Origin of the sequence: Gryllotalpicola koreensis, assembly GCF_039538185.1 — a bacterium.
Taxonomy (GTDB): domain Bacteria; phylum Actinomycetota; class Actinomycetes; order Actinomycetales; family Microbacteriaceae; genus Gryllotalpicola; species Gryllotalpicola koreensis.
In genome coordinates this window covers 278,087-335,022 of the sequence record NZ_BAABBW010000005.1, presented here as the reverse complement: position 1 = coordinate 335,022, position 56,936 = coordinate 278,087, and the positions used below count along the sequence as shown (strand labels likewise).

Below are 56,936 nucleotides of genomic sequence, written 5' to 3'. Positions count from 1 at the left end.
GGCACCTCGGCGTCGTCGGGCAGCGCGCCCAGCTGAGGCTCGGGGTACCAGGTGTCGAGCACGGTGTCGTCGGCGGCGATGGTCGCCAGGCCGAAGCCCCAGGCGAGGCGGGAGGTCTCAGTCACCCTTCTAGGCTAGAGCCATGCCCCTCGACCTCGCCGCGACCTCGATCGAGCTGACCAGGCAGATCTGCGACATCGAGTCGGTGAGCGGCAACGAGAAGGCCGTGGCCGACGAGATCGAGCAGGCGCTCGAACGGATGCCGCATCTCGAGGTCCTGCGCGACGGCGACCTCGTCGTCGCCCGCACGCACCTCGGCCGCGCGCGCCGCGTCGTGATCGCGGGCCACATCGACACGGTCCCCGTGAACGGCAATCTGCCGACCCGTTTCGAGGCCGAGGGCGGCGTCGAATACCTCTGGGGCCGCGGCACGGTCGACATGAAGCCGGGCGTCGCGGTCGCGCTCAAGCTCGCGGCAGAGCTCAGCAGCCCGAGCGTCGACGTGACCTGGCTGTTCTACGACCACGAAGAGGTCACGAGCGACCTCAATGGCCTCGCGCGCCTCGCTCGCACCCGCCCCGAACTGCTCGCCGGCGACTTCGCGATCCTCGGCGAGCCGAGCAATGGCGCGGTCGAGGGCGGCTGCAACGGCACCATGCGCTTCGACGTCGTGACCCGCGGCAAGCGGGCCCACAGCGCGCGCGGGTGGATGGGCGAGAACGCCATCCACAAGGCGGCGCCCATCCTGGCGCTGCTCGCCGACTTCGAGCCGGAGACGATCGAGGTCGACGGCCTCGCCTACCGCGAGCAGCTCAATGCGGTGCTCGTGAGCGGGGGAGTGGCGGGCAACGTCATCCCCGACGAGTGCCGCATCCACATCAACTACCGCTTCGCGCCATCGCGCTCAGGGGCGGAGGCCGAGGCGAAGATGCGCGCCCTGTTCGAGCCCCTGGGGGAATTCGTCCTGCAAGACCTCGCGCCTGGCGCCCGCCCCGGCCTCGACGACCCGCTCGCGCAGGAGTTCCTCGCCGCCGTCGGCCTCGAGGCGAAGCCCAAGTACGGCTGGACCGACGTCGCCAGGTTCAGCGCACTCGGCATCCCCGCCGTCAACTTCGGCCCGGGCGACCCGAGCCTCGCCCACGCCGACGGCGAGCGCGTGCCGCTCGCGCAGATCACGGCCTGCGAGGACGCCCTGCGGGCGTGGCTGAGCTGACGCCCGTGAAGACAGCGACCGCCCGCTGGCGGGCCCTGCCGTGGTGGGCCCGCGTGACGGTCGTGTTCATGCTGGGCCGGGCGCTCGACACGATCCTGCTGCTCTGGCAAGCCTCCATCGAGGGCGCCAACGCGTGGACCAGCGCCCACCCGAGTTACCTCGTCTTCGCCAACATCTGGGACGGCCGGTGGTACCAGATCATCGCTGCGGTCGGCTACCCGCACACCCTGCAATTCGACACGACGGGCCACGTCACCCAGAACCAGTGGGCGTTCCTGCCCGTCTACCCCTACGTGGTGAAGGGCATGATGGCGCTCACGGGGATGTCGTGGGAGGCATCCGCCGTGCTCGTCACCGTGCTGTGCGCGTGGGGCGCGACGCTCGTGTTCTACAAGCTGATGCGCGCCCGGCTGCGTCCGTCGACCGCGATGTACGCGACCGTGCTCTTCTCGGTCGCCCCCGTCGCGGCGCTCTTCCAGGTCGCCTACGCCGAGGCGATGTTCACGCTGCTGCTCGCGAGCATCCTGTACCTCTGGGTCAAGCGCAGGTTCTGGTGGATGCTGCCGCTCATCGTCGTCGCCGCCTTCACCCGGCCGGGCGAGGTGGCGCTCGCCCTCGCGTTGGGCTTGTGGGTCGTGTGGCGGCTCTGGCGCGCGTGGCGGGGGACGGAGCCGATACGGATGCCTGAGCTCGCGGCATCCGTCATCGCCACGGTCGTCGCATTGGTCTCGGGTCTGGCCTGGCCGGTCATCGCCGACCGGGTGACGGGCTACTCCGGCGCCTACACCGAGACCGAGCTGTCGTGGCGGGTGTCGTACACAGGGTGGGAGCCGCTCGTGCCGTTCACCCCGTGGATCCAGGGCGCGAAGTGGTGGTTCACGCTCTGGCTGCACACCCCGGCCTGGGTGGGCTACGTCGCCCTCGCAGCGCTCGTGGGCCTCGCCGTGGTGTTCCTGCTCGTGCCGCCCGCCCGCCGGCTCGGGGTCGAACTGCGGCTCTGGATCGTCTCGTACGGGCTCTATGTGCTGGCGGTCTTCTTCCCCCAGTCGAGCACCTTCCGCATTCTGCTGCCGCTGTTCCCGGCGCTCGGAATCGTGGCCGCGCCGCGCGCCAGGTGGTACCGCATCGGCATGGTCGTCGTCTTCGTCGCGGGCCAAGTGGGCTGGCTGCTGCTCGCCTGGACGATCGGCGACTACGACTGGTCGCCGCCGTAAGTCCCCTCCCGGGTGGTGCCGGGGGCCCGGCCCGGTGCGGGATAATAGGTTCAAACCACGAAAGGGGAGCTACATGGCGGCCATGAAGCCGAGAACCGGAGACGGACCCATGGAGGCTGTGAAGGAGGGGCGCCTGATCATCGTGCGCGTGCCTCTGGAGGGCGGCGGCCGGCTGGTCGTTTCCGTCAACGACGACGAGGCCAAAGAGCTTCACGACGCACTGGCATCCGCCATCGGAGCCTGAGCCCGAGCGTCCCAGAAAGTGCCGCCCTTCGGGGCGGCTCTTTTGGTTAAGACCTGGTTAAGGCCGCAGCTTCGTGATCTGCAGCAGCCCGTCGCCGACGGTCGACAGCGCGCTCACGACGGCGCCGGACTGCGAGATCTCGCCGATCAGGGTGCGGAACGCGGTGGCGACGTCGTCGCGGTTCGCGGGGTTGCCGACCTTGCCCTGCCAGAGAGCATGGGGAACGAGCACCGTGCCGCCCGGGCGGGCGAGGCGCAGCCCGTGCTCGACGTACTCGATGACGTTGCCCGCGTCGGCGTCGACGAGCACGATGTCGTAGGCGTTCTCGTTCATGCGGGGCAGCACGTCGAGGGCGCGGCCCGCGATGAGGCGCAGCTTGGCGGGCGCGTGGCCGGCCTCGAGGAAGAGCTGCCTGGCCTGCTGCTGGTGGTCGACCTCGCTGTCGATGCTGGTCAGCTCGGCATCCGCCGCGCCGCGCAGCAGCCAGAGACCCGAGACCCCGAGACCGGTACCGATCTCGATGATCTTGGCCGCGCTCGTGGCGGCGACGATGACGGATGCCTGCGCGCCGACCGCCGGCGCGATGGGGCTCACCCCCAGTTCGAGCGAATGCTGGCGGGCGCGGGCGATCACCTCGCTCTCGACGACCACGTCGTTCGCGAATTTCCAGTTGATGTCGTTGTCCGACATGGGCCTCCGTACTTCCTGTCTCAGAGTATCCGTCGGCACAGCTGAGAGCTGGTCAGACGCACGGCCGCGAGAGATTACGATGTGGGAGTGCTGGGTATCGGGTTCGACAAGCTGCTGGTCATGGCCGGCATCGCCGTCATCCTGATCGGCCCCACCCGCTTGCCCGGCTATGCCGAGAAGCTCGGCCAGTTCGTGCGCAACCTGCGCCGCTTCGCCGATGATGCGCGCGACAAGGTGCGCGAGGAGGTCGGCTCCGACGTCTTCGACGAGATCGACTGGAAGAAGCTTGACCCCCGGCAGTACGACCCGCGCCGCATCATCGCCGATGCCCTGCTGTCGGACGACGACGATGCGGCCGAGCCCGAGAAAGTCGTCGGCATCCCCGCCGTCGCCACGAAGCCAGCCCCTGCTGCCCTCGCCGCGGGCGCCCTGCCCCCCTTCGACGCAGAGGCCACGTAGGCGCGCGAGTTCGCGTCGCCGGTTTCGGGCCTAAACGCGCGATCTTGGGCCTGAAAGCGGCGACGCAACGAGCGCTGTGGACAGCTTCAGCGCGGATGCCGCGAGCCGGGCAATCTGGGCGCGTGCCGCGACGTACTGAGCTCAACAGGATTCTCGACTACGAAGCCGTGCGTACGGGTGACCGCGATGCCCACGGCATGAGCCGCGAACGGCTCATGCGCGGCAACGACGTCGAGCATCCTTTCTGGGGTGTCAGCAGCGCCGGTCTCGATCTCGCCACCATCGAAGGGCTGAGCCTCGCATTCCGGCCGCTGATGCGTCCGAACGACGCCATCAGCCATACCTCTGCGGCGTTACTTTTCGGGGCGCCGCTTCCGCAGGCGGAACCGCCGCTCCTCCCCCTGCACGTCACGAGCATTGGTACGCGGGCGCATCGCGGGCCGAACCTTGTGGGTCATGAGTGGAATGAATCTCTGCAGCTGGACGTGATTCGCGGCATCCGCGTCGTCGCTCCCGCAGACATGTGGTGTCAGCTCTCCACCATGCTGAGCCGCGAGGATTTCGTCGCGGTCGGCGACTTCCTCGTCTCCGGTGTCCCGGCTGAAGGAAGGAATGTGCGCACCGTCCCGTGCTGCAACATCGCCGAGCTGCGCGACGCCGTCCGCCGCCATGGCCGTCGCGCCGGAGCGCGGAAGCTGGCGTGGGCGATCGAGCGGGTGCGCGTCGGCGTGGATTCGCGACCCGAGACCATCCTCCGCCTGCTGCTCGTCGCCGCGGGGCTGCCGGAGCCGCTGGTGAATGACCCGGTTCGAGTGGCAGACGGGAAGAGCTATAAGCCCGATCTCAAGCACAAACTGTGGCGCACGCTCTATGAGTACGAGGGCCTGCTTCATCTGCGCTCGCCGAAGCAGTGGAGGTTCGACACGTGGCGATACCAGCAGTTCGAAGCTGTCGGATGGAAGGTGATCCGCGTCAATGCGGACCATCTCTTCGTGGATCCCGTGGGCTTCCTCCGCTTCGTGTACGCGACGTTGCATCGCCGTGCCCACGAACTGGGCGTTGCGCCGCCGAGTTCGGGTCCAAGGTGGCTCGTTTCGGCCTGAAAGCGGCGACGGTAGCGCTGCCCCTGCCGGGGTGAGCTCAGGAGGGGGAGACCCCGAGCCGAAGCCCGGAGAGGTTCCTCGGGCGAGATGCCATCGCCCCGGCGATGTCCCTGATGACAGTGGCGGCGGGGTCCTCCGGCCGGGAGACGACCACCGGGGAGCCCTCATCGCCACCCACCCGCAGCGGCACCGACACCGGCACAGCACCCAGCAGCGGCGCCGCGAGCGCCTCGGCCACGCGAGCGCCGCCGCCCGTGCCGAACAGCTCGCCCGACATGTTCTCGATCACCCCGTAGACCTTCTGCCCCGTCTGCGCCGCGAGCGCGCCCGAGCGCACCGCGACCTCGGCAGCGGCCGCCTGCGGCGTCGTCACGACGATCACCTCGGCGTTCGGCAGGAGCTGTCCCACCGAGATCGCGATATCGCCCGTACCGGGCGGCAGGTCGAGCAGCAGCACGTCGAGGTCGCCGAAGTACACGTCGGTGAGGAACTGCTGGATGGTGCGGTGCAGCATCGGGCCGCGCCACGCGACGGCGGAGGACGGCCCCTGCCCACGATCCGGGTCCAGGAACATGCCGATCGAGACGGTCTTCACCCCGAAGGCGACGGGCGGCAGGATCATCTCTCCGACCCGTGTCGGCCGCGCGCCCGCGAGCCCGAGCAGCCCCGGGATCGAGAATCCGTGCACATCGGCATCCACCAGTCCGACCCGCAGGCCGCGCGCCGCGAGCGCGACGGCGAGATTCGCGGTGATCGTAGACTTCCCGACACCGCCCTTGCCCGAAGTGACCGCGTACACCCGCGTCAGCGAGTCGGGCCCGAACGGCATTGCGCGTGCCCGGCCGCCGCGCAGACGATCGGTGAGCGCCTGCCGCTGCTCAGGGCTCATGACCCCGACGGCGAGGTCGACGCCCATGACGCCGGGTACCCCGGTGACGGCCGCGCGCACGTCGCGCTCGATGCGGTCGGCGGCGGGGCAGCCGACGATGGTCAGCCGGATGGCGACGGATGCCAGACCCGAGGCATCCACCGACACCGACTCGACCATGTCGAGCTCGCTGATCGGCCGCCGGATCTCCGGATCGATGACGGATGCCAGCGCCGCGGTCACCCGCTCGGCGAGGTCACTCAACGCGATCCGCCGTCGGCTCCGGCCCGAGCTCGTCGAGCAGCGCGCGCAGCTCCTGCCGCAGGAAGTCCTTCGTCGGCACGTCGCGCAGCGCGAGCCGCAGCGCGACGACCTCGCGGGCGAGGTACTCGGTGTCGGCGAGGTTCCGCGCCGCCTGCTGGCGGTCCTGCTCGATCTGGACCCGGTCGCGGTCGTCCTGGCGGTTCTGCGCGAGCAGGATCAGGGGCGCGGCATACGAGGCCTGCAGCGACAGCACCAGGGTGAGCGCGGTGAAGCCGTTGGAGACGGAGTCGAAGTGCAGCCACTCGGGCGTGAGCGAGTTCCAGGCGATCCACAGCACGCAGAACGCCGTCAGAGCGAACAGGAAGACGGGCGTGCCCATGGCGCGCGCGATCCACTCGGTGAAGCGCCCGAAGCGGTCGGAGTCCCGTCGTGAGCGACCCCGGCCGGAGAGGCCCTTGGGGGCGTCGAGCCCGAGGGCCTTGTTGTCGACCCGTGCCATGGGTCACCTCCTTCCGATGATGCCGATGCTTCCTGTCCGCGCCGCGGCCGAGCGTTTCAGTGCGGCGTCCTCGCCGTCGCGACGGCGCCAGTCGTCGGGCAGCAGATGGTCGAGGATGTCGTCGATCGTGACGACGCCGACGAGCCGCCCGGCGTCATCGACGACGGGCACGGAGACCAGGTTGTAGCTCGCGAGGGTACGTGAGACCTCGGCGATCGAGGCGTTCACCATGACGGGCTCGAGGCCCTGGTCGACGAGGCCGCCGAGGCGCTCGTGCGGCGGGTGGCGCAGCATGCGCTGGTAGTGCACCGTGCCGAGGAAGCGCCCGGTGGGCGGCTCGTAGGGCGGCAGGGTGAGGAAGACGGCGGCGCCGAGAGCGGGCGCGAGCTCTTCCTGGCGGATGAGCGCGAGTGCTTCGGCGACCGTCGCGTCGGCCGACATGATGACCGGCTCCGTGGTCATCAGGCCGCCCGCCGAGTTCGGCGCGTAGTTGAGCAGGCGGCGGACGTCTTCCGCCTCCTCCGGCTCCATCAGTTCGAGCAGGTGCTCGCGCTCGGCCCTGGGCAGCTGGGCGAACAGGTCCGCCGCGTCGTCGGGCTGCATCTGATCGAGCACGTCGGCGACGCGCTCGTCGTCGAGGGTGCGCAGCAGCTCGACCTGGTCCTGCTCCTGCATCTCCTCGAGGGCGTCGGCGAGCCGCTCGTTCGGCAGCTCGGCTGCGACCTCGACGCGGCGCTCCTTGGGCAGCTCGAGCAGGCTGCTCGCGAGGTCAGCCGGCTTCAGATCGGTGTAGGTCGCGATGAGCTGCTCCGCCGACTGGGGGGCGCCGGCTGCGGCATCCGTCTCGCGCATCTCGCTCCATGCGACGAACTGGGTCGCGCCCTTCGCGAAGGGGGAGGAGGAGGTCTTGGGGCGGCGCACGAACAGCTGGGTCACGTCCCACAGCCCGCTCGGCGCCTGTGTGATCGCGACGTCCTCGATGGTCGCGGTGCCGCTGCCGTCGCGGAAGGCGAGTTCGCGACCGAGGATCTCGGCGATGACCCGCACCTCGCCGGCGCGCGGCTCGAAACGGCGCACGTTGATGAGCCCGGTGGTGATCACCTGGCCCGCGCCGATCGACGTGACGCGGGTGATGGAGACGAAGACGCGGCGCTTCCCGGGGATCTCGACGACGAGTCCCACGACGCGGGGCGGCGCGTCCGCGCGGAAGACGACGACGACGTCGCGCACCTTGCCGACCCGGTCGCCGACGGGGTCGAAGACGAGGCAACCGGCCAGGCGTGCCACGAAGACCCGCTGTCCACTCACGCGTTTAAGACTAGTGCTGGGCTCCTTTTGGCACCGTGCGTGCCACTATGGGGCCATGACGAACGCAGGCCCGCTCGGCGGGCGTCGTGGTATCCAGCTTCCCACCGTGCCGAAGGGCGATGTCATCGCCTCGTACGAGAGCTACCTCGAGGCGCAGCAGACCGTCGACGTGCTGGCGCGCGCCGATTTCCCGGTGAGCGGCGTGTCGATCGTGGGCAACGACCTCAAGTCGGTCGAGCACATCACCGGGCGGCTCAGCTGGGGCCGGGTCGCGCTGTCCGGCGCGGCGAGCGGCGCGTGGTTCGGTATCTTCCTCGCGATCGTGCTGGCCATCTTCAACCCGGGACGCGCCGACCTCAGCCTCGAGTTCGCGGCCGTGCTGCTCGGTGCCGGATTCGGCATGCTGTTCAGCCTCGTGTCGTACGCCCTCACGCGCCGCCGCCGCGACTACACCTCGCAGACCGCCGTGCTGGCGACGAGCTACGCGGTGGTCGTCGACCCCGAGAACGCCAACCGAGCCCGCAACCTGCTCGCCAACGCAGGGCGCGGAACCGGCACCGTTCTCTAAGGGAACGCTGCGATGCTCACGTGGTGACGTCATCGCCGAGCGCGCACCCGGGCCGGGCACGGGCCATCGCCCACTTCCGGCTGCGCCTGCGCCGGCATCCGATCCTCCACGTCAGCTACCGCGTGCTGATCGCGATCGTCGGCACGGCGATCATCATCGGCGGCCTCATCCTCGTGCCGCTGCCCGGGCCGGGGTGGCTCATCGTCTTCGTCGGCGTCGCCGTGCTGGGGACCGAGTTCCGCTGGGCGCGGACCGCCGCCAACTGGGTGCGCCGCCAGGTGCAGCGCGTGTGGGAGTGGTGGAAGGCCCGTCGCGCGACGCGTCCCTGACTAGCCCCGCAGTCCCGCGATCCAGGCCTCGACGTCGTCGGCGGTACGGGGGATGCCGGCCGAGAGGCTCTCCACGCCGGAATCCGTCACCACCACGTCGTCCTCGATGCGCACCCCGATGCCGCGCAGGTGCTCAGGAACCGTGAGGTCGTCGGGCTGGAAGTACAGCCCGGGCTCGATGGTGAAGACCATGCCGGGCTCGAGCACGCCGTCCTGGTACATCTCGCGCCGTGCCGCCGCGCAGTCGTGCACGTCGAGGCCGAGGTGGTGGCTCGTGCCGTGCACCATGTAGCGGCGGTGCTGCTGGCCGTCGGCCTCGAGCGCCTCCTCCGCGGTGACGGGCAGCAGCCCCCACTCGGCGGTGCGCCGCGCGATGACCTCCATCGCGGCGGCGTGCACCTCGCGGAAGCGGATACCGGGGCGCGCGACCGCGAACGCGGCGTCGGCCGCCTCGCGCACGGTCTCGTAGACGAGGCGCTGAGCGTCGGTGAAGGTGCCGTTCACGGGAAGCGTGCGGGTGATGTCGGCGGTGTACAGGCTGTCGCCCTCGACGCCCGCGTCGATGAGGATCAGGTCGCCGGGCACGACCGGGCCGTCGTTGCGGGTCCAGTGCAGGATGCAGGCGTGCGGGCCGGCGGCGGCGATCGTGTCGTAGCCGACCGCGTTGCCCTCGCCGCGGGCGCGCGTGTAGAAGACGCCTTCGACGAAACGCTCGCCGCGCTCGTGGGCCGTGATCTGCGGCAGCGCGCGGATGATGTCCTCGAAGCCGCGCTGTGTCGACGCCACGGCGGCGCGCAGCTCGGAGAGCTCGTAGGCGTCCTTCACGAGGCGCAGCTCGGAGAGATCGCGGGCGAGCTGGGCGTCGGCGTCGAGGAGATCAGGTGACTCACCTCGCGCCGCGTCGACCGCGGCCGTGATCTCGGAGTCGGCCTCGCGCAGCACGAGGGTGTCGGCGTCTGAGGCGGCGACGACGGCCGAGGCATCCGCGATGCCCGCGGTCGCCAGTGCGAGGTCGCCGGCGACCTGGGCGAGCGACGGCCGTGCACCGATCCAGAACTCGCCGATCTGCGGGTTCGAATAGAACTCGTCGGAGTCGCGGCCGGCGCGCTCCCGAAAGTAGAGCGTCGCGGCGCCGTCCTCGAGGACGAGCACGGAATCGGGCTCGGCATCCGCCGCCCATCCGGTCAGCCAGGAGAACGCCGAGTGTGCGCGGAATGGGAAGTCGGTGTCGTTGCTGCGCACCTTCGTGCCGCCGGCCGGAATGATGAGGCGCTTGCCCGGGTACATCGCCGCGAGCTTCGCGCGCCGAGCCGCCGCGAACGACGCCTGCTCGCGCGCGGGAGGTACCACGTCGGCGCGCTCGGCCCACTGCGAGCCTATGTACTCCTTGAACGAGGCGCCGGGCGGGAGCGTCGAGCGGTTCGAGGTGGCCCGAGGGGCCTTGGTGGTGGTCAGCGCGTCGCTCGTGTCCATACCCCAATTGTCTAGCATTGGTGGCGTGCCGTACCGAGCCCCCATCGACTTGCACACGCATTCGAGCGTGTCCGATGGCACCGAGGCTCCGGCTGAGCTGGTGCGGGCCGCCGCCGCGGCCGGGCTGGGCACGGTCGCGCTGACCGACCACGATTCGACGGCGGGGTGGGCGGATGCCGCGGCCGAGGCATCCGCCGTCGATATCGACTTCGTGCCGGGCATGGAGCTCTCGACCCGCTTCGGGTGGAAGAGCGTGCACATGCTCGCCTATTTCTTCGATCCGGCGGACGAGGCGCTCGTCGCCGAGACCGAGCGCATCCGCAGCGCGCGCCGCACCCGGGCCGAGGCGATGGTCGCCCGCATCGCGGTGGACTACGAGCTGACCTGGGACGACGTGCTGGCGCACACCGCGCCGGGGGCATCCGTCGGCCGCCCGCACATCGCCGATGCGCTCGTGACGCGCGGGCACGTCGCCGACCGCAGTGCGGCGTTCGAGACGCTGCTGCACCCGAGCGGCGGGTACTTCGAGCCGCTCTATGCGCCGACGCCGCTCGAGGGCGTCGAGCTGATCCGCGGCGCCGGGGGAGCGCCCGTGCTCGCGCACCCCGCGACCCGCGGACGCGACAACGTGCTCGACCCGCATTACCTGCGCTCGCTCGTCGACGCGGGGCTCGCGGGCGTGGAGGTGTACCACCGTGAGAACACCGCCGACGGCCGCGCTTATCTGCTCGAGTTCGCGGCGGCGAATGGTCTCGTCGTCACCGGCTCGAGCGACTACCACGGGGCAGGGAAGCCCAACGTGCTCGGCGAGAACACGACGGAGCCGGAGGCCGTTGAGCGCCTCTTCCGCGCGGCATCCGCGCCCCTCCGGTAGCGCTTCGAAATCGTTATCGCAATCGTGGCCCCCGAACTGGTACCGTTCAGCCAATAGCGCGCCGGTGCCAACAAATCCCGCGCGTTCGCACCCATTCACGTGACGCAAAGGAGCGTTCCATGAAGTCAGCCCTGCGACGGCGCACGCCGTTCGCGAAGTTGGGCTGGGGGGTGGTCCTCGCCGCGGTGATCGCGGCACCGCTGGCCGCCGCCCAGACCGCCGCCGCAGACAGCGGCACGACCGTGCTCTCGAGCACCTTCGACGACAGCACCATCGCGCCGTGGGCCGCCAACGGCAACGCGAAGCTCGCCGTGGTCGATGACCCGTCCGGCACGGGGAAGTCGCTCGAGGTCTCGAACATCGACGCCGACTATGCAGGGGCCGCGGTCGACCTGACCAAGCTGCTGACGCCGGGCGTCCAGTACCAGATCTCGTTCGACGCGCGGCTGGAAGATGCCACCTTCAACGGGCAGACGGCGCACTTCACGGTCGATGACGGCAATTACAGCTGGGTGTCGGGGCCGAGCGCGCTGACGGCGGATGCCTGGACGCCGATCGCCGGCTCGTACACCCTGGCCGCCGGCGCCACCAAGGCGAACATGTACCTGAACTCTGGCCTCGCCTCAGGCCAGACCGCGTTCGGCAATGTGCTCATCGACAACGTCACCATCACCGGCCCCGCGGGCGGCTCCGGCTCGAACTGCAGCTACCCGACGGGCGACACGATCATCAGCTCCGACTTCGAGTCGGGCGACCCCGATGGCTGGGTGGCGCGCGCCGACGCCGCTGGCTCGGCGACGGTCTCCGTCATCGACACCGACGCCCACGGCGGCACGCACTCGATCGCGGCCACCGACCGCAAGGACCAGGGCGAGGCGGTCGGACACGACGTGACCTGCCTGTTGCAGCCCGGTCAGAGCTACGAGGTGAGCGCCTGGGTGCGCTTCGCCGCCGACCAGCCGACCGACAACGTGTGGGTGAGCCTCGCGAACACCGTGAGCGGCTCGACCACTTACACGACGCTCGGCCAGTTCTCGACCGTGACCAACACGGGGTGGACCCAGATCGACCAGAAGTTCACGATGCCGGCATCCAGCGATTCGGCTCTGCTGTACTTCGAGACGGACTACCACAGCGGCGCGCTGCCGGGGAACACCTCCGACCTGTACTTCGACGACATCACGGTGAGCAAGCCGGCGATCAGCATCCAGACGGACCTCACGGACATCAAGGACACCCTGCCGTTCCCGGTGGGCGCCGCGGTCTCCGACCCTGAGATCACCGGCGCGCCCGGCCAGCTGCTCGCGAAGCACTTCAACCAGGTGACCCCCGAGAACTCCATGAAGCCCGAGTCCTGGTACGACGCGAACGGGGACTTCGTCACGACGAACGCCGACGCCGACGCGCTGATGACCTTCGCCCAGCAGAACGACATGCGGGTCTACGGCCACAACCTCGTCTGGTACCAGCAGACGCCCGACTGGTTCTTCAACGTGTCGCCGAGCGACAGCACCCCGCTGACGAACAGCGACGCCGACAAGGCGATTCTGCGCGCCCGCCTCGACACCCACATCAAGGACGTCGCCCAGTACCTGTCGAGCAAGTTCGGCGCCTTCGGCTCGTCGACGAACCCGCTGGTGTCGTTCGACGTGGTCAACGAGGCGGTCTCCGACAACGCCGGCGACCCGGACGACCTGCGGCAGAGCCGCTGGTACCAGATCCTCGGCCCGGAGTACATCACCGACGCGTTCAACGACGCGAACAAGTACTTCAACACGTCGGCCGCGAACGGCGGTTTCGCGGCCGACGGAACGGACCGGCCGATCGCCCTGTTCTACAACGACTACAACACCGAGCAGTCCGGCAAGCGCGACCGCGTGCTCGAGCTCGTGAACAAGCTGATCGCGGCCGGCGTGCCGATCGACGGTATCGGCCACCAGTTCCACGTCACGATGTCGACGCCGCTGTCCACGCTGAAGGACGCGATCGACGGCTTCAACGGCATCACGACCGCGACCGGCCACCCGCTCTACCAGGCGGTGACCGAGCTCGACGTGCCGACCGGGACCCCGGTGACGACGGCCAACGAGATCGACCAGGGCTACTACTACAAGGGCATCTTCGACATGCTGCGCAGCGAGGCGGCCGCGGGGGCGTCGATCTTCTCGGCGACCGTGTGGGGCCTCACCGACGGCCAGAGCTGGCGCTCTGCCGACGGCGCACCGTTGCTGTTCGACGACGAGCTGCAGGCGAAGCCCGCATACTACGGCGTCACCGACCAGCAGCTGCCCGCCAAGCAGCTGTCGGCGATCGTGTTCCAGCAGTCGGCGACGGATGCCTGGGACCAGCTGCCCCTGCACCCCATCGCGCAGGACGGCTCCTCGGCGTTCCAGCTGCGCTGGGCATCCGATCACCTCACGGCCTATGTGACGGCGACGGACGCGACGACGGATGCCGCGGATCAGGCGACCTTCGCCTGGGGCGACGGCACCCAGGACGCGACCGTGAAGCGCGACGGCACGGTGACCGGTGACGGCGTGACGGCGACCGTCACATCGACGGCCTCGGGCTGGAGCGCCGTGGTGAATCTGCCCGATGCGGGGCTCACCACCGCGAGCACGCCGAAGTTCGATGTGACCGTGACCGATGGCACGACGACGTCCGATTGGAACACGCCGGGCACCCTCGGCACGCTCCAGCTGGTCGAGCCGCTCTCGTTCACGACGATTCCAGAAGGCTCCGTCGCCCCTGTCATCGACGGGACGAAGGACGCCGTGTGGAGCCAGGCGAGCACGGTGACGACGAACAAGCTGATCTCGGGCTCCGCCGACGGCGCGAAGGCGACCATCTCCCAGCTCTGGAAGGACGACTACCTCTACGTGCTGGCCGACGTCACCGACCCGACCATCGACACCACCTCGCCCAACGCCTACGAGCAGGACTCCGTCGAGATCTTCACCGACCTCGGCAACGCGAAGAACGGCTCGTACCGCTCCGCTGACGCGCAGATGCGCATCAGCGCCGACAACGCCGTGTCGTTCGGCGCGGGCGATTCGGAGGACGTGCAGAAGGCGCGCCTGACGAGCGCGACCTCGCGCACGGCGACGGGCTATCTCGTCGAGGCGCGTATCGACCTGAAGGACTCGACGGGGGTCGGGAAGTTCGAGGGCCTCGACTACGAGGTCAACGACGGCACGGCGGGCGCCCGCACGGCGAACTTCGGTTGGGCCGAGCAGACGGGCACGGCGTATCAGACGACCTCCCGCTGGGGTGTCGCCGAGCTGGCGGGGCCGGCGCAGTACGCGCCGGTGATCACCTCGCAGCCCGTCGCGGTCTCCGGCCACCCGGGCGACACGGTGAAGTTCGTGGCGGCGGCCGACGCGAAGCCTGCCGCGACCGTGGTCTGGCAGAGCAAGGCGGCCGGGGCGTCGAAGTGGACGACGATCTCGGGGGCGACCACGACGTCGCTCTCGGTCAAGGTCAACGCGTCGATCAACGGCACGCTCTACCGCGCGGTGTTCTCGAACGCGGTGGGTTCGACCGCCACGGATGCCGCGGCGCTGACCGTCGTCACCGGGAAGCCGGTCAAGTAGTCGGAACCGAGAAGGGCCTCCTCGCGGCGGGAGGAGGCCCTTCTCCGCGTTGGGTCTTTGGGACTCAATACCCAGATAGATACAAGTTGTAGCTGTAACAATGTCACCATGACCATGATCAGCGTGGAGACGAAGGGCTTCGTGGCGGGCCCGTGGCAGGACACGATCGATGTGCGGGACTTCATCCAGCGCAACTACACGCCCTACGAGGGTGACGGGTCATTCCTCGCCGGGCCGACCGATCGCACCATGCGGGTGTGGAACCGCATCGCCGGCATGATGCCGGAGGAGCGCGAGCGCGGCGTCTACGACGTCGACCCGCACACCCCGGCCGCCATCACGGCTTTCGGTCCCGGCTACATCGACAGGGACGATGAGCTGATCGTCGGACTGCAGACGGATGCCCCGCTGAAGCGCGCCATCATGCCGCTCGGCGGCTGGCGGATGGTCGAGAACAGCCTCACCGTCTACGGCTACGAGGTCGACGAGGACCTCAAGAAGACCTTCACCGCGTATCGCAAGACGCACAACGCCGGGGTCTTCGACGCGTACCCGCCGGCCGTGCGCGCGGCGCGCAGTTCGCACGTGCTCACGGGCCTGCCCGACGCCTACGGCCGCGGTCGCATCATCGGCGACTACCGCCGCGTGGCGCTCTACGGCGTCGACGCGCTCATCGCCGCGAAGAAGCTCGACAAGCTCGACTGGGACACGCAGCCGTTCAGCGAGTCCGTCGTGCGCGAGCGCGAGGAGCACGCCGAGCAGCTGCGGGCGCTCGCCGAGCTCAAGCAGATGGCCGCGAGCTACGGCTACGACATCTCGGGGCCGGCGCGCACGGCGCGCGAGGCGATCCAGTGGCTGTACTTCGGTTATCTCGCCGCCGTGAAGGAGCAGAACGGAGCGGCGATGTCACTCGGCCGCACCTCGACCTTCCTGGACATCTATCTGCAGCGCGATCTCGAGAGCGGCACGCTCGATGAGGCATCCGCTCAAGAACTCATCGACGATTTCGTGATCAAGTTGCGCATCGTGCGATTCCTGCGCACGCCGGAGTACGACCAGCTGTTCTCTGGGGACCCGGTGTGGGTCACCGAGTCGATCGGCGGCATGGGGGAGGACGGGCGCACGCTCGTCACGAAGAACTCGTTCCGCTTCCTTCAGACGCTGTACAACCTCGGGCCGGCGCCCGAGCCGAACATGACCGTGCTGTGGTCCGCGCGGCTGCCGCAGGGGTTCAAGGAGTTCTGCGCGCAGGTGTCGATCGACACTTCGGCCGTGCAGTACGAGTCTGACCGGTACATCAGGGAGGCCTGGGGCGACGACGCCGCGATCGCCTGCTGCGTCTCGCCCATGGCCGTCGGCAAGCAGATGCAGTTCTTCGGCGCCCGCGCGAACCTCGCGAAGACGCTGCTCTACGCGATCAACGGCGGCCGCGACGAGATCACGGGCGCGCAGGTGGCGCCGGCGCGCCCCGCAGTCGAGGCGGGAAGACCCCTCGACTATGCGGATGTGCGCGCCCGCCTCGACGAGACGATGGAGTGGCTCGCGGCCACCTATGTCGAGGCGCTGAACGTCATCCACTACATGCACGACAAGTACGACTACGAGCGGCTCGAGATGGCGCTGCACGACAAGACGGTGCTGCGCACCATGGCGTGCGGCATCGCGGGGCTCTCGGTCGCAGCCGACTCGCTCTCGGCCATCAAGTACGCGCGGGTGACGCCGGTGTTCGACGACCGGGGCCTGGTCGTCGACTACGAGACGGCCGGCGAGTTCCCGACATACGGCAACGACGACGAGCGCGCCGACGCGATCGCGGTCGAGCTGGTGGACTCCTTCATGGAGAAGCTGCGGCACTACCCGTGCTACCGCGGCGCCGTGCCGACCCAGTCGGTGCTCACCATCACCTCGAATGTCGTCTACGGCAAGAACACGGGCAACACGCCGGACGGCCGCCGCGCCGGCCAGCCGTTCGCGCCCGGGGCGAACCCGATGAACGGGCGCGACACGCACGGGATGCTCGCGAGTGCGCTGTCGGTCGCGAAGATCCCGTACGCCGAGGCGCAGGACGGCATCTCGCTCACGAACACCGTGCTGCCGACCGGGCTCGGGCGCATGACTGCGGAGCGCGTCGCCAACCTGGCCGGCCTGCTCGACGCATCCGTCGGCACCGATGGCTACCACATGAACGTCAACGTGCTGAACCGCGAGACGCTGCTCGACGCGATGGACCACCCCGAGAACTACCCGCAGCTCACGATCCGCGTCTCGGGCTACGCCGTGAACTTCGTCAGGCTCACCCGCGAGCAGCAGCTCGACGTGCTGTCGCGCACCTTCCACGAGAGCATGTGATGGCCATGACGGTGGCGGTGACGAACGGCCGGCTCGGCGATGTCGAGACCGCGAGCTTCGCTGATCGCACCGAGCGGCTCGAACGGCTGCACTCGGGCGAGCTCGGGTCGATCAACTCGTGGGAGCTCGTGACCGCGGTCGACGGGCCGGGCACGCGACTGACGGTGTTCATGAACGGATGCCCGCTGCGATGCCTCTACTGCCAGAACCCCGAGACGTGGTTCATGCGGGACGGCATCGAGGTCGAGGCATCCGAGATCATCGCGCGCATCGCGCGGTACGTTCCGGTCTTCGAGGCGACCGGCGGCGGGCTGACGCTGTCGGGCGGAGAGATCCTGATGCAGCCGGCCTTCGCCGCGCGTGTGCTGCGCGGCGCGAAGGAGCTCGGGGTGCACACCTGCTTGGACACGAGCGGATTCCTCGGCCGGGCTCTGACGGATGAGGCGCTCGCCGACACCGATCTCGTGCTGCTCGACGTGAAGTCGGGAGATCCCGACGTCTACCGGCGGGCCACCGGCCAGGCGCTCGAGCCGACGCTGCAGTTCGGGCGGCGGCTCGCGCGCGAGGGGCGCGTCGAGGTGTGGGTGCGTTTCGTGCTGGTGCCGGGGCTCACGGATGCGTGGTCGAACGTCGAGCGGGTCGCGGACTATACGGCCTCACTGAACGCGCTGCGGCCGGGAGCCGTCTCGCGCGTGGAGGTGCTGCCCTTCCACCAGCTGGGCCGCGAGAAGTGGCACCAGCTGCGCCGCCCCTACGTCCTCGAGGACACGCAGCCGCCCTCGCCCGAGCTCGTCCAGCGCGTGCGCGCGCAGTTCCGCGCCCGGGGGCTGCTCACTTATTGACAGCGCGGCCGATCGCCGGGGTTCTCCACATTTCGGGGCTCCGGCGCTCGGTAGTGTCCGTGCTCTGCCGTACGGTTGCTGGCATCCGCGCTCGCCGCGGCGCACACTTGAGGGGTGATCACCCTGACGCTCGACACGTGGGTTTCAATCGGTGGCTTCGTCACCGTGGGCACGGGCCTGTACACAGTCATGCGCACGGAGTTCCGCGGCTTGCGGACAGAGCTGAAGTCGGACATCGGCGGGCTCCGGGCGGAGCTGAAGGAAGACATCGAGCGCGTCGAAGACCGGTTGACTGCGCTCGGTTCGGACTTCAAGGCGGATATTCAGCGTGTCGACGACCGCGTGTATGCGCTTGCCGCAGGCCTTAAGCCCGATATTGAGCGTGCGGGGGAGCAGCGCCGCGGCGCGTAGCCGGACCGCGGGATTTCTCCCGTCGGTCTCTGGCGCGGCGCAGACTTGGGCAATGGAGGCGATCTCACCAAGTACCTGGGCCTATGCGGCAGTGGGTGTCGGCTGCCTGCTGTACTCCGTGATCACCATGGTTCTGGAGGCACGCAAACGTCGGGAGCGGGAGCTGAAGCGGCTCACTGATGACATCGAGTTCCTCAGAGACAGAGTGCATCGACTGGAGCTCGACCTCCATCGGGTCGAGATGAGAAATCTGTACTCGGCAGGGGCACGTCAACGCTGACCCGACCGCGTGTACGCGCTTGCCGCCGGGCTCAAGCCCGACATCCAGCGCGCGGGAGAGCAGCGCCCGGGTGCGTAAGCCACTCGCCGAGGAGTGCGGGGATGTCGTCTCAGCGCGAGGGACACGACATCGCGGCACGTCTCGGCGGCGCGGCGCGCTGAGCGCGGCAGCCTGAGCTAAGCCGCGGGGGTCGTGCCTGCGGGGCGCGAGCCGCCGCGGCGGCGACGGCGCCGACGCGGGGCCGCGTTGCCGTCGTGGTGCTCGGCGCCCTGGCCGTCGTGGGTGCCGACGGCGACGGGCTTCTCCTCCGATGACGGGGCGGCCGCGGCATCCGTTGTGCCTGTGCGCGTGCGCGTCCGGCTCCGGCTGCGCGACGAACGCGACCCGCCCTCGCTCGCGCCCTGCTTCGCGACCTCGGACTCGACCTTCGGCTTCGGGGTCGTCTTGAGGCGCCCCTTGGTGCCCTCGGGGATATCGAGGTCGGTGTAGAGGTGCGGCGACGATGAGTAGGTCTCGGTCGGCTCGGGCTGGCCGAACTCGAGGGCGCGGTTGATGAGGGACCACTTGTGCAGGTCCTCCCAGTCGACGAAGGTCACCGCGATGCCGGTCTTGCCCGCGCGGCCCGTGCGGCCGGCGCGGTGCAGGTAGGTCTTCTCGTCGTCGGGGATCGTGTGGTTGATCACGTGAGTGACGTCGTCGACGTCGATGCCGCGGGCTGCGACATCCGTCGCGATCAGGATGTCCTTCTTGCCGGACTTGAACGCCGCCATGTTGCGCTCGCGCTGCTCCTGGTTGAGGTCGCCGTGCACGCTGACGGCGGGGAAGCCGCGGTCGGCGAGCTCGTCCTGCAGCTTGGCCGCGGCGCGCTTGGTGCGCGTGAAGATGACGGTCTTGCCGCGGCCGTTCGCCTGCAGGATGCGGGCGATGACCTCGTCCTTGTCGAGCGCGTGCGCGCGGTAGATGACGTGCTTGATATTCGCCTGGGTGAGGCCCTCGTCTGGGTCGTTCGCGCGGATGTGGATCGGCTTGTTCATGAAGCGCCGCGCGAGCGCCACGATCGGGCCGGGCATCGTGGCCGAGAACAGCATGGTGTGCCGCACGGCGGGCAGCTGCTGGAAGATCTTCTCGATGTCGGGCAGGAAGCCGAGGTCGAGCATCTTGTCGGCCTCGTCGAGCACGACCTCGGTGACGTTGCTGAGGTTGAGCAGGCGCTGGCCAGCGAGGTCGAGCAGGCGGCCGGGGGTGCCGACCGCGATCTGCGCACCGTCCTTGATGGCGGCGATCTGGCCCTCGTAGGCCTTGCCGCCGTAGATGGCGACGACCTTGGTCGGGCGGCCCGACGCTCCGAGCTCCATGTCCTCCGACACCTGCACCGCGAGCTCGCGCGTCGGCGCGACGATGAGCGCCTTCACGCCCGGCTCTGGGTCGGCGCCGAGGCGCTGGATGACGGGCAGGCCGAAGCCGAAGGTCTTGCCCGTCCCGGTCTTGGCCTGGCCGATGATGTCCTGCCCGGCGAGGGCGAGGGGGATCGTCTGCTGCTGGATGGGGAAGGGCTCGGTGATGCCCTTGGCCGCGAGCGCCTCGACGATGTCGGTGTCGATGTTGAGATCTGCGAAAGTCACGAAGTGGATACCTGTTCGGTGTCGGTCCGGCGAGGGAGAATCCTCAAGCCTCCTCACAGTCTACCGGTGGCTAGCTTCTAGACTCCTTGCCGTGCCCTTCTCGTGGTTCCGCCGCCCGCGCCTGAGCTTCGACGCTCCGCGGTTGCGGCCCCGCCGTGAGAAGAAGTACGGCGTCGCGGCCGACCTCGCCGAGATCGCCCCCGAGCTGCGGCAGTTCCTCGGCCAGGCGGCCTGCGTGCAGCTCGGCTCGTTCGAGCGGCTGTCTGCGCTCGTCGCCGATGTTCCGGGTTTCGCCCCGAAGGAGGCGATCGGCCGGGCGGCGGCCCGCGCCTTCGCTCGGCATCAGGCGCTCGTCGACGAGTTGAAGCACCTGGGTGCGGATCCTGAGCGCGAGATGACGCCGTTCATCGCGTCGCTCGAGCGCTTCGGCGCGGCGACGGCCGGCCATGACTGGACGGAGCGCACCCTCGGCGCGCACATCTGCGGCGGACTGCTCGACGACCTCTTCGCGGCGCTCGCCCGCGGCGTGGCGTCGGACGGCGTCAAGGACCTGCCGGCGCTGTTCGCCGTCGACCCCGCCGACGGGCACGCGCTCGAGCAGCTGCTGAAGGAGTCGCTCGCCGGCAACGCGCAGCTCGCGGCGCGGCTCGCGATGTGGGGGCGCAGGCTGGTCGGCGACACCCTGTTGGTCGCGCGCTCGGCATTGCGGCTGACCGGGGATGCCGAGGCCGACGACCCGCACACCGAGCCGCTCTTCGCCGAGGTCATCGCCGCGCACACCCGGCGGATGGACGCCCTCGGCCTGACGGCCTAGCTCTGCGCCACGGCGCCGTTCTTCGTGACGTGGGCGAGCAGTGCGGCATCCGATCGCGTCCTGATGCGCCCGACCAGCAGGTCGACGGCAGCGACGATCGCGCCGGTGCCGAACAGTGCGATCCACCAGATGACGCCGCCGTCCCACGCGAGGCCGGCCCAGGTGAGCGCGACCCAGAGCACCATGGCGGCGACACCGCCGACGACGGGCATGAGCGCGGCGCCGTGCGCGTGCCGCCACGGCAGCGCATAGCGGCCGACAGCCCCGATGATCAGGCCGGCGAGGGCGATGAACATGAGCTCCATGGCGGGTGTTGCCTAGGCGACGAAGCCGACGCGGCGGGTCTCTTCCGCGCCGATCTGCACATAGGCGATGCCGGCGACCGGAACGACGTACTGGGCGCCCTTGTTGTCGGTGAGTTCGAGCACTCCGGTGCCGCCGCCGATCGCCGCGCTGACCTTGCCGCTCACGTCTGCGGCCGACTCGTCGGTCTCGAAGCTGAGCTCGCGGGGGGCGTTCAGGATGCCGATGCGGATCTCCACCGTTGGTGCCTTTCGTCGTTGCCTGCGTCGAGCCTATCGAGTGCGCGCGCGGCGGCATCCGCGTGTTCGCCAGAGGCGATGTCCGAGGTGTCGGCTAGCTTGGCGAGCGTGCATCTCGACGCCTCCCAACACACTGTCCTCGACCTGCCCTTCGGCCGGTCGGCGGTGGTGCTCGGCGCGCCCGGCACCGGGAAGACGTCGACGCTGGTCGAGCTGATCGCGGCGCGGGTCGCATCGGGCGACGTCGGCGCAGACGAGGTGCTCGCGCTGTGCGCGAGCCGCACCGCGGCGACGGCGCTGCGCGACCGGCTGTCGCTGCGGCTCGGCGTCGCGACGCAGGGGCCGCGGGCGCGCACGGCGAACTCGCTGGCGTTCGGCATCGTGGGCGAGCACGCCGCCGCGACGGGGGCGCCCGAGCCACGGCTTCTGACCGGCGCCGAGCAGGACCAGCTCTTGGCCGAGCAGCTGGCAGGCGACGCCGACGACGAGACGGTCGCCTGGCCCGAGCAGCTCTCGCTCGACGTGCGGCGGCTCGCCGGCTTCCGCGCCGAGCTGCGCGAGCTGATGGAGCGCATGGTCGAGAACCGCGTCTCGGCAGGGCGGCTCGTCGAGCTCGGCCATGAGCGGGGGCTGCCCGAGTGGGTCGCGGCGGGCGCCTTCATCGGCCGCTATCAGGACACGCTCGACACGCTGCGGCCCGGCTTCGTGACGGCGGGCGAGTTGCTGACGGATGCCGCGCGGCTGGTCGCCTCCGGTGAGGTCGTGCCCGGCATCCGCCTGCTCGTCGTCGACGACCTGCAGGAGTTCACGCGCGCCGGCCTCGATTTCCTCGCCGCGCTCGCGCGCCGAGGGGTGCCCGTGGTCGCCTTCGGCGACCCCGATGTCGCGACGACGACGTTCCGCGGCGCCGACCCGGCCGCGGTCGCCGGCTTCGGGGCGCGCATCGGCATCGCCGCCGCTCCACTCGTGCTTTCCATGGCGCACCGCCAGCCCGCCGTGTTGCGCGCGCTCACCCGGCGCGTGACGGAGCGCATCGGCACCGCCCTCGCCGGCGCTCAGCGGCAGGCCGAGCCCGCGGGCGACGCAGGCGCCGCGGGCGGCGCGGTGCAGAACATCGTGGCGCCGAGCGACGCCGAGCAGTATGCGACGCTGGCGCGGCGGCTGCGCGAGCTGCACCTGCTCGAGCCCCGCCTGCCGTGGAACCGCATGGCCGTGATCGTGCGCTCAGGGCGTCAGGTTCCCGAGCTCGCCCGCGCGCTGGCCGTCGCCGAGGTGCCGACACGCACGACCGCGGCGTCCGGGGCGCTGCGTGACGACTACGCGGCGAAGCAATTGCTCACCGCGGTCGCCGTCGTGCTCGGCCTCACCCCGCTCGACGGGGCGGTCGCGACCGAGCTGCTGCTCGGGCCGCTCGGCGGCCTCGACGTCGTGCAACTGCGCAAGCTGCGGCTCGCGCTGCGCCACGAGGAGCTCGCGGGCGACGGCAGCCGCCCCGGCGACGTGCTGCTCGCCGAGGCTCTCGCCGACCCTGCTGCGCTCGTGACCGTCGAGGACATGGGCCCGGGTCGAGCCGCGCGCAAGCTCGCGCAGACCCTGCAGACCGCGCGGGGGCAGGCCGGGCGCGGCGCGACGATCGAAGAGCTGCTGTGGACGCTGTGGGACACGAGCGGGCTGGCCGCGACCTGGTCGAGGCAGGCAGCGCGCGGCGGCGTCGTCGGCGACGAGGCGAACCGCGATCTCGACGGCGTCGTCGCGCTGTTCGCGGCGGCGAAGCGCTTCGTCGAGCGCTCGCCGGGGCGCCCGCCCGGCGATTTCGTCACCGAGCTGCTCGAGGCCGCCGTCCCCGAAGACACGCTCGCGCCGCGCTCGCTCGCCGACGCGGTGCTCGTGTGCACCCCACCCGCTGCCGTCGGCCTCGAGTTCGACGTCGTCGCCGTCGCGGCCCTGCAAGAGGGCGCCTGGCCGAACGTGCGCCTGCGCGGGTCCCTGCTGCACCCGCAGGCGCTCGCCGGCGCGGCGCCCGGCGGCGGTGACGCGGTGCTCGACGAGCGCACCGCCGTGCTGCACGACGAGTTGCGCATGTTCGCGCTCGCCGTCTCGCGCGCGCGCCGCGTGCTGATCGTCGCGGCGAGCGAGGGGGAGGACCAGCAGGCCTCCCCGTTCCTGCGGCTCGCCGAGGGCGAGCAGGTGCCGGTCACCGGGCATCCGTTCACTCTGCGCGGCCTGGTCGGCCAGCTGCGGCGGCGGCTGACGACGGTGCCGACGGATGCCGCGGCCGCTGCCTCTCTCGCGACGCTCGCCGAGGCGGGCGTCGCCGGGGCCGACCCCGATGGCTGGTACGGGGTGCTCGATCCGTCGACCGAGGGCCCGCTCGTCGACCTCGACGCCGACCCCGAGGCGACGGTGGCCGTGTCGCCGTCGCGCGTCGCCTCCTTCGAGGACTCGCCGTTGAAGTGGTTCGTCGATGTCATGTCCGGCTCGTCGGGCGGACTCGCGACCGGCGTCGGCACGATCATGCACACCATCATGGAGAGGGTCGCCGCCGAGCCGGAGGGCGACATCAGCGTCGACCGCATCTGGGGCGACGTCGAGCGCCGGTGGGGCGAGCTCGGGCTGGAGCACGGCTGGGTCGAGCAGCGCGAGAAGCGCCGCGTGCAGAAGATGGCGCAGGGGCTGCACGAGTACCTGGCCGATTTCGAGCGCTCAGGCGGGGCACTGCTCGGCGCGGAGGGCACCTTCACGCTGCAGCTCGGCCAGACGGTGATCAACGGGGCGATCGACCGCGTCGAACGCCGCACAGACGGCACGATCGTGATCGTCGACCTGAAGACCGGGCGGAAGAAGGTGGGGGGCCCCGAGATCCCGGGGCATGCACAGCTGAACGCCTACCAGCTGGCGTATCGGGAGGGGGCGATCCCGAACGACGAGCCGCTCGGCGGCGCCAAGCTCGTCTTCGTCGCCCCAGAGGTCGCCGACCTCAAGGGGAGGCACTATCGCGAGGTCGTGCAGCCGGCCAAGACCGAGGCGGAGTTCGAGGAGTTCCGGGTGCGCATCCAGGAGGCCGGCCGCGGCATGGCGGCGGCCGAGTTCGTCGGCGTGCGGTCGGACAACGGCCGTGACGGCTATGACTACCGCATCCATCTCGTCCCAGAGGTCTCGGAGGCGGAGGAGTGAGGCACACCCCCGACGACGTGGCCCGGCTGCTGGGCCAGTCCTACGCGCCGACCCCGCAGCAGCGCGCGGTCATCGAGGCCGACGCGGCGCCCGCCCTGGTGGTCGCCGGCGCGGGCAGCGGCAAGACCGAGACGATGGCGGCGCGCGTGGTGTGGCTGATCGCCAACGGGCTCGTGGCCCCGGGCGAGGTGCTGGGCCTCACCTTCACGAGGAAGGCGGCGGGCGAGCTCGCGGCGCGCATCCGCGGGCACATCGACAAGCTGCGCGCGTCGGGCGCGATCCCCGGCGACGCCGACCCGCTCGACACTCCGACGGTGTCGACCTACAACTCCTTCGCCAACGCGCTGTTCCGCGAGAACGCGCTCGCGATCGGCCGCGAGGCCGACGGCGTGCTGCTCGGCGAGGCGGCGGCATGGCGGCTCGCCCGCACGATCGTCGAGCGCAGCCAGGACCCGCGCCTGCTCGACACGGACCACTCCCTCGACAAGCTCGCCACCGCCGTGCTCGATCTCGCGCACGCGCTGAGCGACAACGACGTCGGCGATCCCGGCGCGGTCGTGCGGCTCGCCGGCGAGTTCCAGGATCTGCTCGCGCTGCCCTCCGGCGGCCGCAACGCCTCGATGGCCGACGCGGTCAAGAGCGTCGCGCTGATCGCCGAGCTGCCCCTGCTCATCGACCTCGCTGTCGAGTACGCGGCCGAGAAGCGACGGCGCGGCCTCATCGAGTACAGCGACCAGGTCGCCTTCGCGCTGCAGGCCGTGAAGCGCCGCGGCGACGACCTCGCCGCCGAGTACCGCAGCCGGTTCAAGGTGGTGCTGCTCGACGAGTACCAGGACACCTCGTTCATCCAGACCGACCTGCTCGCCGGGCTGTTCGCCGGGCATGCGGTCATGGCCGTCGGCGATCCGAACCAGTCGATCTACGGCTGGCGCGGGGCGAGCGCCGACAACCTCGACGACTTCTCGCGCGCCTTCGCGGGGGCGCCGGGCGTGGCGCCGACCTACCCGCTCACCATCAGCTGGCGCAATCCGACGACCGTGCTCGACGCGGCGAACCTGATCGCCGCGCCGCTCAACGCGAAGGCCCGCGTCGACGTCGAGCGCCTCGATGCGCGTGCCGGGGCGCCGCGGGGCGCGGTCGAGGTGCGCTTCGAGCAGACGATCCTCGACGAGGCGGCCGCCGTCGCCGAGTGGTTCGCCGTGCGGTTCGCGAGCGCGGAACAGCCGCCGACGGCGGCGCTCCTGATGCGCTCGTGGAGCCGCACCGATGTGTTCACGCGGGCGCTGCGCGACGCGGGCATCCGCTATCACGTCCTCGGTCTCGGCGGCCTGCTCGAGCAGCCGGCGGTCGTCGACCTGGTATGCGCGCTGAAGGTGCTCGTCGACCCCGACGCGGGCAGCGAGCTGCTGCGCCTGCTCGCCGGCGCGCGCTGGCGCATCGGCGTGCGCGACATCGCCGCGCTGCGGGGCCTCGCGAGCTGGCTCGAGAAGCGAGATTTCCGGCAGCAGCTGCTCGACGGCGAGGTGCGCCAGCAGCTGCGCGGCTCGGTCGCCGACGACGAGGGCGCGTCGATCGTCGAGGCGCTCGACTTCATCGGCACCGCGCGCCCCGAGCACGGCGCACTGGCGGACTTCTCGGCGGAGGGCCTCGCGCGTCTGCGCGCCGCCGCCACGCTCTTCGACGAGCTGCGCGGCCGCCTCGGCCTCGGCCTGCTCGACCTCGTGACGCTCGTCATCCAGGAGTTGAACCTCGACATCGAGGTGCGCGCGAACGAGTCGGCGACGGGCGGTCAGGCCGGGCTCGACGCGTTCCTCGGCCTCGCGCGGGGCTTCGACGCGAGCGATGACACGGGCGCAGGGGTGCGCGCCTTCCTCGACTGGCTCTACGAGGCCGAGGGGCGCGAGCGCTTCAGTCCGCGCACCGACCCGCCTGAGCCGGGCTCGGTCCAGGTGCTGACGATCCACGGCTCGAAGGGCCTCGAGTGGGACCTGGTCGCCGTGCCCCGGCTCGTCGACGACGAGCTGCCGAACGCCTACCGCGACGGCGCGGGCTGGGTGCGCTTCGGGAAGCTGCCGTTCGAGTTCCGCGGCGACCGCTCGGCGCTGCCCGTGCTCGGCTGGCGGTCGGCCGCCACCCAGAAAGAGTTCCTCGCAAGCCTCGACACGTTCAAGGCCGAGCTGCGCGAGCGCCACCTCGACGAGGAGCGCCGGCTCGCGTACGTGGCGGTCACCCGCGCCCGCGACCGGCTGCTGCTCGCCGGCTCGTACTGGGGCGGCCAGGCGAAGCCGCGGCAGCCCAGCACGTACGTCACCGAGCTGCTCGAGGCCGGTTTGATACCGACGGATGCCGTGCCCGAGCTCGCCGCCGACGAGAACCCCCTCGACGCCGAGCTCGCCGATCCGGTGCTGTGGCCGAAGAACCCGCTGCGCGGGCGCGAGGCCGCCGTGCGCGCCGCGGCCGACGCGGTGCGGCACCGGCTCGAGCTCGGCCCCGGCGACCCCGCGCGCGACGCGGGCCCGTGGCGCGGCGAGCTCGAACTGCTGCTGCGCGAGCTCGACGCGCGCCGCGCGGGCGCGGCCGAGCTCGAGCCGCCCGTGCGCATCCCGGCCTCCCGCTACAAGGACTTCGTCAGCGACCCGGCGCGCACGCTGCAGAGCCTCAGCCGGCCGATGCCCGAGCGGCCCTACAAGGCGACCCGCATCGGCACCCTGTTCCACGCCTGGGTCGAGCAGCGGGCGGGCGTCTTCGGACAGACCGAGGTCATCGACGCCGCCGAGTTCGAGCGAGACGACCTCACGCCCGAGAACGAGGCGGACGCCGACCGCCTCGCCGAGCTCAAGGCGACCTTCGAGCGCAGTCCATGGGCGGGCCTCAAGCCCGTCGAGGTCGAGGTCGAGATCCACGCGCCGCTCGCCGGGCACGTCTTCGTCTGCAAGCTCGACGCGGTCTACCGCCTGCCTGACGGCCGCACGCAGATCGTCGACTGGAAGACCGGCAAGGCGCCGTCCGACGAGGACGACCTCGAGCGCAAGCAGTTCCAGCTCGCCCTCTACCGGCACGCGTACTCGACGTGGACCGAGACCGACCCCGAGACGATCGACGCGGTGTTCTACTTCGTCGCCGACGACGCCGTCATCCGGCCTGAGCGGATCTACTCGTCGTCCGAATTGGAGGAGCGCTGGCTCTCGACGTTCTCGCCGCTCTCCTCCTCGACAGGCGCCAGCCCCGCCGAGTGAGTCGGCCGGTCCGAGAGAAGCTGCTCGACCTGCGCCGCATCGAGCACCGGCCCGGTCGCCTGCTCGAGCGGGTCGACGCCGTTCTGGTGCACGCGCTCGACGAGCGTGTCGAGCATCGCCTCGGCATCCGCGATGATCGCCTGGTCGTGCAGCTCGTGCCCGTGCAGCAGCCAGCGCGCGAGATCGAGCTCGGCGTGCAGCAGTGCGCGGTGCTGCAGCCGCGGATCGGGGGATGCCTGGCGTCCCATCTCGTACCACGAGAACACGGCCTCTGCCGCCTCGGGCTGCGCGCCCATCACCCACGCGAGATCGCGCGCGGGGTCGCCGATCGACAGCGCGGACCAGCCGATCACGGCCCGCACCGCGGCGTCGTCGACGAGCAGCGAGTCGGCCGAGAGCGCCCCGTTGATGACGGTCGGCGCGAAGCGCCACATGGCCTGGTCGGCGGCGGCCTGATACCACCGAGTACGCAGGGCGGCGGGCAGCGAGCCGGTCGCCTGCGCGCGGTCGATGACCGACATGACGGCATGCTGCGCGTCATCGGCGGACTGCTGCGGCAGCCCCGCGTCGAGCACGAAGCCGCTCGGCAGCGAGTGGATCGCCGCCACCGCCTGCCCGGCTGAGACGGCCATCTCGCCGTGCACCCGGTCGAGCTCGAGCGGCCGGCCGGGAAGGAAGTCGTAGACGACGGCGCGGGATCCGTCGTAGGGCGCCTGACCGAGCGGGGTCGGCACCTCGAAGGGCAGGCGCGAGCGGATGCCGCCCGTCATGGCGCCGAGCGCGATGAGGTCGGCGGCCTGCTCGGTCTCGGCCGCCTGCGTGCGCGGAACGCGGACGATGAGCTCGCGCCCGTCGGCCGTCCGCATCGTCGCCGCGTCGTAGTCGCCGTGTTCCCCCGTCGTGTGCTCGCGCGTGGCGACCACCTCAAGGCCGGGAACCGCCGCCGTGGAGAGCGCGGCTAGAGTGAATGGGGTTCTGGCCATGCCCCTCAGGGTAGGCCCGCGCGCTCGAAGGGACACGGATGACACGTCGCACGGCGCTCGAGCCGGTCACAGGGCCCGTCGTCGATCGCGACGCTGAGCGGCGCACGCGCCCCGAGCTCTTCGACGAGCTGCTGCAAGACCCCGCCACCCGGCTCCTCGCCCTCTGGCGGGGCCGCACGCTGGCCCGTGATGCCGCCCTCGATCTCATCTCTCCCGACCGTCAGACCACTGCGCTCATCCGCGTCTACCTGGGCCGCACAGTCGTCGGCGACGTGCCGGTCATCGCGGTGACGCTGACGGATGCCGCGGCGGCGGAGCTCGAGCCCGACGAGTCCCGCTGGGTGAGCCTGCGCGAGGCGGGCGCCACCTTCGGCGAGACCGACTACGCGCTGTTCACCGAGGCCGTCGCGATCGCCAACTGGCACGAGTCGCACACGCACTGCCCGCGCTGCGGCACCCCGACCGTGGTCGAGCAGGGCGGCTGGGTGCGGCGCTGCTTCGTGGACGGCAAAGAGGTCTTCCCGCGCACCGACCCGGCGATCATCGTGCGGGTGCTCGACGACACCGACCGCATCCTGCTCGGCAGCAACGCCATGTGGGAGAACAACCGCTGGTCGATCCTCGCGGGCTTCGTCGAGCCGGGGGAGTCCTTCGAGGCTGCCGTGCTGCGCGAGGTCCACGAGGAAGCGGGCGTCGTGTGCACCTCGCCGAGGTACCTCGGCTCGCAGCCGTGGCCCTTCCCGGCATCCGTCATGATCGGCTTCGAGGCCCGCGCTGTCGCGCAGGGCGAGGTGCCCACCCGCCCCGACGGGCAGGAGATCCTCGCGGTGCGCTGGTTCAGCCGCGACGAGCTGTGGGCCGAGCGCGACGACCTCAAGCTGCCGATGTCGCTCTCCATCGCCCACGCGATCATCACCGACTGGTACGGCGGACCCTTGGACGAGCCGCCGCGCCCGCGCCAGACGACGGCATGACCCCCGACGACCTTCTCGCCGGCCTCGATGCCGAGCAGCGGGTCGCGGCAGAGGCGCTGCTCGGGCCGGTGTGCATTCTCGCGGGCGCGGGCACCGGCAAGACCCGCGCGATCACGCATCGCATCGCCTACGGCGTCGCGACCGGGGCGTACGCCCCGAACCGCGTCATGGCGCTCACCTTCACCAACCGCGCGGCCGCTGAGCTGCGCGGTCGGCTGCGGCAGCTCGGCGCGGGCGGGGTGCAGGCGCGCACCTTCCACGCGGCGGCTCTCGCGCAGCTGAACCACTTCTGGCCGCTCGTCGCGGGCGGGCGGATGCCTGAGCTCATGCCCGGCAAGGCGCGCACTCTCGGGCAAGCGGCGCAGCTGCTGAAGCTGCGCCTCGACACGCCGACGCTGCGCGACGCGGCCGCCGAGATCGAGTTCCGCAAGGTGAGCGGCATGAGTATCGACGCATATGCCCGCGCCGCCCGCCCGACCCCGGGCAGGCTCACGGCCGAACAGCTCGCCGATCTCATGGCGGCCTACGAGACCCTGAAGGACGAGCGCAAGCAGATCGACTTCGAGGACGTGCTGCTCGTCACCGCGGGCATGATCGAGTCCGAGCCGCAGGTCGCGATGCAGGTGCGCGAGCAGTACCGCTTCTTCGTCGTCGACGAATACCAGGACGTCTCGCCGCTGCAGCAGCAGCTGCTCGAGCTGTGGCTGGGCGACCGCCGCGAGCTGTGCGTGGTCGGCGACGCGAGCCAGACCATCTACTCCTTCGCGGGCGCCTCGAGTGCGTTCCTGCTCGGCTTCGAACGCCGCTGGGAGGATGCGACGGTGGTGCGCCTCGAGCAGAACTACCGCTCGGCCGCCCCGGTCGTCGCGGCCGCGAACGAGCTGATGCGCGGCAGGCAGGGGGCGCTCAAGCTGCACGCCGCGAGTGACGATCCCGGGCCGACGCCCACGCTCGCGAGCTACCCGTCGGATTCCGCAGAGGCGGCCGCGGTCGCGGCATCCGTCGCCGCCTCGATCGCCGCGGGCACGCCGCCGGAGTCGATCGCGGTGCTCTACCGCGTGAACGTGCAGGCGGCCGCGCTCGAGGCGGCGCTCACCCAGGCCGGGGTGCCGTACCGCGTCCACGGCGCGAAGCGGTTCTTCGACCTGCCCGAGGTGAAGCAGGCGGTGCTCTCGCTGCGCGCGGCCTCCGTCACGGTGAGCGGCGAGCCGCTCTTCAAGTCGGTCTCCGACGTGCTGCGCTCCCTCGGCTGGAGCCAGAACCCGCCAGAGGGCGCGGGCGCCGTGCGCGACCGCTGGGAGAGCCTCAACGCGCTGATGACGCTCGCCGACCAGGCCGCGCCCGGCACGAGCTTCCGCCGCTTCACCGACGAGCTGCTGGAGCGGCAGGCCGGGCAGCACGAGCCGACGGTGCGTGCGGTCACGCTCGCGACCCTGCACAGCGCCAAGGGCCTCGAGTGGGACGAAGTGCACCTCGTCGGCCTCTCCGAAGGGCTCGTGCCGATCTCGTATGCGACCACCTTCGACCAGGTCGACGAGGAGCGCCGCCTGCTCTACGTCGGCATCACGCGGGCGCGGCGGCGGCTGCGGCTGAGCTGGGCCGAGACCGGAACCGGTCGAGCGTCAGCACGTCAGTCGTCGCGGTTCCTGGCAGAGCTCGGCAGCCGCATCGAGCGTGCGGCGCGTGCCTGAGCCGCGTCTCGCTGCCGTCCGGCCGCAGCTCGATCGACTGGTCGACCAACTCGCGTGAGCCGTCGAGCAGGTGCGCGAGCAGCTCGTCGACGACCCGGAGGACGACGGATGCCGCGAAGCGCCCGCCCTCGACGCGGGAGCGCTTCGCCATGAGCTGCGCGGCGATCACCGGCCACGCGTCGTCCTCGTCGGAGCGCTCGAGATCGAGGCAGGCGAGGCACGGGCCGGCGCCCGGCTCGACGAACGGCCCGATGCGGGCGCCGCGCTCGCCGAAGACCACGCCGAGGTGCGGCGCATCGCGCCGCAGCCAGGCGCCGTGCCGACTGGGCGAGATCGCGTGCGAGCCGAGCAGCACCGCGGCATCCGTCTCGTCGCCGAGCGCGGGCAGCGCGTCGACGAGCCGCACGCCGAGCCCGGCCAGCACCTCGGCCAGCTGCCGCGCTGCCGGGCCGCTGCCGTCGACCGCGATGCGCAGCCCCTCGGGCCCGCGCGGCGTCGCCGGGCGCACGGCGGTCTCGTCGAGCAGCGCGGGCCGGACCGCGTCGAGCAGCGCGGCGGCGTAGTCCGGCCCGACGTCGGCGGCCTCGGCGACGACCTCGAGCCCCTCCTCCGGAACCCCGACCGCGAGCGCCGCCAGCAGCCGCTCGGTGGCGTAGCTCACCCCGTCGAAGACGCACACCACCGGATCGACGCCGAGCTGCACCGCGGTGGGCGAGCGCCACACCACCGGGACGGCGGGGTCGAGTCGGAGGATCACGCAGCAAGCATCGCCGAATCCCGGGTGCCGCGCGCGAACTGTCCACAGCCCCGCGGGGCTACTCCTCCGTCGGCCGATCCCCGGAGTCGTCGTTCAACAGGTCCTCGAGGGCCCGATCGAGGGCGTCCAGCTCGGGGTCGGCGGGGGCGGTGCCGTTGAGCTTCGCGATCAGGCGCTGCGGGTCGTCGATGTCGGCGGCCTCGGGCTGCAGATCGGGGTGCGACCACAGCTCGTCGCGTTTGGCGGCACCCACGGCATCCGTCACCTGCTGCCACATCGCGGCGGCCTCGCGCAGCCGGCGCGGGCGCAGTTCCAGACCGACCAGCGTGGCGAAGGCGGACTCAGCCGGCCCTCCGGCCGCCCGCCGCCGCCGCACGGTCTCGGCGACCGCGTCGGCCTTGGGCAGCCGTGACGTCGCCGCGGCCGTGACCACGTCGACCCAGCCCTCGATGAGCGCGAGCTGCGTCTCGAGGCGCGCGAGCGCGGCCTCCTGCGCCTCGGTCTTCGGCGGGATCAGCGCGCCCGAGGCGAGCACCTCGCGCAGCTCCTCAGGGTTGGCCGGGTCGAACGACGAGGCCACGTCTTCGAGCCGCTCGGTGTCGATACGGATGCCCCGCGCGAACTCGGTGATCGCGGTGATCACCTGCAGCCTGAGCCACTTCGCGTGCCGGAACAGGCGCGCGTGCGCGAGCTCGCGAACCGCGAGATAGAGGCCGACCTGGTCGTCCCCGATGTCCAGACCCTCGCCGAACACGGCGACGTTCTGCGGCAGCAGCGCCGCCTGGCCGTCCTCGAGCAGCGGGATGCCGATGTCGCCGCCCGAGACCACCTCGGTCGACAGCTGCCCGACCACCTGGCCGAGCTGCATCGCGAACAGGGTGCCGCCCACCGCCCGCACCATCTGGCCGGCGTTCGCGAGCATGCCCTGCAGCTCTTCGGGCGCCTGCTCCTGCATGACCTTGGTGAGCGAGTCGGCGATCGAGTTCGCGACCGGCTCGGCGAGCTGAGTCCACAGCGGCATGGTGCGTTTCACCCACTCGCCGCGCGAGAGCAGGGCGGGCGTCTGCGTGAGCGCACCGACGCCCGTTGCCTCATCGAGCCACAGCTCGGCGACGTGGAACGCCTGCTGGAGCGCCGAGACCTGCCCGGGCGGGGCCTCCACCGACCCCGACATGGCCAGCTGCCGCCCCTGCTGCAGGGCGAGGTCCCAATTGATCGACCCATCCGGATTCCCGCGCAGAGCCCCCTGCAGCTGGGTGATCAGCTGCTGGATGCTCGCCGGGTCGCTCGGCAGCCCGGCCGCTCCGGCGAGCCTTTGCGGGTCGAGCTCTGCGTTGCCCGCGAGCATGTCGCGCAGCATGTCGCGCAGGGCGTCCTCAGGAGACCGGTCGTCCTCGTCCGACATTGCGTGCAACCCTTCACTCATCAGGCGCCCGGGTACTATTCAGGCGCGCCCGTCCACGCTAACCCGGAAAGAATCGCGATGACCTTGTACTCCGAGGAGCCTGAGAACGCTGTGCGCGAACGGATGCCGCGCGCGAAGCGCGTGGGATACGTGCTGCTGGCGGCATCCGTCGCCGCGATCCTGATCCTCGGCTTCGCGCCCAGCCCGTACGTCATCGAGCAGCCGGGGCCCGTGTTCAACACGCTCGGCGTCGACACCGCCGTCGGGCAGCCGAAGCAGGCCGACGCGAAGCCCGTGCTCACGGTGCGCGACCGGAAGACCTACCCGACGAGCGGCTCCCTCGACCTGCTCACGGTCAACGTCGTCGGCAATCCGCAGCAGCTGCCGAACTGGTTCCAGGTCGTGACCGCGTGGTTCCAGCGCTCGAAGTCGGTCGTGCCTGTCGAGGCCGAGTTCCCGCGCGGGCAGACCGGCGAGCAGGCGAACCAGCAGAACGCGCAGCTGATGTCGAGCTCGCAGCAGGATGCCACGGCGGCGGCGCTCGTCGCGCTCGGCTACGACGTCCCGCAGCACGTCGTCGTCGCGAGTGTCGAGAAGAAGTCGCCGGCCTACGGGAAGCTCAAGGCGGGCGACCGCATCGACTCGGCGGACGGCACGGCGCTGGCATCCGTTCAGGATCTGCGCGATGCGGTGCAGGCGCAGAAGGGCGGCCCCGTGACGCTTGCGATCGAGCGCGGCGGCGAGAAGCAGGACGTGACGATCACACCGGAGAAGTCGGACGGCTCGTTCATCCTCGGCGTTGTCGCGGGCCAGCAGTACGGCACCCTGCCCGTGACGGTCGACTTCCAGCTCGCGAACATCGGGGGCCCGAGCGCCGGCATGATGTTCGCGCTCGGCATCTACGACAAGCTCACGCCGGGGTACCTGAACGGCGGCAAGCGGGTCGCCGGAACGGGCACGATCGATGCGCAGGGCAACGTCGGGGCGATCGGCGGCATCAGGCAGAAGATGTTCGGTGCGCGCGCCGCGGGGGCGACCGTGTTCCTCGCGCCGAAGTCGAACTGCGACGAGGTCGTCGGCCACATCCCCGCCGGGCTGCACGTGTTCGCGGTGAGCACCTTGACGGACTCCCTGAACGTGCTGAAAACCGTCTCTGACGGGGGCGACACCAGCAAGCTCGCAAGCTGCCACAGTTAGGCTGGAAAGGTGAGCTCCGCCGCTGCCTCCGGTCCCGTTCGGCCCCCTGTCGATCGTCGCAGGCGTGCGGCCGTCTGGATCACCATCGGTGTGGTCGTGGTGCTCATCATCGCGTTCTTCATCTTCGCGAGCCTCTACACCGACGTGCTCTGGTTCCAGCAGCTCGGCTACCTCGGGGTGCTCACCACGCAGTGGTGGTGGGGGCTCGGCATGTTCGCGGTGGGGTTCCTCGGCATGGGCTTCCCGCTCTGGCTGGCGATCCAGCTGGCGTACCGCTTGCGGCCGGTCTATGCGAAGCTCAACACCCAGCTCGACCGCTATCAGCAGGTCGTCGAGCCGCTGCGGCGCCTCGCGATGTGGGGCGTCCCGATCGTCTTCGGCCTGTTCGCCGGCATCGCGAGTTCGAGCCGCTGGCAGCTCGCCGCCGAGTGGATGCACTCGACGCCCTTCGGGCAGACCGATCCGCAGTTCCACATCGACGACGCGTTCTATATCTTCCAGCTGCCCTTCTACCACTCGGCGGTGAGCTTCGCGTTGGCCGTGCTGATCATCGCGTTCCTCGCGACGATCGCGACCGCCTACCTCTACGGCTCGATCCGGGTGAGCGGCCGCGAGGTGCGCATCTCGCGCTCGGCGCGCGTGCAGATCGCCGTCATCGGCGCGGTGTACATGGTGGTGCAGGCGCTCAGCATCTGGCTCGACCGCTTCGACACCCTCACCGACTCCAACGTCAAGGACCAGATCAACGGCGCCGCCTACACCGACGTGCATGCGACCATCCCGGCGCGCACGATCCTGGCGGGCATCGCCGTCATCGTCGGCCTCGTGTTCGTGCTCACCGCGGTGACCGGGCGCTGGCGCTACCCGCTCGTCGGCCTCGCGCTGCTCATCGTGAGCGCGATCGTGATCGGCACCCTGTACCCGTGGGGTGTGCAGAAGTTCACCGTCGACCCGAGCGAGAAGCCGAAGGAGACGGCGTATGTGTCGAAGGCGATCGAGGCGACCAGGCAGGCGTACGACGTCGCGGGGGTGAAGACCGAGCAGTATCAGGCGACCTCTGACACTCCGGCCGGCGCGCTGCGCCAAGACGCCGACACGACGGCCAGCATCCGTCTGCTCGACCCGACCGTCGTCAGCCCGGCGTTCAGCCAGTTGCAGCAGTTCCGCCAGTACTACAAGTTCCAGGACGATCTCGACGTCGACCGCTACGACGTCAACGGGAAGACGCAGGACACGGTGGTGTCGGTGCGCGAGCTCGACCAGAGCGGCCTCGGCTCGTCGACGCAGAACTGGTACAACGACACCTTCGTCTACACGCACGGCTACGGCCTCGTCGCGGCGGCGGGCAACCAGCGGCAGGACGACGGCGGTCCGACGTTCGTCGAATCCGACATCCCGACCACGGGCGATCTCGGGAAGTACCAGCCGCGTGTCTACTTCGGCGAGGACTCTCCCAACTACTCGATCGTGGGCGCGCCGAAGGGCGGAAAGGCGGTCGAGCTCGACTACCCGGGCGGCGACAACGGCCAGCAGGCGACCTACAACACCTACAGCGGCAACGGCGGACCGAAGCTCTCGAACATCTTCGTGCGGCTGCTGTACGCCCTGAAGTTCCAGGACGAGCAGATCGTGCTCTCGAACCAGGTGAACCCCGATTCGCAGATCCTCTACAACCGCGACCCGGTGAAGCGCGTGCAGGCGGTAGCACCGTTCCTGACCCTCGACTCGAATCCGTACCCCTCGATCGTCGACGGGCACATCGAATGGATCATCGACGGCTACACCACGAGCGACCAGTACCCGTACTCGATGAAGCAGTCGCTGTCGGGCGCGATCGCCGACTCGCAGAACGAGCGCCAGCCGTTCCCGATGGACAACATCAACTACATCCGCAACTCGGTGAAGGCGACGGTCGACGCGTACACGGGCAAGGTCACGCTGTACGCGTGGGATGCCAGCGACCCGGTGCTCAAGACGTGGCAGAAGATCCTGCCGCTCGACATCAAGCCGGTCTCCGACATGAGCGCCGAGCTGATGAGCCACGTGCGCTACCCCGAGGACCTGTTCAAGGTGCAGCGCCAGATTCTCGCCTCGTACCACGTCACCGACTCCGGGGCGTTCTTCTCGAACGAGGACGTCTGGAAGTCGCCGCCCGACCCCTCGAAGGACGGCACGACGGTGCAGCCGCCGTACTACCTGACGATGAAGCTGCCGAAGCAGTCGAAGGCGGCCTACACGCTCTATTCGACGTACATCCCGGCCTCGAGCTCGAGCGCCAGCAGAAGCATCCTCAAGGGGTATCTCGCCGTCGGCTCGGATGCGGGCGACGTCAAGGGGAAGGTCTCGAAGGACTACGGGAAGCTGACCCTGCTCACGATCCCCTCCGACGACAATGTCTGGGGGCCGGGGCAGGTGCAGGCGACGGCCGAGTCCGATCCGGGGGTCTCGCAGCAGCTCAACCAGCTGCGCATCGTCGGCGGCTCGACGCAGGTGCAGTACGGCAACCTGCTGACCATTCCGGTGGGCGGCGGCATGCTCTACGTCGAGCCGGTGTACGTGAAGTCGACGGGCTCGACGAGCTACCCGCTGCTGCAGGAGGTCATCGTGTCGTTCGGCACGAAGGTCGTCATGCAGCCGACGCTCGACAAGGCGCTCGACCAGCTGTTCAGCGGCGATTCCGGCACCTCGACGCCCGATCAGAACATCAATCCCACGACCCCGTCGACGGGCGGCGGCTCGGGCGGCTCGACCCCTGCGCCCACGGCGACTCCGACGCCGGCGCCGACCGGGAAGTCGGGCAACAGCGCGGCGCTGCAGCAGGCGATCGCGGACGCGCAGAGCGCGTACAGCGATGCGCAGGACGCCTTGAAGAGCGGCGACTGGACGGCGTACGGCGAGGCGCAGCAGCGCCTGCAGGACGCGCTGCAGAGGGCGGCGGATGCCGAGGGCAACTAGCCCCCGCCGGTAGACTTCCCGAATGCAGAGCGTTCCTCCCGTCCTTCGCCCAGAGCACCCGACGCCCCGGTCCCTGACGGAGTTCGCAGAGCACTTCGGCCTCGAGGTCGACGGTTCGCTCGACGGGCTGCAGACCACCGGCATCACGCTCGCGACGGCCGATCTGCGCCCGGGTGAGATCTTCGTCGGCATCCACGGGGTGCGCGCACACGGCGCGTCCTTCGCGCCCGACGCGGTCGACAAGGGCGCGGTCGCGATCGTGACGGATTCCGACGGCCTGCGCCTCGTGCGCGAGGCGGGTCTCTCCGTCCCGGTGCTGGTGACCGACGACCCGCGCGGCCATCTCGCCGACTACTCGGCGTGGGTCTACGGCACCGCCGACCCGGCGCTCAAGATCCTCGGCGTCACGGGCACCAACGGCAAGACCTCGGTCGTGCACCTGCAGGACGCGCTGCTGACGCAGCTCGGCGTGGTCTCCGGCATGTCATCGTCGGCGCAGCGGCACATCGCGGGGGAATCCATCACCGCCCGTCTCACCACGCCCGAATCGAGCGAGCTGCACGCCCTGCTCGCGCTCATGGTCGAGCGCGGCGTCGAGGCGTTCGCGCTCGAGGTGAGCGTGCAGGGCATCGTGCGGCACCGCGTCGACGGCTTCAGGTTCGACGTCGCCGGGTTCACGAACCTGCAGTACGACCACATGGACGACTTCGCGGACATGGACGAGTACCTGCAGGGGAAGCTGCCCATGTTCCGCGCGGACCGCGCCAAGCGCGCGGTGGTCTCGCTCGACACGCCGGCCGGCGCCGTCGTCGCCGACACCGCCCGGGGCGACGGCGTGCCCGTCGTGACCATCGTCGCGCCGCAGATCGCCGAGGACCAGGCGCTCGCCGCCACCGCCGACTGGATCGTCGAGGCGGGCGAGAGCACCGCAGACGTGCACACGGCGTTCACGCTGCGCTCGGCCGACGGTTCGCACGTCGTGACCAGCGTCACGCCCGTCATCGGCGCGCACATGGTCGCGAACACCGGCATCGCGATCGTGATGCTGCTCGAGGCGGGCTACGCGTGGGGCGACATCGTCGCCGCCCTCGATCGCGACGGCGGCATCCAGACCGTGCTGCCCGGTCGCACCGAGGTCGTCACGACCGGCCGCGGCCCGATCGTCTACCTCGACTTCGGCCACACGCCCGACGGCTTCGAGCGCACGACCAAGGAGGTGCGCAAGGTGACGAAGGGCCGCCTCATCACGATGATCGGCGCCGACGGCTCGCGCGACACCACGAAGCGCCCCGCCATGGGCGCGGCCGCGGCGCTCAACAGCGACGCGACGATCGTCACCGACCACCACCCCCGGTGGGAGGACGCCGCGGTGATCCGCGCCGGGCTGCTCAAGGGGGCGCGCGAGGCGCGACCAGATGGAGACATCCGCGAGATCTTCCCGCCCGAGGAGGCGATCAAGGTCGCCGTCGGCATGCTGGGGGAGGACGACGCCCTGCTCTGGTTCGGTCCGGGCCACCAGACCCACCGCGAGATCCAGGGCGTGCGGCATCCGTACGATCCGCGCGGCATGGCGACCGCGGCGCTCATCGAGTCGGGCTGGGGCCTGCCTACCGAGTAGCGGGCTGCTGCTGGGTGATGCAGTGGATGCCGCCGCCGCGCGCGAACAGTGGCCTGGCGTCGAGCGACACCACGCGGCGGCCCGGGTAGGCGTCCGCGAGGATGCCCGCCGCCCGGTCGTCGGCCTCCGCATCGCCGAAGGCGCAGGCGATCACTCCGCCGTTGACCACCACGTGGTTGACGTAGTTGTAGTCGACGGGGCCCTCATCATCGGTCAGCACGCTCGGCGCGGGCAGCTCGACGATCTCGAAGCGCCGGCCTGAGGCATCCGTCTGCTCCTCCAGGAATTCTTTGAGCTCCCGCATCACGAGGTGATCGGGATGCCGAGAATCGGGCTGCGCGTGCAGCAGCAGAGTGCCCGGGCTCGGGATGGTCGCGACCATGTCGACGTGGCCGCGGGTGCCGAACTCCTCGTAGTCGCGGGTGAGCCCGCGCGGCAGCCAGATCACCTTGCGCGCCCCGAGCGTGCGCGCCAGCTCGGCTTCGACGCGGGCCTTGGTGGCATACGGATTCCTGCCCTTATCGAGCTGCACCGTCTCGGTCACCAGCACCGTGCCCTGCCCGTCGCCATGGATCGCGCCGCCCTCGTTGACGAGCAACGACGTCATGACCGGGGTGCCGGCCGTCGCGGCGACGGTCTGGGCGATGAGCGAGTCCTTGCCCCAGGTCGCCCAGGCGGGCGCGCCCCAGCCGTTGAACACCCAGTCGACGGCGTTCAGGCCGCCCGAGTCGGCGCGCACCCAGGTCGGGCCCATGTCGCGCATCCAGGCGTCGTCGAGCGGCGCGACGACGGTCTCGATGTCGTCGCGCAGATACGTGCTCGCGACCTCGACCTGGCTCGGGTCGACGACGACCGTCACCGGTTCGAAGTCGGCCGCGGCTGCGGCGACGTCGGCCCACATCCGCCGGGCTTCGTGCGCATCGGCATCCGTCTCGCCGAGCGTGTAGCCGCCCGTCGGGAAGGCGAGCCACAGGCGTTCGTGCGGCTCGGTCTCGGCCGGCCAGCTCACGGTTCCGGAGGAGTTCATGCGAGACCGGCATACGTGTCGGGGCGGCGCGTGGTGAAGAACGGGAACAGCTCGAGCCACTCGCCGCGGCTGGTGAGGTCGAGGTCGGCGACGAGCACGACGGATTCGTCGCGCGGCGCCTCGACGAGCACGCGGCCGTAGGGGTCGGAGATGAAGCTCGTGCCATAGAACGTCAGGGTGCCCTCGTCGCCCCAGCGGTTCGGAACGACCATGTAGAGGCCGCTCGTGATGCCGTTCGCGACGATCACCTTCTGCCACAGCGGGGCGGTGTCGAAGTCGGGGAAGTCGGGCTCTGAGCCGATCGCGGTCGGGTAGGCGAGGATGTCGGCGCCGGCGAGCCCGTAGCTGCGGCTGACCTCGGGGAACCACTCGTCCCAGCAGGTCGGCAGGCCGAGCTTCGCGCCGCCGAGCTGGGCGATCTCGTACACGGGGTAGGGGTTCTGGGCAGGCCCCGGCCGGAAGTAGGTGTCCTCGTAGTAGCCCGCGGTCACGGGGATGTGCGTCTTGCGCGTGCGGCCGATCAGCTCGCCTTCCGGGCTCACGACGATCGCGGTGTTGTAGCCGCGGGGGTCGTCGGGGTCGTCATCGTCCGCGGGACGCTCGTAGAGGCTCGCGTGCACCACGATGCCGTGCTTCGTCGCCTGCTCGGCCGCGAAGGCGAAGGTCGGCCCCGTCTCGAGCGGCTCAGCCGTCTCCTTCACGTTCCCCTCCGCGCGCACGTCGGCCGGGTACTTCGAGAGCGTCAGCTCGGGCAGGAAGACCGCTTGCGCGCCCGCTGCGGCGGCGAGCGCGATGCCCTCCTCGAACTGGGCTCGGAGCTCTGCGGCGTCGGGCAGCCAGTGGTGCTGCACGAGCGCGACCCGCGCGGTGCGCCGCGGGCTGTCGTCGGTCTTGAGATAGGGCGCTTGAGGTTCGGCGGTGATGACGCGCATGCGCCGATTGTGTCAGAGCACCCGTGTCGCGCGCGTTTCCGCGGCCCGTCAATGGTGGTAAGCGTCGCGGCGGTGGGTGATCGAGACGATTTCGATGATGAGGCGTTCGTCGATGATGTGGTAAAGGATGCGGTACTCGCCTCGGCGAGCCGAGTACAGAGGCGCCAGCGGCTCACGTAACGGCTTGCCGAGCCGGCGGGGATTCTCGCGAAGGGCGCCCATGATGAACTCGAACGCTGCGGCGGCGATCTTCTCGGGCAGGTCCTGTTCGAGTGCGCGGCGAGCGGCATGGGTGAAAACGACCTCGTAAGGTGCGCTCACGCCGGGAGCCTGCCACGGGCGGCCATCGCGGCGCGCACCTCGTCGGCAGTGGACACCTGCCCGAGCGCGAGGTCGGCGAGGCCTTCGCGAATCGCTTCGATCTCGTCCGGATGGCTCAGGATGTCGACGGTCTCCACCAGGGAGTCGTAGTCATCGGCGCTGAGGAGCACCGCTGCCCTGGAGCCGTTGCGGGTGACCTCGAACCGCTCGTGCGTGGTCACCGCCGACTCGATGAGCTTCGAGAGATTCGCGCGGGCATCCGCCACCGAAAGCGTCGTCATGTACAGAATTCTAGCGTTCGTCGCGATCAGTTCGGCGTCGTCTCACCAGTGGACAAAGTTCTGGATGTACAGCCTTCAATGTCAGTGGTCCCTGCTTGACTGGAATCATGAACCACCCCACCGACATCGGCGCGTCAGACGGTGCTGCGAGTGCCGCTGAGCGAGCCCGCGAGCGGCTGCTCGACGAGGCGCGCCAGCTGCAGACCGCGCAAGCGCGCGCCGAGGCGGGGCTCATCGACGTCGTCGTGCGAGCGGTCGCCAACGCGGTCGCGCACCCTGAGATCGAGTTGGCGCCGGCCGATCCGAGGGCGACGGATGCCGACTATGCGGCCCGCTCCGCTGTGCTCGGCCTCTCGCTCGAGCTCGGGCTCAGCCAGGACCAGGTGCACACGATGCTCGACGAGGGGCGCACGCTGCGGAACCTGCTGCCCGCCACGTGGTCGGCATTCGGCGAGGGAACGATCACCGGCCAGAAGGCGCGCGTCATCCTCATACACTTCCGCCGCCTGCCCGTCGACGAAGAGATCCAGCTGTTCTTCGACGACACGATGGCGACGGCGGCCCAGACGGTGAACGTGAAGCAGCTGCGCCGCAAGGCCGCGCGGCTCGCCGACCGTTTGACCGAGAGGCCGATCGAGGTGGTGCACGCCGAGGCGGCGAAGGCGCGGCGCGTCTGGGTCGATGTCGAAGAGGGCACGGGTATGGCGTACTTCACGGCGTACCTGCACGCCGACGAGGCCCTGATGGCGAAGAAGCGCATCACCGCGATCGCGGCGACGCTCGACGACTCGCACCTCCCCAAGGCGGAGCGGCGCAGCGCCGACCAGAAGCGCGCCGACGTGGCGGCGGACATCCTGATCGGGAAGGGCGAGCCGAGCGAGGTGCGGCCGGTCGTGAGCCTCTACGTTCCGCTGCTGAACCTCGCGGGCTGTCCCGACGAGGTGCGTCCGGCGAGCATCGACGGCATTGTTCCCATCCCCGAGAAGCGCGCGCGCGAGCTCGTTGGCCGCTCACCGTCGCTCACGCGCATCTTCACCGACCCGGTTGATGGCGCCGTGCTCGGCGTCGGCCGGAAGAAGTACGTGCCGAGCGCCGATCTGAAGCGCTTCGTGATCGCCCGCGACGAGATCTGCGCAACCCCCGGGTGCGTGCGCGCCGGGAACGACTGCGATCTCGACCATCGTGTCGACTTCGCCAAGGGCGGCGAGACCAACGCCGACAATCTCACGCCCCGCTGTCCGAAGGACCACACCATCAAGCACGTCACCCGCTGGCAGGTCTCGACCCGCGAGACCTCGGCAGGCATCACCGAGGTCTGGACCTCGCCGGGTGGCCGCCGCTACTGGGATCGCAGCCTCGACCCGCCGCCGCGGCCGAAGCGCGCTCACGTGGAGTACCCCGACGAGGTGCCGTTCTGAAGTTCGTGGTCGGTGCCGGGCTCTGCCGGTCGTCGGTACCGACCTGGGGTCATGCCAACCAGGGGCGTGAACTGCTCGATGAACTGACTCGTGTTCGCCCAGCCGCAAGCGGCCGCCGCCTCGGTGACGGTGGCGCCATTCGCGAGCAGCACCAGCGCCCGGTGCACGCGCAATTGGAGCCGCCATTGCCGGTAGCCCATCCCGGTCTCGTCCTGGAAGAGCCGGGTGAGCGTGCGCGTGCCGACGTGTGTGCGGGCGGCGAGCTGCTCCAGCGACACGGGGGTGGCGAGATCGTGCTCGACCAGTCGGGCGGCTGCGCGCAGGCGCGAGTCGTGCGGCTCCGGTAGGTGCAGAGGCTGCTCAGGCGCCGTGGATGCCTCATCGACGACCACCTGCCGCAGATGCGCGAGCGCCTCAGGGCTGCGACCGCTGCCCGAGGTGATCGCCAGCGCCGCCTCACGCGCGAGGGGTGAGGCGACGAGAACCGCCGGCGCCGCAGGCAGCTCGGCGGCCAGGTCGTCATCGAGGTAGATGATGCGCATGTCGGTGAGGCCGTGTGCGCGATGGCGGTGCGGGAACCCGGCAGGCACCCACGCGAAGCGATTGGCGGGCGCGATCCACGCGCCGGTCTCCGTCAGCAGCGACAGCACTCCGGTCGCGGCGTGCACGAGGTGCCCGCGCGAGTGCTGGTGCAGGGGAGAGGTCTCGGCATGAGCGAATCGGAACGCGCCCTCTGTCCATTGCTCATCGTCCGCGGCGTCGAGATTATGGCGTGAAACCGGCATCATGAAGCAGTTTATGTATTTCTTGCATATCGGGCTCGCTGCTGTAATCGAATCATGACTCAGACCGACGTTCCGATCGACGCAGCTTCCAGCCCGATTCCTCGCGGTCGGCCCGGCCGTGGCGCCGCGCTGCTCAGCGCCTACGTCGGCATCGGGCTCCTGCTGATCGCGCTCAATCTGCGTATCGGCGTCGCCTCTGTCAGCCCGGTGCTGTCCTCCATCAGACGGGGCCTCGGGGTCTCCGCGTCGACGGCCAGCCTGCTGACGACGATCCCGGTGTTCGCCTTCGGCGCGTTCGCCTTCCTCACGCCCGTTCTCATCAGCCGACTCGGGCTCCACCGCCTGCTCGGGCTCACCATGGCCGCCGCAGCGGCCGGCATCGGCATCCGGATGATCGACTCGCCCGTCGCGCTCTTCGCCGGCACCGTGCTCGTCGGGGCGGCGATCGCGGTCGGAAACGTGTGCATGCCGACAGCGATCAAGCGGGACTTCGCCCACCGTGCCGGACTGATGATGGGCCTCTACACGACCGCGCTGTTCGTCGGCGGCGCGCTCGCCGCCGCATTCACCGTGCCGCTCGAGGCCGGCTTCCACGGGTCGTGGCGAGACGCGCTGGGGTTCTGGGCCGTGCCGGCGGTCATCGCGTTCCTCGTCTGGGTTCCCCGCATGCTCCGGAGCCCCGGGCGTGTTCCGAACACCCACCGCGTGCTCGACGGCACCGCTGAACTCCGTGATGAGCCGAGCCTGAGGCGACTGCTGCGGGACCGTGTCGCGTGGGCCGTCACCGGATTCATGGGGCTGCAGAGCCTGACGTACTACGGCGGCCTGACCTGGATCCCGACGATGCTGCAGGACGCCGGCACCTCGGCGCACACCGCCGGCGTGCTGCTGTCTTACTCCAGCCTCCCGGGCGTGGTCGCGGCCCTCGCCGTGCCCGCGATGCACCGAGCCCGTCCCACCTGGCTCATCGTCGCCGTCTCCACACTTCTGTGCATCGCCGGGTTCGCCGGCATGCTCGTCTCGTCGACCGGCGAACTGCCCTGGCTCTGGATGACACTCCTCGGTCTCGGGCAGGGGGCGGCGATCGCCCTCGCCCTCGGATACATCGTCCAGCGCGCTCCCGACGCGCAGCACACCGGTCACCTGTCGACCATGGCCCAGGGCATCGGCTACCTCTTCGCCGGGTTCGGGCCGCTCGGGCTCGGCGTCCTCCACACGGCGACCGACGGCTGGGGCATCCCGATCGCCGCTCTCGTCGTCCTGCTGCTCGCGCAGTTCGTCACCGGCGCCGGTGCGAGCCGCGAGCGCCACGTCCTCAGGCCGTAGCCGTAGCGGTAGCCGCCGCCGTCTACCGACCGCGCTCGATCGAGAAGCCCGGCACCTCGCCGAGCGCGTCGGTGAGCTTCGCCCGCACGCGCGCCTCGATGTCTGCCCGTGACGCACCGCCGTGCGCCAGCTCACCTGCCGAGCTGATCGCGTCGTCGAGCGCGCTGACCACGGTGTGACGAACGGATGCCGCAGGCGACTCCGCGTCGCGGATCACCCGGTCGAGCGTCGCGGTGGCCTGGTCGAGCTTGCGCTGAGCGGGCATCGCGGGGTCCGTTACGATTCCGACCAGCTTGTTCACCAGCTCGCGAGACAGGTGCGCGACTCCGCGGGATGAGGCCATGCCCCCAGTCTTTCAAGAGAAGACCATCGTCATCACCGGGGCGAACGGCGGCATCGGGGCGGCGGCGGTGCGGATGCTGCGCGAACAGGGACATCGGGTGGTGACGGTCGATCGGCCGGGCAGCGGCAGCGACTTCACGGCCGATTTCGCACTGCTCGACGACATCCGAGCCCTCGCCGCTGCGCTCACGACCGAGCTGCCCCGCATCGACGTGCTCGCCAACAACGCGGGCGGCATGTTCGACCCCCGCGCCCGCACCGCGGACGGGCACAGCCTCACCCTGCAGGTCGACTACCTGGCGCCGTTCCTGCTGACGACCCTGCTGCTCCCCAGGCTCGAGGAGAGCGCGGCCACGATCGCGCAGACCGCGAGCACGGCGGCCCGGTACTTCGGGCGACTCGACCCCGACCGGCTGGACAGCCCCGATGCGGCATCCGCTCGCTCGCCCTTCACGGCCTACGGAGAAGCGAAACTCGCGCTCATCCTGTTTACCCGCGAGCTGCACCGCCGCCACCCGCGAACCAATCCCGTCGCCTTCCACCCCGGCGTCGTCGCCTCCGATTTCGGGCAGCAGAGCGGTAGCTGGATCCGGCACGTGTACGGCACGTGGCTCGCCCGCGCGACCATGCGCAGCCCGGCGCACGGCGGCGGCGAGCTGGCCTGGTTCGCGGCCGGCGAGCCAGGGCGCGACTGGATGCCGGGGGAGTACTGCGAGCGGCGCAGGGTCACCCGCCCCCGCGACGCCGAGCTTGCCGCCGCCCTCTGGGACCGGACTACCGAGCTTCTGGCTTAGCGGCGGCGTGGGTCCTGTCGCTCGCGTACTCGGTGTACATGTACGGGTTGTCGAGCACCTTCGACGTCGGGATCTCGGGGTTCATCCCCGCGTTCCACACCTCGGTGCCGAGCGTCGATTCGAGATACGACACGGTCTCGGTCACGAGCCGCTTCGCGCGCAGCACGTCGACGCCGACGAGGTGGTGATCGAGCTTCACGAGCTGCCCGTCGACGAGCACGGTGTGCACGTCGCCGCGCCCCGCCTGCAGCGCGACGTGGCCGTAGGGGTTCACAATCGGGAACATCGTCGGGTCGTCGCTCTTGATCAGCACCACATCGGCCTTCTTCCCGGCCTCGAGCGAGCCGACGACGTGGTCGAGTCCGAGGGCCTTCGCCCCACCGCGGGTCGCCATGTCGACGACCTGCTCGGCGCGCAGCGCATGATGCGTGACCGTCTGCCCCGCGGCGTGCGCGATCATGTGCTCGTGCGCGCGGTCGGCGCCGAGCGTCGCCCGCATCGCCGAGAACAAGTCGGAGGAGAACCACACGCTCGTGTCCACCGACAGCGACATCGGGATGCCGAAGGCGCGTAGCGCCCACGACGGCGGGAAGCCCTGCCCGCAGCTCTCCTCGCTCTCGGTGGACAGCGACACCGAGCCGCCCGTGGCGGCGATGCGCTGGTACGAGTCGTCGGTGAGCGTGGCGGCGTGGACATAGACGGTGCCCGGCGCCATGAATCCGTTGTCGTACATGAGACGGATGCCGTCGTCGTTGGTCGCGCCCCACACGCCCGCGTGCGTGGTGACGGTCAGGCCGAGCTCGCGCGCGACCTCGAAGGCGGTCCGCTCGGGGAACGCCGGGTCGCCGGTGACGTCGAAGGCGAGCTGGAAGCCGAGCCGGTCGCCACCGGTGTTGTGGTCGCGGATGAACCTCTGCACGTCCTCGCGCACCGACCACTCCCACGGGCCGGCGAAGATGTCGCCGTAGGCGAACACCCAGCGGCCTGTCGTCTCGGTGAGGGCTGAGAGCGCGGCCTCGGCGTGGTCGACCGTGCGCAGTCCGTGTGACCAGTCGACCGAGGTCGTCACCCCGGCGTCGATCGCGTCGATCGCCGAGACGAGGTTGCCGGCGTAGTGGTCCTCCGGCCGGAACTTCATGCCGTGCTCGAGGTAGTACCAGACGAAGTACTGCGTCAGCGTCCAGTCGGCGCCGTAGCCGCGCATCGCGGTCTGCCACATGTGCCGGTGGGTGTCGATCATGCCCGGCATGACGATGCCGTCGCTCGCATCGATCTCGAAGGTGCCCTCTGGCACGGCGAGCTGCGGGCCGACCTCGGCGATGCGGTCGCCGATCACGAGCACATCGCCGCGGCGCAGCACGGTGTGGCGGTCGTCCATGGTCAGCACGGTGCCGCCGCGGAACACGATCGGCCGGCCGGGGGCGGGGGTGGGGGTGTCAGACATCGTTGTCTCCGTTCAGATCTCGACGCTCGGGTAGGGCTTGCCGATCCAGTGGGCCAGGTTCGCCGCCATCTCGCGCTGGAACGACAGCGGGCCGAGCCGTCCCGCGTACTCCTCGTCGTAGAGCGCGATCATGATGGTGAGGTTCAGGAAGAAGTGCGCGCCCATCTCGAACAGGGCGACGTAGTCGTGGTCCACGAGGGCGGCGCGCTCGGCGGCGGTCAGCTCGAGCCACGAGGTGCGCTCGACCGTGTGCGCGATGCCGAGCAGGGTGCCCTGGCCGGTCTCCCACTCGGCGACGAGGGATGCCGCATCCGTTCGATATCGCTCGAGCAGGGCGGGGTCGCGATCAATCTCGTAGAGGAACTTGTCGACGAAGTAGACGCTCATGCCGCGCTCCGGGGGTCTCCGTTGGGGTACCAGGTGACGTACATCTCGCGGGTGTGGAAGAGGTCGAGCTGGTCGACGTAGGACGCCGCCATCGGGCCGGCTACCCCGAGCATGAGCACGAGGTCGAGGAATCCGGGCGTCGCGTTGCCCGACTGCGAGAGCTTCTCGAAGGTGACGTCCTCGAGCACCGCGTCGACATCGCCGCGGGCGAGCCAATCGATCGCCTTGAGGTCCCACTCGGGGTCGGGCCCGTGCTCGCCGAACTGCCGAGGGCCGCCGAGCTCGAGCGACAGATGACCCGTGCCGATCGCCGCGACGCGCACGTCGCGCGGGTACTCGTCGATGATCGAGCGGATCGCCCGGCCGAGCTCATAGAAGCGCCGGGCGCTCGGCAGCGGCGGCGCGAAGATGTTCGTGTAGATCGGCACGACGGGCAGATCGGCCTGCGGCCGGGTCGTGATGATCGGGCAGATGATCGAGTGGTCGAGCTTCAGCTCGTGGCTGATCGAGAAGTCGAAGCCCCGGTCGAGCAGCCCCTGGAACATGTAGCCCGAGAGGTCCTCGTCGCCCGCGAGCATGTACTTCGGGATCGAGAACTCGCGCTCCTCGTTGTAGTACGTCGCGTCGTACACCGGCTGCTTCCCGATGAGGAACGTCGGGTAGTTGTCGAGGAAGAACTGGTGGAAGTGGTCGCTGCCCACCATGACGAGCAGCTCGGGCTGCGCGGCGGTGAGCGTCTCGCGGTAGGCCTCGACCTTTGCCTTCCATTCGGCGGCCTGGGGCATGCGCTGCTCAGGCGGCGTCAGCTCGGTCGCCTTCAGATAGAACGGGTGGTGCGTCGAGGCGAGCACGGCGCTCAGGGTTGCCATTCAGTTCTCCGGTGGGGTGTAGCGGGCGTGGCGGTCGACTTCCTCGTAGACCGCGGGCGCGATGGGGTTCTCGAGCTCTTCCGCGAGCTGGCCGATGAGGCCGGCGGTGCGGGCGAGCAGGGCGAAGCCGCGCAGCATCGGCAGCGGCAGGCCTGCGTCGGCGAGGGCGGCGCCCGCGACGCCGGCGCCGTTGAGCGGCAGCGCCCGGCCGAGGACCTCGGGGGCGACGCGGCCGAGAGCCGCGAACAGCTTCAGGTGGGGGCCGAGCACCCCCTCCTCTTCGGCGATCGCGAAGATCACCGGGGTGCGCGGGTCGCCCTCTTTGTGATTCGGATGCCCGAGGCCGGGGACGATCCTGCGCGCGGCGCGTGCCGAGGCCAATGCGGAGCGTGCGGCTTCGTTCCAGTCGTCCTCGGTGTAGGCATCCGTATCTCCCAGCTCGGCGAGCACGTCGTGCAGATACCTGCCCGTGTCCTCGGTGACGCCGAGGAAGCGCGAGCCGCCGCCGAGCAGCCCCGCGGCGATGGCGCCCTGCAGCGCGTCGGGGGCGCTGTACAGCGTCAGCCGCGCCGCGATCGCCGTGGGTGTGAAGCCGTGGTCGGCGAGCGAGACGAGCACGGCCTCGAAGACGCGCAGCTGCCCGGGCGTCGGGCGGCGCTTGGTCGCGAGCCAGTACGCGAGCTCGGCGAAGCCGACGTCGCGCATCAGTTCGGGAAGCTCGTGGCCGAGCACCTGGATGGTGTGCAGATCGCTCGTGCCGATTCCGGTCGGGTAGTCGTTCATGACCGCAGCCACTCCTTGATCTCGTCGCTGTCCTGCCCCAGCGCGGGCGGCGGGGTGACATAGGCGGGCGCCGTGCGCGAGAAGGTGATCGGGTTGCGGATCATGGGCACGGATGCCGCCCCATCGCCCACCCGCACCACGGGCTCGAGCCCCAGGCGCTCGGCCAGCGCGACGCCCTTGTCGATGGTGTTCACCGGCCCGCAGGCGATGCCCGCCGCAGTGAGCAGCTCGAACCACTCGGCGACCGTGTGCTCGGTCAGAGCCTCGACGAGCAGCGGCCGCAGCTCGCCGCGGTTGACGTTGCGCTTCTCGGGTTCGGCGAAGCGCGGGTCGTCCGCGAGCTCCGGGCGGCCGAGGGCGGCGGCGAGGCGACGGAACTGCGCGTTGTTCGCGGCGACGACGATGATCTCGCCGTCGGCGGCGGGCAGCGGCTCGTAGGGGAACAGGCTCGGGTGCGCGTTTCCCATACGGAACGGCACCTGGCCGCCCGCGACGTAGGTCGAGCTGTGATTCGCCATCGCGGCGAGCGCGGTGGAGAGCAGATTGACCTCGACGTGCTGGCCCTCGCCCGTGCGGTCGCGGTGGCGCAGGGCGGCGAGCGTGCCGACCAGGGCGTTCATGCCGCTCATCACGTCGAACACCGAGACGCCGCTGCGGTACGCGGGTCCGTCGGGGGAGCCGGTGAGCGACATCAGCCCGCTCATGGCCTGCACGATGAGGTCGTAGCCCGGCAGGCCGGCGCCGGCGGCCGAGCCGAAGCCCGAGATCGAGGTGTAGACGACGGCGGGATTCGCGGCGGCGACGCTGTCGTAGTCGAGCCCGAACTTGACGAGGCCGCCCGGCTTGAAGTTCTCGAAGACGACGTCGGCGCGGCGGGTGAGCTCGCGCGCCAGCTCGAGGTCGGCCGCGTCGCGGAAGTCGAGGACGACGTCGCGCTTGTTGCGGTTCACGCCGAGGTAGTAGGTCGAGACGCCGTCGCGCTCGGGCGGGGCCCAGCCGCGCGTCTCGTCGCCGACCGGAGCTTCCACCTTGATGACGGTCGCGCCGAGGTCGCCCAGCTGCTGCGTGGCGTACGGGCCGGCGAGCACGCGCGACAGGTCCGCCACGAGGATTCCCTCGAGGGGCCCGCTCGCTTCCGGCATCCCGGCCTCCGGCATCCTTGCCTCCTATTTCGGACAAGTGTCCGCTGATCGGTGATTCGCAATCTAAGCTGTCGGCAAGCCGTCGTCAACAGTTCGCCGACAGGGAGGTGCAGTGCCGGGTCCCGACTACATCGAGGCGCTCGCGCGCGGCCTCGACGTGCTGCGCGCTTTCGGGCCGGCCTATCGCACGATGTCGCTGAGCGACGTCGCCGCGGCGACGGGGCTCGCCCGCCCGACCGCGCGGCGCATCCTGCTGACGCTGACCGAACTCGGATACGTGCGGGGCAGCACCGCCGAGTACGAGCTCACCCCCCGCGTGCTCGAGCTCGGCATGTCGTACATCTCGTCGAGCGACATCTGGACGGTCACGCGGCCGCGCCTCGCGGAACTGGCTGCCGCGACGGGGGAGTCCTGCTCGATCGCGCAGCTCGACGGCTCCGATATCGTCTACGTCTCGCGCGTCGCCATGCCGAAGCTCGTGACGCTGTCCGTGACGATCGGCACGCGCTTCCCCGCCCTGCCGACCTCGCTCGGCAAGGTCCTGCTCGCGGCCCTGCCGCCCGACGGGCTCGACGCGGCGCTCGCGACGCCGTCGCGCTCGGGCATCACGCCGTCGTGGCAGCCGGGCCGGGCCGAGATCGACGCGACCCTGCGCGAGGTGCGCGCGGCCGGCTGGGCGCTCACGGACCAGCAGCTGGCGCCCGCGATCCGCTCGGTCGCCGCGCCGATCCGGAACGGCGACGGCACGGTCGTCGCCGCGGTCAACGTCAACGCTCACGCGGCCGAGACGAGCCTCGAGACCCTCACGGAAACCATGCTGCCCCAATTGCTGCGGGTCGCCGGCGACCTCAGCGCCGACTGGGCGCTGTGGGACGCGCGGCCCGTGGCGGAAGCCCACTGAGGAAGGAATCCGTATGCCCACTCTTCTCGTCATCGTCGCCAGCGTGCGCCCGACCCGCGTCGGGGGAGCGGTCGCCGCGTGGGTGCTCGAGCACGCCCGCGCGCGCTCCGGCTGGGACGTGAAGGTCGCCGATCTGCGCGAGCTCGCGCTTCCGGTGATGGACGAGCCGAACCACCCGAGGCTGCGCGAGTACCAGTTCGAGCACACGAAGCGGTGGAGCGCGATCGTCGAGGATGCCGACGGATTCCTGTTCGTCAGCCCCGAGTACAACCACAGCATCCCCGGCGCCCTCAAGAACGCCATCGACTACTTGCTGCTCGAGTGGTCAGGCAAGCCCTTCGGGCTCGCCACCTACGGCGGGGTGAGCGCCGGCACCCGCTCGGCCGTCGCGCTGCAGGCCGTGTTCATGGGGCTCGCGATGCGCGGCACGCGCGCGAACGTCGAGATCCCGTGGGTCGCACAGCGCATCGATGGGAACGGTGCCTTCACCTCCGACGAGCGGCTCGACGCGGTGCTCGAGGCTCAGCTCGACGAGCTGTCCCACCAGCTCAGCGCCCGAGACGCGTAGAACGTCAGCCATTTCGATGGCTCGCCCGCGTCGACGTCGACCTCGAACCAGACCCGGCCGGGGTGACGGCGCGCCTGCAGCCAGGTGCCGTCCGGCTGGCGCTGGGCGCGGACCGACTCGACCGCCTCGGCGAGACGTGGATCGGGCGCCGCACCGTCGTGCAGCGCCGCCGCACGGAAGTAGTCGAGGGCGTTGAGCGTCGAGTAGACATGGCGGAACGGGTAGGCGAGCCGCGTCACCCACGGGCCGATGAGCTCGCCCGTCGAGAGCCGGTGCATCAGCCGTCGCTCGAGCAGGTACTCCTCGCCGCCGTGCCGCGCCGCGGTCACGGCCTCGGTGCCGCGGCCCGCCTCCTCGAAAGCGAGCAGCGCGCGCAGCGAGTTGAGCGTGGAGGCCACCGAGGAACGCATCGAGCCGTCGACCCACTCGCAGTTCCACCCGCCGTCGGGCAGGCGGTGCTCGACGAACCAGTCGGCCAGGTGGTCGACGTCGGCTCCGAGCCAGAGGCCGTTCATGAGGGTCCACGCATTGATGCAGCAGTCGACTTCGCCGTGCCAATACGGCGACCCGTCATATTCCCAGCGACTGTTCCGGGCGAGCTTCGCCGCGGTGTCGCCGAGGGCATCGGCCGGCACACCCCACTCCCGCAGCATGTTCAGCGGCCAGGTGGTCGCCGTGTACGGCTGCCCTGCGCCCGGCTGCGCTTCCGGCCCGTCGAAGTCGAAGTCGGCGGGGAAGAACGCACCGCCCGCCCACTGCCCGTCGTCGTCCTGCAGCGCGAGCAGACGGGCGCCGAAGCCCTCGCGTGGCACGCGTGCTCGGGTCGCCTGCCACACCTCGACCGGTTCGCCGGCCAGGTCGCGCTCGACCTGCCAGCGCAACGCCGGATCTGAATCGAGGAGCCAGTCGGTGACCATCGACTCCACTATGCGGCGAAAGCGTCGGCGGCGCACCTCTCAGCCATCCCCTTGCTGGGGGATGCCCCCGTCATGGGAATCTCCCATAGCATCCGCTCGTGTCCGCTCCTCGCCGTCGCGTGCTGCTCGCCGCCGCGCTCGTCGCCATCGCGTGCGCGCTCACGGCCGGCATGCTCGCGTGGCCGGGGCACACGGCGCAGGCAGAAGGGCCGCTGAGTTTCACCCTGCCGCCGCAGCACGGCCGTGCGATCGTGCCGGACGCTCGCGATCTGGCCGAATCGGCCCCCGGGCGGGCACCGTTGCTCGTCTTCCTCCCCGCGACGAGAGCCGTTCCGCAGGACTACACGCGCTTCCTCGACACCGCGCACTCCGCCGGGTTCAGCGTGCTCGGGCTCTCGTACCCGAACCTCGGGCGGTCGCTCGCGAAGAGCTGCGGGCCTGACATGGCCTGCTACGGCGACATGCTCGCGAACCGCTTCGACGGCACCCGGCCGACCCGCTTCAGCGAGGTGGCCGCGGGTGACGGCATTCTCGCCCGGCTGCGCGATGCGCTCAGCTACTTGACCACCCACGAACCGGCGGGGGACTGGCAGCGGTACCGCGACGGCAACGGCGTGCGCTGGAAGCGGGTGGTGCTCGCCGGGCACTCGCAGGGCGGCGGCGAGGCCGCCTACATCGCCCACCTGCATGCCGTGCGCGGAGTGCTGATGTTCTCGGCGCCCGCAGAGGGGCTCGATGGCCGCATCGCGGACTGGCTCTCCATGTCGAGTGCAACACCCGCATCGCGGTTCTGGGGACTCGACGACCGGCAGGACATGTACGCGGCGCGCATCGCGGCGACCTGGCACGCACTCGGCATCGGCACGGGCGCGCCTGCGCCCTTGCCGACCGGCGCGCACGGGCTGATCACCACGCTGCCGCTCGGCGATGGCGGCCAGTCGCATTCGCGCATCGTCAGCGATCGGACGCCGCTCGACACCCATGGGCGACCGATGCTCGAGCCCGTCTGGCGATGGATGCTCAGTCAGGTGCGAAGGTAGGCCACTCGCGACCGGCGCCCCGGTTGACGGCGATGATGGCCACGACCGCGAGCATGGCCGCCGTGACGGCGACGACGACCCAGCGGGTGACGTCGTCGACCTCGAGCCAGTTCGAGGCGTCCGGCACGACGATCACCGCGAAGGCGATCGCGGTCAGCAGCGACACCGCGATCCAGGTTCGGCGTGCATGCCGCCACAACTCGCCGCCGAGCAATGCGGGCAGCGGCAGCAGGTCCGTGAGCAGGCCGAACACCCCGCCCACGGCGATCACCACGAGGGCGTCGTGCCACATCAGCGTGGTCCAATCGCCGCGGCCCGGGACAAGCGAGGCCGCGGCCCACGCCGAGATCGAAACCCCCAGCGCGAGCCAGGCACGCAGCGCCTCGACCCTGATCGCTCCGCTGGCCGCGCCGGGCTCACGGGCGCGCAGCAGGATCGCTGATGGCTCGAGAAGGCCGGGGACGAAGTGGAGCACGCGGGAGATCAGGAGGCCGAGCAGCCCGATGACGATGCCCCAGACCGAGGCGTAGCTGCTCATGCGGATGCCCCATGCCGCGCGGCCGATGGCGGCTGCGGCGACCCGCGTCAGCAGGTTGGTGACAAGCGAGGCGATGAAGACGGATGCCAGCAGGCGCACGGCGACCGCTGTTCCGTTCTCGGCCGGCTCGATGAACCACATGATGATCGCTCCGAGCACGATGCTCATCGTGAGCGGAACCGGGTTCGATCCGTCGAGGAGGCCCACGACGGCGCGGGCGCGCCTGGCGAGCGTCGGATGCCTGCGCGCAAGGCTCGCCGACCAGTCAAGGTATCGGTGTCGGAGCGCCTCGCCGAGGGTGCGCACGACGAAGACCAACAGCAGGATCCAGACGATGCCGGCGGCCGTGTCGAGGGCGAGCCGTTCCGGATGGCGTGCGAGGTCGTGGGCGAGGGCGCCAGCGTCCGGCAGGGCGGCGGTGACGGCGCTGGGGAGCGCCCAGTCGGAACCTTGGGATCGTGGCGAGGGCCCCGAATCTGGCGCGGCGCCGGACCCGATCGCAACGGGCGCTGTCGTCGGTGTCGGTGTCGGTGTCGGTGCCGGTGAGGGTGTGGCCGTCGGCGCCACGGTAGGCGCCTCCATGGGCGTAGGCGCGGCCGTAGGAACGGGTTTCGGGATGGGAGGGGGGCCCGGCGCCGACGTCCGGGTTGGGGTGGGGGCCGGTGTCGGTGTCGGTGTCGGCGTTGATGTCGGCGTCGGGTCTGGGGTCGGTGGAATCAGACTCCACCGCGCGTACAGGGTGCGGTCGGCGAGCAGGGGCGCTGTGAAATCGAAGCGCGCCGTCGCGGCGCCGTCGGCGAACCAGCCGCCGAAGGTGTCGCCGTCGAGCGTCGGGTCTGCAGGTACGGTGGGCGCGGCGCCCTGCGGCACCGTCTGCTCCGCGACGGCGCTGCCGCCGGCGCTGTCGAAGCTGAGCACGGCGGAGAAGGCGACGTTGAAGCTTCCGCCGCCGGAGCTGGCGCTGAAGTGGGCGGGCCCGGTTGCCACCGTGATCTCTGCACCGGCTGCGGTCGCCCCACTGCCGCCGTTCGCTGGCACGGTGCCGAGAGGAGTGCCGGCGAGCTCCAGTGTGCCGCCGCCGTTCGCGTAGTTCGCGCTCGACCAGCCGCCGCCGATGCCGGCCGCGGTCTGGCCGCCGACCGCGGTGACCTGACCGCCGGTGATCGTGACGCTGCCGCCGGGGTAGTTCGCGCCGCCGATGCCTGCCGCCTGCGGGCCGCCGTATGCCTCGACGGTGCCTCCCGCGATGATGACGGCTCCGGGGCCGGGGGTCGCGCCCGGCGCTCCGATGCCTGCGCCGCCGTTGCCCGCGGTTCCGCCGTGGACGATCAGCGTGCCGCTGCGATCAGGGCTGCTGTCCTCGATGGTGAGCGAAGTGCCGACGCCGAGCACCTGGATGCCCGCCGAGCTGCCGCCGGCCTGCACGCTGAGCGCATGCCCGGCGAGGTCCAGGGTGACAGCGGACCCCGCGGGCACCGCGAGTCCCTCGTTCGCGTCGCCGACGATGTCCTGCTCGAGGGTGATGACCGCGCCGCTCGTTGCGGCCGCGAATTGCGCCTGCAGCGCATCCCA

At 70.5% G+C, this 56,936-nt stretch carries 51 protein-coding genes (2 of these 51 running past the window's edge); 27 read left to right on the top strand and 24 right to left on the bottom strand.

Annotated features, from left to right (window positions below; all coding sequences use genetic code 11):
- Positions 1–125, bottom strand: the start of a protein-coding gene (dapD, locus tag ABD708_RS16030; RefSeq protein ID WP_344756274.1) for a 2,3,4,5-tetrahydropyridine-2,6-dicarboxylate N-succinyltransferase. It extends 823 nt beyond the left edge of the window; only the first 125 of its 948 coding nucleotides appear in the window; its start codon is at positions 123–125; its stop codon lies beyond the left edge, outside the window.
- 17 nt (positions 126–142) lie between these two features.
- Here dapD and dapE point away from each other — a divergent pair, with 17 nt between their 5' ends.
- The 3 genes from dapE (at position 143) to ABD708_RS16015 (ending at position 2,671) form a co-directional block, all read left to right on the top strand.
- Positions 143–1,213, top strand: coding sequence for a succinyl-diaminopimelate desuccinylase (gene dapE / locus ABD708_RS16025; RefSeq protein ID WP_344756271.1), 1,071 nt, complete (start codon positions 143–145; stop codon positions 1,211–1,213).
- Positions 1,201–2,427 (top strand): hypothetical protein, encoded by a 1,227-nt coding sequence (locus tag ABD708_RS16020; RefSeq protein ID WP_344756269.1) that lies wholly within the window; start codon positions 1,201–1,203, stop codon positions 2,425–2,427. The genes dapE and ABD708_RS16020 overlap by 13 nt, the downstream gene beginning before the upstream one ends.
- A 73-nt stretch (positions 2,428–2,500) precedes the next feature.
- The gene (locus ABD708_RS16015) at positions 2,501–2,671 is read left to right on the top strand and encodes a DUF3117 domain-containing protein (RefSeq protein WP_344756267.1); all 171 of its coding nucleotides are present in this window, start codon (positions 2,501–2,503) and stop codon (positions 2,669–2,671) included.
- Between the two features lie 57 nt (positions 2,672–2,728).
- Here the strand turns inward: ABD708_RS16015 and ABD708_RS16010 are convergent, their stop codons facing one another.
- The gene (locus ABD708_RS16010) at positions 2,729–3,361 is read right to left on the bottom strand and encodes an O-methyltransferase (protein WP_344756265.1); all 633 of its coding nucleotides are present in this window, start codon (positions 3,359–3,361) and stop codon (positions 2,729–2,731) included.
- A gap of 87 nt (positions 3,362–3,448) precedes the next feature.
- Between ABD708_RS16010 and ABD708_RS16005 the strand changes: the two genes are divergently transcribed.
- A complete protein-coding gene (locus tag ABD708_RS16005; RefSeq protein ID WP_344756263.1) occupies positions 3,449–3,820 on the top strand; it encodes a twin-arginine translocase TatA/TatE family subunit in 372 nt (123 codons plus the stop codon).
- Between the two features lie 44 nt (positions 3,821–3,864).
- Entirely contained in the window at positions 3,865–4,923 is a 1,059-nt protein-coding gene (locus ABD708_RS16000; protein WP_344756260.1) for a hypothetical protein, read from the top strand.
- Positions 4,924–4,960: 37 nt separating this feature from the next.
- Here the strand turns inward: ABD708_RS16000 and ABD708_RS15995 are convergent, their stop codons facing one another.
- The 3 genes from ABD708_RS15995 to ABD708_RS15985 are packed head-to-tail and all read right to left on the bottom strand — an operon-like array spanning position 4,961 to position 7,862.
- A complete protein-coding gene (locus tag ABD708_RS15995; RefSeq protein WP_425553318.1) occupies positions 4,961–6,061 on the bottom strand; it encodes an Mrp/NBP35 family ATP-binding protein in 1,101 nt (366 codons plus the stop codon).
- The gene (locus ABD708_RS15990) at positions 6,048–6,554 is read right to left on the bottom strand and encodes a DUF1003 domain-containing protein (protein ID WP_344756255.1); all 507 of its coding nucleotides are present in this window, start codon (positions 6,552–6,554) and stop codon (positions 6,048–6,050) included. The genes ABD708_RS15995 and ABD708_RS15990 overlap by 14 nt, the downstream gene beginning before the upstream one ends.
- A gap of 3 nt (positions 6,555–6,557) precedes the next feature.
- Positions 6,558–7,862 (bottom strand): magnesium transporter MgtE N-terminal domain-containing protein, encoded by a 1,305-nt coding sequence (locus ABD708_RS15985; protein WP_344756253.1) that lies wholly within the window; start codon positions 7,860–7,862, stop codon positions 6,558–6,560.
- A gap of 55 nt (positions 7,863–7,917) precedes the next feature.
- Here ABD708_RS15985 and ABD708_RS15980 point away from each other — a divergent pair, with 55 nt between their 5' ends.
- Positions 7,918–8,430, top strand: a complete 513-nt coding sequence (locus ABD708_RS15980; protein ID WP_344756251.1) for a YflT domain-containing protein — start codon at positions 7,918–7,920, stop codon at positions 8,428–8,430.
- A gap of 23 nt (positions 8,431–8,453) precedes the next feature.
- A complete protein-coding gene (locus ABD708_RS15975) occupies positions 8,454–8,759 on the top strand; it encodes a TIGR02611 family protein (RefSeq protein WP_344756249.1) in 306 nt (101 codons plus the stop codon).
- Here the strand turns inward: ABD708_RS15975 and ABD708_RS15970 are convergent, their stop codons facing one another.
- Positions 8,760–10,232, bottom strand: coding sequence for an aminopeptidase P family protein (locus ABD708_RS15970; protein WP_344756247.1), 1,473 nt, complete (start codon positions 10,230–10,232; stop codon positions 8,760–8,762).
- Between the two features lie 25 nt (positions 10,233–10,257).
- Here ABD708_RS15970 and ABD708_RS15965 point away from each other — a divergent pair, with 25 nt between their 5' ends.
- From ABD708_RS15965 to ABD708_RS15940, 6 genes are all read left to right on the top strand, one after another.
- Positions 10,258–11,106, top strand: a complete 849-nt coding sequence (locus ABD708_RS15965; protein WP_344756245.1) for a PHP domain-containing protein — start codon at positions 10,258–10,260, stop codon at positions 11,104–11,106.
- Positions 11,107–11,225: 119 nt separating this feature from the next.
- The gene (locus ABD708_RS15960) at positions 11,226–14,699 is read left to right on the top strand and encodes an endo-1,4-beta-xylanase (RefSeq protein ID WP_344756243.1); all 3,474 of its coding nucleotides are present in this window, start codon (positions 11,226–11,228) and stop codon (positions 14,697–14,699) included.
- Between the two features lie 108 nt (positions 14,700–14,807).
- The gene (gene pflB / locus ABD708_RS15955) at positions 14,808–17,048 is read left to right on the top strand and encodes a formate C-acetyltransferase (protein WP_344756241.1); all 2,241 of its coding nucleotides are present in this window, start codon (positions 14,808–14,810) and stop codon (positions 17,046–17,048) included.
- A 5-nt stretch (positions 17,049–17,053) separates the two neighbouring features.
- A complete protein-coding gene (pflA, locus tag ABD708_RS15950; protein ID WP_344756722.1) occupies positions 17,054–17,890 on the top strand; it encodes a pyruvate formate-lyase-activating protein in 837 nt (278 codons plus the stop codon).
- Between the two features lie 114 nt (positions 17,891–18,004).
- The gene (locus tag ABD708_RS15945) at positions 18,005–18,301 is read left to right on the top strand and encodes a eukaryotic translation initiation factor 6 (RefSeq protein WP_344756239.1); all 297 of its coding nucleotides are present in this window, start codon (positions 18,005–18,007) and stop codon (positions 18,299–18,301) included.
- A gap of 52 nt (positions 18,302–18,353) precedes the next feature.
- On the top strand, positions 18,354–18,581 hold the full coding sequence (locus tag ABD708_RS15940; protein WP_344756237.1) for a hypothetical protein: 228 nt from the start codon (positions 18,354–18,356) through the stop codon (positions 18,579–18,581).
- 176 nt (positions 18,582–18,757) lie between these two features.
- On the opposite strand, the gene ABD708_RS15935 is transcribed toward ABD708_RS15940, so the two are convergent.
- Positions 18,758–20,203, bottom strand: a complete 1,446-nt coding sequence (locus ABD708_RS15935; RefSeq protein WP_344756235.1) for a DEAD/DEAH box helicase — start codon at positions 20,201–20,203, stop codon at positions 18,758–18,760.
- A gap of 91 nt (positions 20,204–20,294) precedes the next feature.
- On the opposite strand from ABD708_RS15935, the gene ABD708_RS15930 reads away from it, so the two are divergent.
- Positions 20,295–21,017 (top strand): ferritin-like fold-containing protein, encoded by a 723-nt coding sequence (locus tag ABD708_RS15930; RefSeq protein ID WP_344756232.1) that lies wholly within the window; start codon positions 20,295–20,297, stop codon positions 21,015–21,017.
- Here ABD708_RS15930 and ABD708_RS15925 read toward each other — a convergent pair.
- Entirely contained in the window at positions 21,014–21,322 is a 309-nt protein-coding gene (locus ABD708_RS15925) for a hypothetical protein (protein ID WP_344756230.1), read from the bottom strand. The two genes, ABD708_RS15930 and ABD708_RS15925, sit on opposite strands and share 4 nt — an antisense overlap.
- Positions 21,323–21,334: 12 nt before the next feature.
- Positions 21,335–21,559 (bottom strand): DUF3107 domain-containing protein, encoded by a 225-nt coding sequence (locus ABD708_RS15920; protein ID WP_344756228.1) that lies wholly within the window; start codon positions 21,557–21,559, stop codon positions 21,335–21,337.
- A 108-nt stretch (positions 21,560–21,667) separates the two neighbouring features.
- Between ABD708_RS15920 and ABD708_RS15915 the strand changes: the two genes are divergently transcribed.
- Positions 21,668–24,733 carry an ATP-dependent helicase gene (locus ABD708_RS15915; RefSeq protein WP_344756226.1) on the top strand — a complete coding sequence of 1,022 codons (3,066 nt, stop codon included), beginning with the start codon at positions 21,668–21,670 and terminating at the stop codon, positions 24,731–24,733.
- Positions 24,730–27,969 carry an ATP-dependent helicase gene (locus ABD708_RS15910; protein WP_344756224.1) on the top strand — a complete coding sequence of 1,080 codons (3,240 nt, stop codon included), beginning with the start codon at positions 24,730–24,732 and terminating at the stop codon, positions 27,967–27,969. The genes ABD708_RS15915 and ABD708_RS15910 overlap by 4 nt, the downstream gene beginning before the upstream one ends.
- On the opposite strand, the gene ABD708_RS15905 is transcribed toward ABD708_RS15910, so the two are convergent.
- Positions 27,885–28,952 carry a phosphotransferase gene (locus tag ABD708_RS15905; RefSeq protein ID WP_344756221.1) on the bottom strand — a complete coding sequence of 356 codons (1,068 nt, stop codon included), beginning with the start codon at positions 28,950–28,952 and terminating at the stop codon, positions 27,885–27,887. The two genes, ABD708_RS15910 and ABD708_RS15905, sit on opposite strands and share 85 nt — an antisense overlap.
- A gap of 38 nt (positions 28,953–28,990) precedes the next feature.
- Between ABD708_RS15905 and nudC the strand changes: the two genes are divergently transcribed.
- Both nudC and ABD708_RS15895 read left to right on the top strand, forming a co-directional pair.
- Positions 28,991–29,926: an NAD(+) diphosphatase gene (nudC, locus tag ABD708_RS15900; protein ID WP_344756219.1), complete on the top strand. Its 936-nt coding sequence runs from the start codon at positions 28,991–28,993 to the stop codon at positions 29,924–29,926.
- Positions 29,923–31,617 carry an ATP-dependent helicase gene (locus tag ABD708_RS15895; protein WP_344756217.1) on the top strand — a complete coding sequence of 565 codons (1,695 nt, stop codon included), beginning with the start codon at positions 29,923–29,925 and terminating at the stop codon, positions 31,615–31,617. Before nudC ends, ABD708_RS15895 begins: the two co-directional genes overlap by 4 nt.
- Before the next feature lie 815 nt (positions 31,618–32,432).
- Here the strand turns inward: ABD708_RS15895 and ABD708_RS15890 are convergent.
- Positions 32,433–33,779: a zinc-dependent metalloprotease gene (locus tag ABD708_RS15890; protein ID WP_344756215.1), complete on the bottom strand. Its 1,347-nt coding sequence runs from the start codon at positions 33,777–33,779 to the stop codon at positions 32,433–32,435.
- Positions 33,780–33,857: 78 nt separating this feature from the next.
- Between ABD708_RS15890 and ABD708_RS15885 the strand changes: the two genes are divergently transcribed.
- Genes ABD708_RS15885 through ABD708_RS15875 form a run of 3 tightly spaced genes read left to right on the top strand, consistent with a single transcriptional unit; the run spans position 33,858 to position 39,549 of the window.
- Entirely contained in the window at positions 33,858–34,976 is a 1,119-nt protein-coding gene (locus ABD708_RS15885; RefSeq protein ID WP_344756213.1) for a YlbL family protein, read from the top strand.
- A gap of 9 nt (positions 34,977–34,985) precedes the next feature.
- Entirely contained in the window at positions 34,986–37,931 is a 2,946-nt protein-coding gene (locus tag ABD708_RS15880) for a UPF0182 family membrane protein (protein WP_344756211.1), read from the top strand.
- 22 nt (positions 37,932–37,953) lie between these two features.
- Positions 37,954–39,549, top strand: coding sequence for a Mur ligase family protein (locus ABD708_RS15875; protein WP_344756209.1), 1,596 nt, complete (start codon positions 37,954–37,956; stop codon positions 39,547–39,549).
- On the opposite strand, the gene ABD708_RS15870 is transcribed toward ABD708_RS15875, so the two are convergent.
- From ABD708_RS15870 to ABD708_RS15855, 4 genes are read right to left on the bottom strand one after another with little or no spacing between them, the layout of a single operon-like run.
- A complete protein-coding gene (locus ABD708_RS15870; protein ID WP_344756207.1) occupies positions 39,539–40,576 on the bottom strand; it encodes an agmatine deiminase family protein in 1,038 nt (345 codons plus the stop codon). The two genes, ABD708_RS15875 and ABD708_RS15870, sit on opposite strands and share 11 nt — an antisense overlap.
- Positions 40,573–41,508: a nitrilase-related carbon-nitrogen hydrolase gene (locus ABD708_RS15865; protein WP_344756205.1), complete on the bottom strand. Its 936-nt coding sequence runs from the start codon at positions 41,506–41,508 to the stop codon at positions 40,573–40,575. Before ABD708_RS15865 ends, ABD708_RS15870 begins: the two co-directional genes overlap by 4 nt.
- Positions 41,509–41,556: 48 nt before the next feature.
- Positions 41,557–41,829, bottom strand: a complete 273-nt coding sequence (locus ABD708_RS15860) for a type II toxin-antitoxin system RelE family toxin (RefSeq protein ID WP_344756203.1) — start codon at positions 41,827–41,829, stop codon at positions 41,557–41,559.
- Positions 41,826–42,110 (bottom strand): type II toxin-antitoxin system Phd/YefM family antitoxin, encoded by a 285-nt coding sequence (locus tag ABD708_RS15855; RefSeq protein WP_344756201.1) that lies wholly within the window; start codon positions 42,108–42,110, stop codon positions 41,826–41,828. Before ABD708_RS15855 ends, ABD708_RS15860 begins: the two co-directional genes overlap by 4 nt.
- 107 nt (positions 42,111–42,217) lie before the next feature.
- Here ABD708_RS15855 and ABD708_RS15850 point away from each other — a divergent pair, with 107 nt between their 5' ends.
- Entirely contained in the window at positions 42,218–43,528 is a 1,311-nt protein-coding gene (locus ABD708_RS15850; protein ID WP_344756199.1) for an HNH endonuclease signature motif containing protein, read from the top strand.
- On the opposite strand, the gene ABD708_RS15845 is transcribed toward ABD708_RS15850, so the two are convergent.
- Positions 43,495–44,313, bottom strand: a complete 819-nt coding sequence (locus ABD708_RS15845) for an AraC family transcriptional regulator (protein WP_344756197.1) — start codon at positions 44,311–44,313, stop codon at positions 43,495–43,497. The two genes, ABD708_RS15850 and ABD708_RS15845, sit on opposite strands and share 34 nt — an antisense overlap.
- A gap of 54 nt (positions 44,314–44,367) precedes the next feature.
- On the opposite strand from ABD708_RS15845, the gene ABD708_RS15840 reads away from it, so the two are divergent.
- On the top strand, positions 44,368–45,639 hold the full coding sequence (locus ABD708_RS15840; protein WP_344756195.1) for a CynX/NimT family MFS transporter: 1,272 nt from the start codon (positions 44,368–44,370) through the stop codon (positions 45,637–45,639).
- A gap of 22 nt (positions 45,640–45,661) precedes the next feature.
- Here ABD708_RS15840 and ABD708_RS15835 read toward each other — a convergent pair whose 3' ends face one another.
- Positions 45,662–45,982 carry a hypothetical protein gene (locus tag ABD708_RS15835; RefSeq protein WP_344756193.1) on the bottom strand — a complete coding sequence of 107 codons (321 nt, stop codon included), beginning with the start codon at positions 45,980–45,982 and terminating at the stop codon, positions 45,662–45,664.
- Here ABD708_RS15835 and ABD708_RS15830 point away from each other — a divergent pair.
- Positions 45,981–46,775: an SDR family NAD(P)-dependent oxidoreductase gene (locus ABD708_RS15830; RefSeq protein ID WP_344756191.1), complete on the top strand. Its 795-nt coding sequence runs from the start codon at positions 45,981–45,983 to the stop codon at positions 46,773–46,775. The two genes, ABD708_RS15835 and ABD708_RS15830, sit on opposite strands and share 2 nt — an antisense overlap.
- On the opposite strand, the gene ABD708_RS15825 is transcribed toward ABD708_RS15830, so the two are convergent.
- Genes ABD708_RS15825 through ABD708_RS15805 form a run of 5 tightly spaced genes read right to left on the bottom strand, consistent with a single transcriptional unit; the run spans position 46,756 to position 51,415 of the window.
- Positions 46,756–48,219 (bottom strand): amidohydrolase family protein, encoded by a 1,464-nt coding sequence (locus ABD708_RS15825; protein WP_344756189.1) that lies wholly within the window; start codon positions 48,217–48,219, stop codon positions 46,756–46,758. The genes ABD708_RS15830 and ABD708_RS15825 overlap by 20 nt on opposite strands.
- A gap of 12 nt (positions 48,220–48,231) precedes the next feature.
- Positions 48,232–48,606, bottom strand: a complete 375-nt coding sequence (locus tag ABD708_RS15820) for a hypothetical protein (RefSeq protein ID WP_344756187.1) — start codon at positions 48,604–48,606, stop codon at positions 48,232–48,234.
- The gene (locus ABD708_RS15815; protein WP_344756185.1) at positions 48,603–49,475 is read right to left on the bottom strand and encodes a DODA-type extradiol aromatic ring-opening family dioxygenase; all 873 of its coding nucleotides are present in this window, start codon (positions 49,473–49,475) and stop codon (positions 48,603–48,605) included. Before ABD708_RS15815 ends, ABD708_RS15820 begins: the two co-directional genes overlap by 4 nt.
- On the bottom strand, positions 49,476–50,258 hold the full coding sequence (locus ABD708_RS15810; protein ID WP_344756183.1) for a citryl-CoA lyase: 783 nt from the start codon (positions 50,256–50,258) through the stop codon (positions 49,476–49,478).
- Positions 50,255–51,415: a CaiB/BaiF CoA transferase family protein gene (locus ABD708_RS15805; protein ID WP_344756181.1), complete on the bottom strand. Its 1,161-nt coding sequence runs from the start codon at positions 51,413–51,415 to the stop codon at positions 50,255–50,257. Before ABD708_RS15805 ends, ABD708_RS15810 begins: the two co-directional genes overlap by 4 nt.
- A gap of 97 nt (positions 51,416–51,512) precedes the next feature.
- Between ABD708_RS15805 and ABD708_RS15800 the strand changes: the two genes are divergently transcribed.
- Entirely contained in the window at positions 51,513–52,301 is a 789-nt protein-coding gene (locus ABD708_RS15800; RefSeq protein WP_344756179.1) for an IclR family transcriptional regulator domain-containing protein, read from the top strand.
- Between the two features lie 13 nt (positions 52,302–52,314).
- Positions 52,315–52,869, top strand: coding sequence for an NADPH-dependent FMN reductase (locus tag ABD708_RS15795; protein ID WP_344756177.1), 555 nt, complete (start codon positions 52,315–52,317; stop codon positions 52,867–52,869).
- Here ABD708_RS15795 and ABD708_RS15790 read toward each other — a convergent pair.
- Positions 52,824–53,786 carry a prenyltransferase/squalene oxidase repeat-containing protein gene (locus tag ABD708_RS15790; protein ID WP_344756175.1) on the bottom strand — a complete coding sequence of 321 codons (963 nt, stop codon included), beginning with the start codon at positions 53,784–53,786 and terminating at the stop codon, positions 52,824–52,826. The genes ABD708_RS15795 and ABD708_RS15790 overlap by 46 nt on opposite strands.
- Before the next feature lie 98 nt (positions 53,787–53,884).
- Between ABD708_RS15790 and ABD708_RS15785 the strand changes: the two genes are divergently transcribed.
- Positions 53,885–54,826, top strand: a complete 942-nt coding sequence (locus ABD708_RS15785) for a BPSS1187 family protein (RefSeq protein ID WP_344756173.1) — start codon at positions 53,885–53,887, stop codon at positions 54,824–54,826.
- Here ABD708_RS15785 and ABD708_RS15780 read toward each other — a convergent pair.
- Positions 54,807–56,936 carry the 3' portion of an InlB B-repeat-containing protein gene (locus tag ABD708_RS15780; RefSeq protein ID WP_344756720.1) on the bottom strand. Its footprint extends 99 nt past the window's final position, so 2,130 of the gene's 2,229 nt are visible here — the last part of the coding sequence; the start codon falls outside the window, past its right edge — the gene reads right to left on this strand; its stop codon occupies positions 54,807–54,809. The genes ABD708_RS15785 and ABD708_RS15780 overlap by 20 nt on opposite strands.

Excerpts from the sequence above, each read along its gene's own strand:
- ABD708_RS15850 (WP_344756199.1), top strand. The coding sequence starts at position 42,218 with ATGAACCACCCCACCGACATCGGCGCGTCAGACGGTGCTGCGAGTGCC.
- ABD708_RS15905 (WP_344756221.1), bottom strand. The coding sequence starts at position 28,952 with ATGGCCAGAACCCCATTCACTCTAGCCGCGCTCTCCACGGCGGCGGTT.
- pflA (WP_344756722.1), top strand. The coding sequence starts at position 17,054 with ATGACGGTGGCGGTGACGAACGGCCGGCTCGGCGATGTCGAGACCGCG.
- ABD708_RS15970 (WP_344756247.1), bottom strand. The coding sequence starts at position 10,232 with ATGGACACGAGCGACGCGCTGACCACCACCAAGGCCCCTCGGGCCACC.
- nudC (WP_344756219.1), top strand. The coding sequence starts at position 28,991 with ATGACACGTCGCACGGCGCTCGAGCCGGTCACAGGGCCCGTCGTCGAT.
- ABD708_RS15870 (WP_344756207.1), bottom strand. The coding sequence starts at position 40,576 with ATGAACTCCTCCGGAACCGTGAGCTGGCCGGCCGAGACCGAGCCGCAC.
- ABD708_RS15805 (WP_344756181.1), bottom strand. The coding sequence starts at position 51,415 with ATGCCGGAGGCCGGGATGCCGGAAGCGAGCGGGCCCCTCGAGGGAATC.
- ABD708_RS15960 (WP_344756243.1), top strand. The coding sequence starts at position 11,226 with ATGAAGTCAGCCCTGCGACGGCGCACGCCGTTCGCGAAGTTGGGCTGG.
- dapE (WP_344756271.1), top strand. The coding sequence starts at position 143 with ATGCCCCTCGACCTCGCCGCGACCTCGATCGAGCTGACCAGGCAGATC.
- ABD708_RS15885 (WP_344756213.1), top strand. The coding sequence starts at position 33,858 with ATGACCTTGTACTCCGAGGAGCCTGAGAACGCTGTGCGCGAACGGATG.
- ABD708_RS15830 (WP_344756191.1), top strand. The coding sequence starts at position 45,981 with ATGCCCCCAGTCTTTCAAGAGAAGACCATCGTCATCACCGGGGCGAAC.
- ABD708_RS15820 (WP_344756187.1), bottom strand. The coding sequence starts at position 48,606 with ATGAGCGTCTACTTCGTCGACAAGTTCCTCTACGAGATTGATCGCGAC.
- ABD708_RS15790 (WP_344756175.1), bottom strand. The coding sequence starts at position 53,786 with ATGGTCACCGACTGGCTCCTCGATTCAGATCCGGCGTTGCGCTGGCAG.
- ABD708_RS15835 (WP_344756193.1), bottom strand. The coding sequence starts at position 45,982 with ATGGCCTCATCCCGCGGAGTCGCGCACCTGTCTCGCGAGCTGGTGAAC.
- ABD708_RS15855 (WP_344756201.1), bottom strand. The coding sequence starts at position 42,110 with ATGACGACGCTTTCGGTGGCGGATGCCCGCGCGAATCTCTCGAAGCTC.
- ABD708_RS15890 (WP_344756215.1), bottom strand. The coding sequence starts at position 33,779 with ATGTCGGACGAGGACGACCGGTCTCCTGAGGACGCCCTGCGCGACATG.
- ABD708_RS15990 (WP_344756255.1), bottom strand. The coding sequence starts at position 6,554 with ATGGCACGGGTCGACAACAAGGCCCTCGGGCTCGACGCCCCCAAGGGC.
- ABD708_RS15925 (WP_344756230.1), bottom strand. The coding sequence starts at position 21,322 with ATGGAGCTCATGTTCATCGCCCTCGCCGGCCTGATCATCGGGGCTGTC.
- ABD708_RS16015 (WP_344756267.1), top strand. The coding sequence starts at position 2,501 with ATGGCGGCCATGAAGCCGAGAACCGGAGACGGACCCATGGAGGCTGTG.
- ABD708_RS15815 (WP_344756185.1), bottom strand. The coding sequence starts at position 49,475 with ATGGCAACCCTGAGCGCCGTGCTCGCCTCGACGCACCACCCGTTCTAT.
- ABD708_RS15825 (WP_344756189.1), bottom strand. The coding sequence starts at position 48,219 with ATGTCTGACACCCCCACCCCCGCCCCCGGCCGGCCGATCGTGTTCCGC.
- ABD708_RS15895 (WP_344756217.1), top strand. The coding sequence starts at position 29,923 with ATGACCCCCGACGACCTTCTCGCCGGCCTCGATGCCGAGCAGCGGGTC.
- ABD708_RS15980 (WP_344756251.1), top strand. The coding sequence starts at position 7,918 with ATGACGAACGCAGGCCCGCTCGGCGGGCGTCGTGGTATCCAGCTTCCC.
- pflB (WP_344756241.1), top strand. The coding sequence starts at position 14,808 with ATGACCATGATCAGCGTGGAGACGAAGGGCTTCGTGGCGGGCCCGTGG.
- ABD708_RS15940 (WP_344756237.1), top strand. The coding sequence starts at position 18,354 with ATGGAGGCGATCTCACCAAGTACCTGGGCCTATGCGGCAGTGGGTGTC.
- ABD708_RS15845 (WP_344756197.1), bottom strand. The coding sequence starts at position 44,313 with ATGCCGGTTTCACGCCATAATCTCGACGCCGCGGACGATGAGCAATGG.
- ABD708_RS16010 (WP_344756265.1), bottom strand. The coding sequence starts at position 3,361 with ATGTCGGACAACGACATCAACTGGAAATTCGCGAACGACGTGGTCGTC.
- ABD708_RS15810 (WP_344756183.1), bottom strand. The coding sequence starts at position 50,258 with ATGAACGACTACCCGACCGGAATCGGCACGAGCGATCTGCACACCATC.
- ABD708_RS15875 (WP_344756209.1), top strand. The coding sequence starts at position 37,954 with ATGCAGAGCGTTCCTCCCGTCCTTCGCCCAGAGCACCCGACGCCCCGG.
- ABD708_RS15840 (WP_344756195.1), top strand. The coding sequence starts at position 44,368 with ATGACTCAGACCGACGTTCCGATCGACGCAGCTTCCAGCCCGATTCCT.
- ABD708_RS15865 (WP_344756205.1), bottom strand. The coding sequence starts at position 41,508 with ATGCGCGTCATCACCGCCGAACCTCAAGCGCCCTATCTCAAGACCGAC.
- ABD708_RS15795 (WP_344756177.1), top strand. The coding sequence starts at position 52,315 with ATGCCCACTCTTCTCGTCATCGTCGCCAGCGTGCGCCCGACCCGCGTC.